At 60.6% G+C, this 55,433-nt stretch carries 55 protein-coding genes and 1 pseudogene (1 of these 56 running past the window's edge); 27 read left to right on the top strand and 29 right to left on the bottom strand.

Annotated features, from left to right (window positions below; all coding sequences use genetic code 11):
* The 5 genes from trkA to BLU76_RS00260 all read left to right on the top strand — a co-directional run.
* Positions 1 to 446: the final stretch of a Trk system potassium transporter TrkA gene (gene trkA / locus BLU76_RS00280; RefSeq protein ID WP_063323586.1), read on the top strand. Its footprint begins 928 nt before the window's first position; the window shows 446 of its 1,374 coding nt (coding positions 929-1,374); the start codon falls outside the window, past its left edge; its stop codon occupies positions 444 to 446.
* A 127-nt stretch (positions 447 to 573) separates the two neighbouring features.
* A complete protein-coding gene (locus BLU76_RS00275; RefSeq protein ID WP_092148831.1) occupies positions 574 to 885 on the top strand; it encodes a tetratricopeptide repeat protein in 312 nt (103 codons plus the stop codon).
* Between the two features lie 216 nt (positions 886 to 1,101).
* Entirely contained in the window at positions 1,102 to 1,404 is a 303-nt protein-coding gene (locus BLU76_RS00270) for an ArsR/SmtB family transcription factor (protein ID WP_003177098.1), read from the top strand.
* 64 nt (positions 1,405 to 1,468) lie between these two features.
* Positions 1,469 to 2,443: a zinc-dependent alcohol dehydrogenase family protein gene (locus BLU76_RS00265; RefSeq protein ID WP_092221008.1), complete on the top strand. Its 975-nt coding sequence runs from the start codon at positions 1,469 to 1,471 to the stop codon at positions 2,441 to 2,443.
* A 31-nt stretch (positions 2,444 to 2,474) separates the two neighbouring features.
* Positions 2,475 to 2,768: an antibiotic biosynthesis monooxygenase family protein gene (locus tag BLU76_RS00260; RefSeq protein ID WP_092148825.1), complete on the top strand. Its 294-nt coding sequence runs from the start codon at positions 2,475 to 2,477 to the stop codon at positions 2,766 to 2,768.
* A gap of 43 nt (positions 2,769 to 2,811) precedes the next feature.
* On the opposite strand, the gene BLU76_RS00255 is transcribed toward BLU76_RS00260, so the two are convergent.
* Positions 2,812 to 3,507, bottom strand: coding sequence for a DUF1963 domain-containing protein (locus BLU76_RS00255; RefSeq protein ID WP_092221005.1), 696 nt, complete (start codon positions 3,505 to 3,507; stop codon positions 2,812 to 2,814).
* 424 nt (positions 3,508 to 3,931) lie between these two features.
* Here BLU76_RS00255 and BLU76_RS00250 point away from each other — a divergent pair, with 424 nt between their 5' ends.
* Both BLU76_RS00250 and BLU76_RS00245 read left to right on the top strand, forming a co-directional pair.
* Complete coding sequence (locus tag BLU76_RS00250) at positions 3,932 to 4,579, top strand: ferric reductase-like transmembrane domain-containing protein (protein WP_092221002.1); 648 nt, start codon at positions 3,932 to 3,934, stop codon at positions 4,577 to 4,579.
* A gap of 148 nt (positions 4,580 to 4,727) precedes the next feature.
* Positions 4,728 to 5,528, top strand: coding sequence for an alpha/beta fold hydrolase (locus tag BLU76_RS00245; RefSeq protein ID WP_092221574.1), 801 nt, complete (start codon positions 4,728 to 4,730; stop codon positions 5,526 to 5,528).
* Positions 5,529 to 5,742: 214 nt separating this feature from the next.
* On the opposite strand, the gene BLU76_RS00240 is transcribed toward BLU76_RS00245, so the two are convergent.
* The 3 genes from BLU76_RS00240 to BLU76_RS00230 all read right to left on the bottom strand — a co-directional run bounded on the left by BLU76_RS00240 (position 5,743) and on the right by BLU76_RS00230 (position 8,127).
* Entirely contained in the window at positions 5,743 to 6,222 is a 480-nt protein-coding gene (locus BLU76_RS00240; protein ID WP_092220999.1) for a DUF4411 family protein, read from the bottom strand.
* Entirely contained in the window at positions 6,209 to 7,357 is a 1,149-nt protein-coding gene (locus BLU76_RS00235) for a helix-turn-helix domain-containing protein (RefSeq protein ID WP_092148807.1), read from the bottom strand. Before BLU76_RS00235 ends, BLU76_RS00240 begins: the two co-directional genes overlap by 14 nt.
* Before the next feature lie 359 nt (positions 7,358 to 7,716).
* Entirely contained in the window at positions 7,717 to 8,127 is a 411-nt protein-coding gene (locus tag BLU76_RS00230; RefSeq protein ID WP_256572158.1) for a winged helix-turn-helix transcriptional regulator, read from the bottom strand.
* Positions 8,128 to 8,213: 86 nt separating this feature from the next.
* Here BLU76_RS00230 and BLU76_RS00225 point away from each other — a divergent pair, with 86 nt between their 5' ends.
* The gene (locus BLU76_RS00225) at positions 8,214 to 9,053 is read left to right on the top strand and encodes an SDR family oxidoreductase (RefSeq protein WP_092220996.1); all 840 of its coding nucleotides are present in this window, start codon (positions 8,214 to 8,216) and stop codon (positions 9,051 to 9,053) included.
* A gap of 355 nt (positions 9,054 to 9,408) precedes the next feature.
* On the opposite strand, the pseudogene BLU76_RS00220 reads toward BLU76_RS00225, so the two are convergent.
* Positions 9,409 to 9,699, bottom strand: a pseudogene (locus tag BLU76_RS00220) (DUF1963 domain-containing protein); the annotation flags it as partial.
* Complete coding sequence (locus tag BLU76_RS00215) at positions 9,686 to 10,585, bottom strand: LysR family transcriptional regulator (protein ID WP_092220993.1); 900 nt, start codon at positions 10,583 to 10,585, stop codon at positions 9,686 to 9,688. The pseudogene BLU76_RS00220 and the gene BLU76_RS00215, both read right to left, overlap by 14 nt.
* Positions 10,586 to 10,810: 225 nt before the next feature.
* On the opposite strand from BLU76_RS00215, the gene BLU76_RS00210 reads away from it, so the two are divergent.
* Entirely contained in the window at positions 10,811 to 11,437 is a 627-nt protein-coding gene (locus BLU76_RS00210) for a hydrolase (protein ID WP_092220990.1), read from the top strand.
* 314 nt (positions 11,438 to 11,751) lie between these two features.
* Here BLU76_RS00210 and BLU76_RS00205 read toward each other — a convergent pair whose 3' ends face one another.
* The 7 genes from BLU76_RS00205 to BLU76_RS00175 form a co-directional block, all read right to left on the bottom strand.
* Positions 11,752 to 12,267: a GNAT family N-acetyltransferase gene (locus BLU76_RS00205; RefSeq protein WP_256572622.1), complete on the bottom strand. Its 516-nt coding sequence runs from the start codon at positions 12,265 to 12,267 to the stop codon at positions 11,752 to 11,754.
* 214 nt (positions 12,268 to 12,481) lie between these two features.
* Positions 12,482 to 12,844 carry a DUF6124 family protein gene (locus BLU76_RS00200; protein WP_092220986.1) on the bottom strand — a complete coding sequence of 121 codons (363 nt, stop codon included), beginning with the start codon at positions 12,842 to 12,844 and terminating at the stop codon, positions 12,482 to 12,484.
* Between the two features lie 624 nt (positions 12,845 to 13,468).
* The gene (locus BLU76_RS00195; RefSeq protein WP_092220983.1) at positions 13,469 to 14,104 is read right to left on the bottom strand and encodes an SCO family protein; all 636 of its coding nucleotides are present in this window, start codon (positions 14,102 to 14,104) and stop codon (positions 13,469 to 13,471) included.
* The gene (gene cyoE / locus BLU76_RS00190; protein WP_092220980.1) at positions 14,101 to 15,000 is read right to left on the bottom strand and encodes a heme o synthase; all 900 of its coding nucleotides are present in this window, start codon (positions 14,998 to 15,000) and stop codon (positions 14,101 to 14,103) included. The genes BLU76_RS00195 and cyoE overlap by 4 nt, the downstream gene beginning before the upstream one ends.
* Positions 14,988 to 16,067, bottom strand: a complete 1,080-nt coding sequence (locus BLU76_RS00185; protein ID WP_092220977.1) for a COX15/CtaA family protein — start codon at positions 16,065 to 16,067, stop codon at positions 14,988 to 14,990. Before BLU76_RS00185 ends, cyoE begins: the two co-directional genes overlap by 13 nt.
* 10 nt (positions 16,068 to 16,077) lie before the next feature.
* A complete protein-coding gene (locus tag BLU76_RS00180) occupies positions 16,078 to 16,671 on the bottom strand; it encodes a hypothetical protein (protein WP_063325192.1) in 594 nt (197 codons plus the stop codon).
* Complete coding sequence (locus tag BLU76_RS00175) at positions 16,637 to 17,374, bottom strand: SURF1 family protein (RefSeq protein ID WP_092220974.1); 738 nt, start codon at positions 17,372 to 17,374, stop codon at positions 16,637 to 16,639. The genes BLU76_RS00180 and BLU76_RS00175 overlap by 35 nt, the downstream gene beginning before the upstream one ends.
* Before the next feature lie 70 nt (positions 17,375 to 17,444).
* Here BLU76_RS00175 and BLU76_RS00170 point away from each other — a divergent pair, with 70 nt between their 5' ends.
* Complete coding sequence (locus tag BLU76_RS00170) at positions 17,445 to 17,648, top strand: twin transmembrane helix small protein (protein WP_092220971.1); 204 nt, start codon at positions 17,445 to 17,447, stop codon at positions 17,646 to 17,648.
* 4 nt (positions 17,649 to 17,652) lie between these two features.
* On the opposite strand, the gene BLU76_RS00165 is transcribed toward BLU76_RS00170, so the two are convergent.
* The 4 genes from BLU76_RS00165 to coxB form a co-directional block, all read right to left on the bottom strand.
* Positions 17,653 to 18,540 (bottom strand): cytochrome c oxidase subunit 3, encoded by an 888-nt coding sequence (locus BLU76_RS00165; RefSeq protein WP_092220968.1) that lies wholly within the window; start codon positions 18,538 to 18,540, stop codon positions 17,653 to 17,655.
* A 24-nt stretch (positions 18,541 to 18,564) separates the two neighbouring features.
* Positions 18,565 to 19,116 (bottom strand): cytochrome c oxidase assembly protein, encoded by a 552-nt coding sequence (locus BLU76_RS00160; RefSeq protein WP_092220964.1) that lies wholly within the window; start codon positions 19,114 to 19,116, stop codon positions 18,565 to 18,567.
* Between the two features lie 122 nt (positions 19,117 to 19,238).
* The gene (ctaD, locus tag BLU76_RS00155; protein ID WP_092220961.1) at positions 19,239 to 20,831 is read right to left on the bottom strand and encodes a cytochrome c oxidase subunit I; all 1,593 of its coding nucleotides are present in this window, start codon (positions 20,829 to 20,831) and stop codon (positions 19,239 to 19,241) included.
* An 82-nt stretch (positions 20,832 to 20,913) separates the two neighbouring features.
* Positions 20,914 to 22,041: a cytochrome c oxidase subunit II gene (coxB, locus tag BLU76_RS00150; RefSeq protein WP_053126998.1), complete on the bottom strand. Its 1,128-nt coding sequence runs from the start codon at positions 22,039 to 22,041 to the stop codon at positions 20,914 to 20,916.
* A gap of 372 nt (positions 22,042 to 22,413) precedes the next feature.
* Between coxB and BLU76_RS00145 the strand changes: the two genes are divergently transcribed.
* Positions 22,414 to 23,064, top strand: coding sequence for a hypothetical protein (locus BLU76_RS00145; RefSeq protein ID WP_063323566.1), 651 nt, complete (start codon positions 22,414 to 22,416; stop codon positions 23,062 to 23,064).
* A gap of 162 nt (positions 23,065 to 23,226) precedes the next feature.
* Here BLU76_RS00145 and BLU76_RS00140 read toward each other — a convergent pair whose 3' ends face one another.
* The 3 genes from BLU76_RS00140 to BLU76_RS00130 form a co-directional block, all read right to left on the bottom strand.
* A complete protein-coding gene (locus tag BLU76_RS00140; protein WP_063323565.1) occupies positions 23,227 to 24,753 on the bottom strand; it encodes a SulP family inorganic anion transporter in 1,527 nt (508 codons plus the stop codon).
* Positions 24,754 to 24,841: 88 nt separating this feature from the next.
* Positions 24,842 to 25,573 (bottom strand): carbonic anhydrase, encoded by a 732-nt coding sequence (locus BLU76_RS00135; protein WP_063323564.1) that lies wholly within the window; start codon positions 25,571 to 25,573, stop codon positions 24,842 to 24,844.
* A gap of 193 nt (positions 25,574 to 25,766) precedes the next feature.
* Positions 25,767 to 26,825, bottom strand: coding sequence for a PA0069 family radical SAM protein (locus tag BLU76_RS00130; RefSeq protein WP_063323563.1), 1,059 nt, complete (start codon positions 26,823 to 26,825; stop codon positions 25,767 to 25,769).
* Between the two features lie 186 nt (positions 26,826 to 27,011).
* Here BLU76_RS00130 and BLU76_RS00125 point away from each other — a divergent pair, with 186 nt between their 5' ends.
* Positions 27,012 to 27,692 (top strand): phosphatase domain-containing protein, encoded by a 681-nt coding sequence (locus BLU76_RS00125; protein WP_092220960.1) that lies wholly within the window; start codon positions 27,012 to 27,014, stop codon positions 27,690 to 27,692.
* Here the strand turns inward: BLU76_RS00125 and BLU76_RS00120 are convergent.
* The 3 genes from BLU76_RS00120 to prlC all read right to left on the bottom strand — a co-directional run bounded on the left by BLU76_RS00120 (position 27,634) and on the right by prlC (position 32,154).
* Positions 27,634 to 29,685 (bottom strand): M3 family metallopeptidase, encoded by a 2,052-nt coding sequence (locus tag BLU76_RS00120; RefSeq protein ID WP_092220957.1) that lies wholly within the window; start codon positions 29,683 to 29,685, stop codon positions 27,634 to 27,636. The two genes, BLU76_RS00125 and BLU76_RS00120, sit on opposite strands and share 59 nt — an antisense overlap.
* A gap of 115 nt (positions 29,686 to 29,800) precedes the next feature.
* Positions 29,801 to 30,079 carry a YheV family putative zinc ribbon protein gene (locus BLU76_RS00115; protein WP_018600854.1) on the bottom strand — a complete coding sequence of 93 codons (279 nt, stop codon included), beginning with the start codon at positions 30,077 to 30,079 and terminating at the stop codon, positions 29,801 to 29,803.
* Entirely contained in the window at positions 30,076 to 32,154 is a 2,079-nt protein-coding gene (gene prlC, locus BLU76_RS00110) for an oligopeptidase A (RefSeq protein WP_170862086.1), read from the bottom strand. Before prlC ends, BLU76_RS00115 begins: the two co-directional genes overlap by 4 nt.
* A gap of 72 nt (positions 32,155 to 32,226) precedes the next feature.
* Here prlC and BLU76_RS00105 point away from each other — a divergent pair, with 72 nt between their 5' ends.
* Both BLU76_RS00105 and BLU76_RS00100 read left to right on the top strand, forming a co-directional pair.
* Positions 32,227 to 32,772 carry a gamma carbonic anhydrase family protein gene (locus tag BLU76_RS00105; protein ID WP_092148759.1) on the top strand — a complete coding sequence of 182 codons (546 nt, stop codon included), beginning with the start codon at positions 32,227 to 32,229 and terminating at the stop codon, positions 32,770 to 32,772.
* 88 nt (positions 32,773 to 32,860) lie between these two features.
* On the top strand, positions 32,861 to 33,511 hold the full coding sequence (locus BLU76_RS00100) for an HAD family hydrolase (RefSeq protein WP_092220955.1): 651 nt from the start codon (positions 32,861 to 32,863) through the stop codon (positions 33,509 to 33,511).
* A gap of 202 nt (positions 33,512 to 33,713) precedes the next feature.
* On the opposite strand, the gene BLU76_RS00095 is transcribed toward BLU76_RS00100, so the two are convergent.
* The 4 genes from BLU76_RS00095 to aspA form a co-directional block, all read right to left on the bottom strand.
* Entirely contained in the window at positions 33,714 to 34,706 is a 993-nt protein-coding gene (locus tag BLU76_RS00095) for an AraC family transcriptional regulator (RefSeq protein WP_092220952.1), read from the bottom strand.
* Positions 34,707 to 34,893: 187 nt separating this feature from the next.
* Positions 34,894 to 35,898: an asparaginase gene (locus tag BLU76_RS00090; RefSeq protein ID WP_092220949.1), complete on the bottom strand. Its 1,005-nt coding sequence runs from the start codon at positions 35,896 to 35,898 to the stop codon at positions 34,894 to 34,896.
* 135 nt (positions 35,899 to 36,033) lie between these two features.
* Positions 36,034 to 37,485, bottom strand: coding sequence for an alanine/glycine:cation symporter family protein (locus tag BLU76_RS00085; RefSeq protein WP_063323556.1), 1,452 nt, complete (start codon positions 37,483 to 37,485; stop codon positions 36,034 to 36,036).
* A 488-nt stretch (positions 37,486 to 37,973) separates the two neighbouring features.
* Positions 37,974 to 39,398 carry an aspartate ammonia-lyase gene (gene aspA, locus BLU76_RS00080; RefSeq protein ID WP_003196363.1) on the bottom strand — a complete coding sequence of 475 codons (1,425 nt, stop codon included), beginning with the start codon at positions 39,396 to 39,398 and terminating at the stop codon, positions 37,974 to 37,976.
* A 179-nt stretch (positions 39,399 to 39,577) separates the two neighbouring features.
* Here aspA and BLU76_RS00075 point away from each other — a divergent pair, with 179 nt between their 5' ends.
* The 5 genes from BLU76_RS00075 to BLU76_RS00055 all read left to right on the top strand — a co-directional run bounded on the left by BLU76_RS00075 (position 39,578) and on the right by BLU76_RS00055 (position 43,585).
* The gene (locus BLU76_RS00075) at positions 39,578 to 40,495 is read left to right on the top strand and encodes a LysR substrate-binding domain-containing protein (RefSeq protein ID WP_072347566.1); all 918 of its coding nucleotides are present in this window, start codon (positions 39,578 to 39,580) and stop codon (positions 40,493 to 40,495) included.
* Positions 40,496 to 41,021: 526 nt separating this feature from the next.
* A complete protein-coding gene (gene purE / locus BLU76_RS00070; protein WP_003196369.1) occupies positions 41,022 to 41,513 on the top strand; it encodes a 5-(carboxyamino)imidazole ribonucleotide mutase in 492 nt (163 codons plus the stop codon).
* 12 nt (positions 41,514 to 41,525) lie between these two features.
* Positions 41,526 to 42,611 (top strand): 5-(carboxyamino)imidazole ribonucleotide synthase, encoded by a 1,086-nt coding sequence (locus BLU76_RS00065; RefSeq protein ID WP_063323554.1) that lies wholly within the window; start codon positions 41,526 to 41,528, stop codon positions 42,609 to 42,611.
* Positions 42,612 to 42,713: 102 nt separating this feature from the next.
* Positions 42,714 to 42,959, top strand: a complete 246-nt coding sequence (locus BLU76_RS00060) for a GlsB/YeaQ/YmgE family stress response membrane protein (protein WP_003196372.1) — start codon at positions 42,714 to 42,716, stop codon at positions 42,957 to 42,959.
* An 89-nt stretch (positions 42,960 to 43,048) separates the two neighbouring features.
* Positions 43,049 to 43,585 (top strand): DUF3299 domain-containing protein, encoded by a 537-nt coding sequence (locus BLU76_RS00055; RefSeq protein ID WP_092220946.1) that lies wholly within the window; start codon positions 43,049 to 43,051, stop codon positions 43,583 to 43,585.
* Between the two features lie 71 nt (positions 43,586 to 43,656).
* Here BLU76_RS00055 and BLU76_RS00050 read toward each other — a convergent pair whose 3' ends face one another.
* Entirely contained in the window at positions 43,657 to 44,556 is a 900-nt protein-coding gene (locus BLU76_RS00050; RefSeq protein ID WP_092150649.1) for a D-hexose-6-phosphate mutarotase, read from the bottom strand.
* A gap of 58 nt (positions 44,557 to 44,614) precedes the next feature.
* Positions 44,615 to 45,019, bottom strand: a complete 405-nt coding sequence (locus BLU76_RS00045; protein WP_003177184.1) for an acyl-CoA thioesterase — start codon at positions 45,017 to 45,019, stop codon at positions 44,615 to 44,617.
* Between the two features lie 378 nt (positions 45,020 to 45,397).
* Between BLU76_RS00045 and BLU76_RS00040 the strand changes: the two genes are divergently transcribed.
* The 8 genes from BLU76_RS00040 to BLU76_RS00005 all read left to right on the top strand — a co-directional run.
* Positions 45,398 to 46,696, top strand: coding sequence for an MFS transporter (locus BLU76_RS00040; RefSeq protein ID WP_092150652.1), 1,299 nt, complete (start codon positions 45,398 to 45,400; stop codon positions 46,694 to 46,696).
* Between the two features lie 269 nt (positions 46,697 to 46,965).
* A complete protein-coding gene (locus BLU76_RS00035) occupies positions 46,966 to 47,964 on the top strand; it encodes a phosphate ABC transporter substrate-binding protein PstS family protein (protein ID WP_063323550.1) in 999 nt (332 codons plus the stop codon).
* A 405-nt stretch (positions 47,965 to 48,369) separates the two neighbouring features.
* Positions 48,370 to 50,403 carry an ABC transporter permease subunit gene (locus BLU76_RS00030; protein ID WP_170862108.1) on the top strand — a complete coding sequence of 678 codons (2,034 nt, stop codon included), beginning with the start codon at positions 48,370 to 48,372 and terminating at the stop codon, positions 50,401 to 50,403.
* A 15-nt stretch (positions 50,404 to 50,418) separates the two neighbouring features.
* On the top strand, positions 50,419 to 52,089 hold the full coding sequence (pstA, locus tag BLU76_RS00025) for a phosphate ABC transporter permease PstA (RefSeq protein WP_063323548.1): 1,671 nt from the start codon (positions 50,419 to 50,421) through the stop codon (positions 52,087 to 52,089).
* 93 nt (positions 52,090 to 52,182) lie between these two features.
* Positions 52,183 to 53,016, top strand: a complete 834-nt coding sequence (pstB, locus tag BLU76_RS00020; protein WP_063323547.1) for a phosphate ABC transporter ATP-binding protein PstB — start codon at positions 52,183 to 52,185, stop codon at positions 53,014 to 53,016.
* Between the two features lie 112 nt (positions 53,017 to 53,128).
* Positions 53,129 to 53,890 (top strand): phosphate signaling complex protein PhoU, encoded by a 762-nt coding sequence (gene phoU / locus BLU76_RS00015; RefSeq protein ID WP_063323546.1) that lies wholly within the window; start codon positions 53,129 to 53,131, stop codon positions 53,888 to 53,890.
* A gap of 167 nt (positions 53,891 to 54,057) precedes the next feature.
* The gene (locus BLU76_RS00010; RefSeq protein ID WP_092220941.1) at positions 54,058 to 54,993 is read left to right on the top strand and encodes a response regulator; all 936 of its coding nucleotides are present in this window, start codon (positions 54,058 to 54,060) and stop codon (positions 54,991 to 54,993) included.
* Positions 54,994 to 55,200: 207 nt separating this feature from the next.
* Positions 55,201 to 55,433, top strand: a 233-nt coding sequence (locus BLU76_RS00005) for a DUF4372 domain-containing protein (RefSeq protein ID WP_139211573.1), incomplete at its 3' end; no start/stop codon positions are given.

The raw sequence follows: 55,433 nt of genomic DNA, 5'->3' as shown, positions 1-55,433 counted from the left end.
ACATCATGTCGTCGCTATTGGCCAAGCGCCTGGGGGCCAGGAAAGTGATGACCATCATCAACAACCCGGCCTACGTCGACCTGATCCAGGGCGGCGACATCGACATCGCCATCAGCCCGCAACTGGCAACCATTGGCACCTTGCTGGCCCACGTGCGCCGCGGCGACATCGTCAGCGTCCACTCCCTGCGCCGCGGCGCGGCCGAAGCCATCGAGGCGATTGCCCACGGCGATGCCAAATCCAGCAAAGTCATCGGCAAAGCCATTCGCGACATCGGCCTGCCGCCCGGCACCACCATCGGCGCGATCATCCGCGACGAAGAAGTCCTGATCGCCCACGACGACACCACGATCCAGACCGGCGACCATGTCATCCTCTTCCTGGTGGACAAGAAGCACATTCGCGACGTCGAGAAGCTGTTCCATGTGGGGTTGAGCTTCTTCTGAATACACGGCCCTGTGGCGAGGGAGCTTGCTCCCGCTCGGGTGCGAAGCAGCCGCCAAAGATGGGCCTGCTCTGCAGGCCAGCGGGAGCAAGCTCCCTCGCCACAGGAACAGAACGCAGGAGTTTCAAATGCTCGATTCCCTGGAAAAAATGCTCGCCAAGGGTGTGGATAACTCTCTGCTGCGCTTCGGCCTAGGCAAAGGCTACCTCGACCTCGGCGAATTCACCCGTGCCGCCGAACACTTCCAACGCTGCGTCGAACTCGACCCCAAATACTCCGCCGCCTGGAAACTACTGGGCAAGGCCCACCAAGGCCAAGGCGACCTACCGGCCGCCCGCCAAGCCTGGGAACAAGGCCTCGAAGCCGCCCGCGCCCACGGCGACAAACAGGCCGAGAAAGAGATGGCTGTGTTCCTCAAGAAACTGGATCGCCATCCCTGAATCCACACAAAAACAGCTTTTTGTGGCGAGGGAGCTTGCTCCCGCTTGAGTGCGAAGCACTCATATTCAATACCAGCCCCCCAAGCAAGCGACAGACAACTCCCTGTGGTGAGGGGATTCATCCCCGCCAGGCTGCGAAGCAGCCTCAAAACCCCAGCTCATGAGCTATCCCAATTCACGTATTGACATATCGAAAAATCTCGATATCCTCGCCACATGGACCTACTCGAAATATTCAAAGCCCTCTCAAACCCGACACGTCTCCAAATCCTGAAAGGTTTGAAGGATCCGGCAAAGAACTTCCCCCCGCAGGATGAGGGTGACGTTCACACGGTCGGCGTCTGCGTCAGCAGTATCCAGGAAGGGATCGGCCTGTCGCAGTCAACGGTGTCCGGTTATCTGGCCACGTTGCAACGGGTGGGCCTGGTCGAAGTCAGGCGCATCGGCCAGTGGACCTATTACAAACGCAATGAAGCCACCATCAGTGCTCTCGCCGAGATCATTGGCAAAGACCTGTAGCGTTTTTTTACCACAGGATATCGAGATATTCCGATATCCCTTTTTATCGATACGAGGATTTACTATGAAAGCGATGATGCTTAAATCATTCGGCGGTCCTGAATCGTTCGAACTCCGCGACGTGCCCAAACCCGTTCCGCAAGCGGGACAAGTCCTGGTCCGCGTACACGCCACTTCCATCAACCCGCTGGATTACCAGGTTCGACGCGGCGACTATCCCGACCTGGTGCCACTGCCGGCCATCACCGGCCACGACGTATCCGGCGTGGTCGAAGCCGTTGGGCCCGGTGTGACCACCTTCGCGCCTGGAGACGAAGTCTGGTACACCCCGCAAATATTTGAAGGGTCAGGCAGCTATGCCGAGTACCACGTCGCGGCCGAGAGCATTGTCGGGAAGAAACCGCCCGAGCTGAGCCATCTTGAGGCCGCAAGCCTGACCCTGGTGGGCGGGACGGTGTGGGAAGCGCTGGTGGTGCGCGCGGCGCTCAGGGTCGGGGAGAGCATTCTTGTCCATGGCGGCGCTGGAGGTGTCGGACATGTCGCGATCCAAGTGGCGAAAGCCATGGGCGCCCGGGTGTTCACCACTGTGCGCGAAGCAAACGCTGAGTTCGCCCGCAACTTGGGTGCCGACGTGATCATCGACTACGAGAAAGAAGATTATGTCGACGCTGTCCTCCGGGAAAGCGCTGGCCACGGCGTGGATGTCGTATTCGACACCATCGGCGGCAACACACTGTCCCGCAGCCCCGACGTCCTCGCGCAACTGGGCCGCGTCGTCTCGATCGTGGACATCGCCCAGCCACAAAACCTCGTCCAGGCCTGGGGCAAGAACGCGAGCTATCACTTTGTGTTCACCCGGCAAAACCGCGGCAAGCTCGATGAGCTGAGCGCATTGATAGCCCGCGGTCAGCTGCGCCCCCACGTCGGCGCCGTCTATTCGCTGGCCGACATTCCCCTGGCCCATGCCCGGTTGGAAAGCCCCAACAACGGTCTTCGAGGAAAAATCGCGATTGCCGTCGAGCCATCGCTCATTCCGTAAGTGCGGACTTTAACCAATTCAGAGGTGCGTCATGGTTTACGAAATCGCTGTGCTTCCTGTTTACAAAGAACGCATCGAAACGTTTCGACGTGCATTTGCCGAGGTCGCTCCATTGCTCACACGGGCCAAGGGTTACGGCGGCCACATGCTGGCGCAAGGGATCGAAACCCCCGAGCAGTTCAACCTGATCGTGCGGTGGCAATCGCTGGAAGACCACTCTCCGGGCTTCGAAGCGAGTGAAGACCATCGACTGTTCATGATGGGGTTGGAGGAATATTTTTCGGAGGAGCCGAGGGTTTACCATGTTGAAGGGGGCAGCTTTTAGGGCTGACGAAGGGGGGCAGAAAATAAATCCGTCCCCCTATTTTTTAGTAAAAATCGTAATAAAGCGCCCACTCCCCAGTTTCGTTGTGCTTCCAGAACATCAGGCTCCCACTGTCGACCACATTCAGATTGATCTTCGCGTCCGATGAGATCTGGAACACAAACTCGAAGCCTTCACCCGGATCAACACCCGACTGGCAAAACGAAGGGTAACCGCCGAACTTGTGTTCGTAGGTGTGGGTAACCAAGTCGTAATAGCTCTGTATCTTGCCCGCGCGTTCCAGCGTGAGGATTGCTTGCTCAAGGTCCTCCGGGACACCACCGCCATCCCACAGTGGAAAGTCCTCCGGCACCGCTTGCGCTGTCAGCGGGAAGGGTTTGAGGAATGTCCCTGCCACCGGCAAAGACTTGCGCACCAACACGTCATCCGGCCCATATTCGCGGATGACCCAATTATTCCCCATCGGCTCAAAGTGCTCGGGGAGCGGGTTTGAAATGAACACCGTCAATACACGAACTCCCGCCAGCAGCGGGCTATGGACGGGTAGGGCAGGCAGGTAAAACTGCGCATAGGGGAGCAACGGTTGCCCCGCCTGGTTGGTGGGTACATCTTCATCAGGCCGGAACAGGAAGACGTTGCCCAGCCAGCTCTCTTCATCGGTCCCGGCAGGACGAAAACCGCCGGCAACAAGTTTCACGGCGGGGCGGGCCAGACGTTGCTTGATTTCCTGAATGTCCATGGCGATGTAGATCTTCCTTTTGCTACAGATGTAAGGGCCGCAGACTTTCAGTATCCGAGTGTCATCGATACCGGCTCGGCCGTTGATAAGCAGACGATATAATTCGAAGGCAAGGCGGACAAGCCGGCGGATTCGGGTTTAGTTGTAGGCCAAGGCGCAAGGATGGAAAAAGGGGAGGAATTTACTGACTGAAAATAAAGCTGTCCCCATTTTTCGCGCTGGTTGCACGCCAAGTGCAGCCGCTACCGTTCGGATTCATGGCCTGCATGTGTAAGCCACTGTATCCAGCGCCTTCGCAGACTCAAAACGACGCATAAACGCCGGTTCTCGAACATAGCCGGTATACATCCCCTTGCAAGAATTCTCCCCATCGACTCTCCATCGGATCCCCGAATGGCGAGCCCTTATTACAGGAGATCTTGCGATGAATACCCAACCCTACCGCCCTCAGGGCTGGCAGCTGTTCAGCCTGATCGCCGTCCTGGTGGTGGCGATGAGCATCGCGGCTGTCGCGGTACAACCCGACCTTGTCGAGGGCCTGCGCAGCGCCATCCGCGCCACCGCCCGCTCCTCCTTCGCCCTGTTTCTGATCGCGTTCACCGCGTCGGCCTTTGCCGTGCTGGTGCCTTCACCGTTCGCCAAGGCATTGGTCCGCGAGAGACGCTTCATCGGCCTCGCCTTTGCCTTCTCCCACCTGGTGCATGCCGTGCTGATCTACGCCTATGGGCAGCTCAACATCGAGTTCTGGCCGGCCCGCACCGTTGCCAACAACATCCCGGGCGGGACCGCCTACGCCTTCATCCTGCTGATGGCCCTCACGTCATTCAAAGGGCCCGCCCGACTGCTGGGCCCCAAGGCTTGGAAGGCATTGCATGTCACCGGCATGTGGGTCATCGCCGCTGTATTTGCCCTCTCCAACTTCAAACGTATCCCGATGAGCGACTGGTACGTGCTGCCTTTCGGCCTCATCTGCGCCGCCGTGGCGATCCGACTGGTCGGCAAGCTGGCCATGGCCAACAAACGCAGCCAAGCCAGGCAAGCGTCGATGCGCCGGGCAGCGGTCGCCACTTGATCGTCTATCCAGGCGCGCCGCACGGCATACCGACACCCACAAGGACCGCCTCAACCACTTCCTGAGCAAGTAAGCCCATCGCACCCGCTCATGTGTCGGCCAGGACGGCACATGGGCACGGCATACCCATCAAAGAAAAGGAATGATCATGCGCACTATCAAATCGCTCTTGGCCGTCACCCTCACCGCTGCACTGGCCCTGACATCACTCCATAGCGCCGCAGCGCAACCCGACGCCGCCAAGCCCACCGTCGTGCTAGTGCATGGCGCCTTCGCCGAATCGTCCAGTTGGAATGGCGTGGCCACCCGGTTGCTGAACCAGGGTTACCCGGTGGTGGCAGCGGCTAACCCGCTGCGCGGCGTGAAGCAGGACGCCGACTATGTCGCCGACATCGTCGAGCACACCGCCGGCCCGGTGATCCTGGTGGGGCACTCCTACGGCGGAGCCGTGATCACCAACGCGGTGCACGACAACCCCCGGGTCAAGGCGCTGGTCTACGTCGCGGCGTTCGCGCCGGACAAAGGCGAAACCGCCATCGAACTGTCCGGGCGCTACCCTGGCGGCACCCTTGGGCCGACCCTGGCCGCGCCGGTGCAGTTGGACGACGGCAATAAGGACCTCTACATCCAGCAGGACAAGTTCGGCCAACAGTTTGCCGCCGACGTGCCGGCGACCGAGTCCGCATTGATGGCTGCCACTCAACGGCCCATCAGCGAGGCGGCCTTGAAGGAAGCGTCTGGCGAACCGGCCTGGAAAAAAACGCCGTCCTGGTTCATCTACGGCTCGGCGGACAAGAACATTCCCGAGGCTGCCCTGAAGTTCATGGCCGACCGTGCAGGTTCGAAGAAGACCGTCACTGTCCAGGGCGCGTCCCACGTGGTGATGACGTCCAACCCGGATAAAGTGGCAGAGCTGATCGTTGAAGCGGCGCAGGTCAGTTCCAAATGATGATCACACTAACACGGGTCTACTGATCCAGAGCCCGGCGCAGGACGCCGGGTTTTTTATGCGAAGCCCCCCAAAAAGCGCCACTCTATTAACGCCCATGCACCATCTCCTGTGGGAGCGAGCTTGCTCGCGATGGGGCCGTATCAGTCGACATCTCTGGCAACAGACAGAACGCTAAATCTGCCCGATTTTTTACTCAAATGACTTGAAGTCATCACCCAAAAACCGCTTGGGATCGCTTGATGTAGTCGAGGAAGTTGATCCAGGGGGTCTGCACACTTTCCATATTGCAAACAGCAGGAATCCTCCAATTGCGTTTGTGCTTGTTCGCAGAAGGCTGAAACGCCTCATCCGTGACCAACTCGCAGCCATGTAGCTTCGCGGTGGCAATGATATATAGATCGTTTTCATCAACCCCAGCACCGTATTTGTCTTCTTCGATCTCAAGCAATCCTTTGATACGAAAGGCTTCCAATAGGATCGCCTCGGTCACGGGCATCGTTTGCAGACCTGCCTCTTTCAGCCAGGTCACGCACTCCGGTGCTTTGTGTCCAACTTCTTCGGCGGCAACCTCGGACATCCGAATCACACCTTGCGCCACTCGATCCGTCATCCATGCCCAAAGACCCGGAAACTGCGCGATAGGGTAGTTATCCCATGCGTAGAGCATGGATGAGGCATCAAACACCTGCATAGAAGCGTTCCAGCTTGTGCAGGTCCGAGATCTTAAGGTTGTCGAGATAGCTGCTTGCCTTGGCGAGAGTGATACGACGAGCGTTCATGGCTTCCAGCACTGTACGCACGTAACCATCGCCAAAAATGTGCCGGGGTTCGCGATTGCGGTGCTCTCGGCTGCCACCCTCTTTTTCAGGCATCACTCGTTGCTTGTTCCACCGTCGGTATGCGGCATAGGCTTCGCTTGGCAAACGTCCGGCATCCATCAGACGCCGTAGGATCATCTCGCCGCTCACACCCCACGCCCTGCGTTGTGGTTCCAGCCAGCCATCAAATTCGGCCGCCTCAACAGGGCGCTCATTGTCATGAATGCTTAATAGAAACTGATCGGGGACCAACAGATGGCCGGCAAAGGCATTCGCCTCTTGCTCTTCATCGTCCGCCGAATACAAATCCTCTTCATCGTCAATTGAGCTTGCCCGATGAATAAGTAGGTGCCCTAACTCATGCATCAACGTGAAGCTTTGGCGGGTATCTGCATCCTGCTTCTTGATGACGATTACCGGGCATTCAGGGTCGTAGAGTGAAAAACCGAGGATCGGGCTTTCCTTCGCAATCTGCCATTTACCGTTGTAGCCATTGCTGCGGAAGACCAACAGGCCGCGCGCTTCGATGGCCTTACGATAACTGTCGAAATTGTTACGGTTCGCCAGCCCCAGCCATTCACGCACACGGCTGGCCGCATCGGGGATGCTCAGGCCTGCGAGGTCGGGCGGCGAGAAGCGCACGACCTCCGTCGGTTCAAGCTCCTCACGCAGTGCAAGGAACACTGCGCGCTGACGCTCCACTCGCTCAACCAGCAGCTTCAGGCGGTGCGAAAGTTCCGGTTTCTGATTGCTCAAGGTGCGGAACTGCGGCGAGTGCACCTTTGCCTCGTTGACCGGCCCTGGCTCCATGAAAAACAAGGTACCTCGCCCGAAAACGGCCGCCAGCTTACGCAGCTGGTTGAAGGTCAGCCCTGTCTCGCCGGCCATCACTTTTTCAAAGCTGGCAGGTGCTATACCGATCTCACGGGCGAGCTCGTCCCGCGTCATACCGTGATCGGTACAACACCAGTCTATCCGCGCGAGATTGATTGATTGGATACGTTCCATGATTTGAGTATATAGGCGGTGTGTACCGGTGAACATGAGCCACCAAAGCTAGCTGCCGAAAGTTTGATGCGGCCGGGCCTATGACTTTCCCGAGGGGAGCTAGCATGCCTGAGTGTCATCGATGCCGGCTCGGCCAGTGTTAAGGAAACGATAGAGCCCGAGGGCAAGGCTGAAAAGCCGGCGGATTCTGGTGCGGTTGTAGGCAAAGGCGCAAGGATATGTGGCTTGGAGATGCGGTGGTCAGGCCCTGGCTTGACTTTCAGAAGGTGGAGAAGCAGGAGCAAGCATCCACGCGAATGTTATTTGAAGGGGGAGCCCCCTTGAATATAGACCTGTCTCTTGTCGCCGAGCAGCCCCAATTACTCCTGCGCCTCACCCCCCAACCGACCCCGCCGCACCGCCATAATCTGCGGGATCTTCTCCTCAATCCAATTCACCATCACCTCAAGATGCTCAGCCGCCTCCCGACCCAACGGCGTCAAGCGGTACTCCACATGCGGCGGCACCACCGGCAGCGATTTGCGGTTGACCAACCCATCCGCCTCAAGCTCCTGCAACGTCTGCGAAAGCATCTTCTCGCTGACCCCGCCGATCTTGCGGCGCAGCTCGCTGAAGCGGTGCATCCCGCCCAGCAAAATGACCAGCACCAGCACGCCCCAGCGACTGGTCATGTGCTTGAGGATCTCCCGAGAAGGGCAATCGGCGCTCAGTACATCGCCGCGTCGAACAGCGGCGCTAAACGGCTCGGAGATTTCGGTGGTGATGTCCACGATACTTACCTTTATGTACGTACTTACAAAAAGTTACTTAGGGCCCTAGGATGACTTCACCTCCTTTTCCCATCAAGGTATTTGTCATGATCGCCATCACCGGAGCCTCCGGCCAACTGGGCCGTCTCGTTATCCAGTCCCTGCTTGAACGCGTGCCAGCCGAGCAAATCGTCGCCCTGGTCAGAGACCCCGGTAAAGTCCAGGACCTGGCCGCACAGGGTGTGGTGGTACGCAGCGCCGACTACAACCAACCGGCCACATTGACTGCCGCGCTCAAAGGCGTCGATAAACTGCTGTTGATCTCCTCCAATGAACTAGGCAACCGCGCGGCCCAACACCGCGCCGTGATCGATGCCGCCAAGGCTGCGGGTGTCACGCTCCTGGCCTACACCAGCGTCCTGCACGCCGACACCTCCATCCTGGGCTTGGCCGCTGAACATCGCGATACCGAAGTAGCCTTGAAAGCCTCGGGCGTGCCCCACGTATTACTGCGCAACGGCTGGTACAGCGAAAACTACCTGGCGAACGTACCGAGCGCCGTGGAACATGGCGTCCTGCTCGGCAGCGCCGGGGAGGGCCGAATCAGCTCCGCCCCCCGTGCCGACTACGCCCAAGCCGCGGCGGTGGTGCTAACTACTGAAGGGCAGGCGGGCGAAGTCTATGAACTGGCGGGGGATAGCAGCTACACCTTGACTGAGCTGGCTGCGTTGATCAGTGAGAAAACCGGTAAGCCGGTGGTTTATCAGAACCTGCCGCAGGCTGAGTTTGAGGCGGTATTGATCAGTGTGGGGTTGCCAGCGGGGTTGGCGGCGTTGCTGGCGGATTCTGATGCGGCGGCGGCGAAAGGGGCGTTGTTTGATGAGAGTGGGGTGTTGGGGCGGTTGATTGGGCGGGGGACTGTGTCGGTTGGGGAGTCTTTGGGTTAAGTAGCCGAACCAAGGCCAGGACAATGGACACGTATGCCGGTCGACATCGACCGGCACGCAGTGCTGACGGCGCTATCCCCTTATTCCTGCAGATCTGTGCAAGACATCGCCTCAGCCCTTAGGTTGAATAGAACGTAAGTACGTTCTGTACGAGCTGAGGAAGCTGGCGAATGAGGTCGCCCAGGTTAACGTCGTATCCATCGTTCCAGTCAAGAGTGCTATAGCCGGCGTGCGTCCCGGTATGCAGTTCGGTTGCCATACATCTTCCTATGAGGATCAGCGATGACAAAAAGGGGATTTATTTTCTGAAAATAAATCTGTTCCCCTATTCCTAGTAAAAGTCGTAATAAAGCGCTCACTCCGCAGTTTCGTTGTGCTTCCAGAACATCAGGCTCCCACTGTCGACCACATTCAGATTGATCTTCGCATCCGATGAGATCTGGAACACAAACTCGAACCCTTCACCCGGATCAACACCCGACTGGCAAAACGACGGGTAACCGCTGATCTTGTGTTCGTAGGTGTGGGTGACCAAGTCGTAATAGCTCTGTATCTCGCCCGCGCGTTCCAGTGTGAGGATTGCTTGCTCAAGGTCCTCCGGGACACCACCGCCATCCCACAGTGGAAAGTCCTCAGGCACCGCTTGCCGGCTTTGCAAAGTGCGGAGACTGCCCGAACGACTCAATCAACAGTTCTGTGAGTGCGTGGATCTTGCGAGCCGGATGGAGCCCCGGTGGGCGGACAACATAAGCACCTGCCGGAGGCGGTGGGTACCGGGTCATGATGGGCACCAGCGCCTCCGACCTCACGCTTTCATAGGTCAGGCAATCCGGCAGATAGGCAACCCCCAACCCTGCGACAGCGGCAGCGACCAGAGCGATGCCGTTATCAGCCTTGAAGCGCCCCTGCGGACGAACCGTAACCACCTTGTCGCCATCCATGAACTGCCAGGATTCGGTGCCCTGCATGAGCGCCTCGTGTGCGGACAGCTCCTCGGGCGATTCAGGTGCGCCATGGGCTCTGATATAACCGGGGCTGGCGACGAGCTTCGTATAAATCGGGCCGATACCCCTTGCAATAAGGTTTGAGTCCGGCAGGTAGCCAACGCGTATCGCACAGTCAAAACCTTCGGCGATCAGATCGACGAAGCGATCGCTGTAGCTGGTCTGAATATGAAGCAAGGGATGACGGCGGGCCATTTCCGCCAGCATCGGCGCAAAGTGAGTCGGCCCAAAAGAAAGCGGGGCGGCAATGCGCAACCGACCGCGAAGGGGACCGGAGGGCAGCATCGTTTCCTTTGCTATGTCGATCTCGGCGCAGACCCTGGCCGCATGTTCGCGAAAAGTGGTTCCAGCCTCAGTGAGGGCGGCCCCGCGAGTCGTCCGCGCCAGCAACTGGATACCCAGTTCCGCCTCCAGCCGCACCAGCCTGCGACTGACGATCGATTTGGATACGCCTAGCCGGAGGGCCGCAGGCGAAATACCCCCGGCATCAGCGACTTCTACAAAGGTTTGCAGCGCTTCGATATCCAAAATCAGCGTTCCTCATTCTGCAACACAGAAAGCCTCGAGATGCTACTACTGGGTCAAGTGACGCAACAGCACAATCCTGCTTCCTGGTGACGCTGTCTCTTGATGGCAGGTCGTCCGGAAAGTGAATCATCTTCAACGCAGTGGAGACCTCAACCGCTCGCCCATCCATCAAGCGAGCACTTGAACCGTCCCTTCGCAAATGACAACTAGAAGCAGGAGCAGCAAATGACAAGCGAGGCAATCCGCAACCCTCTGACCGACCACCTCTTGTCGCCTGAAAACTCGGCGCTGATCATCATCGACTACCAGCCCATCCAAGTGTCCTCGATCCGTTCGATGCCGCGTGACGAATTGGTGTTCAACATCACGAGCGTGGCCAAGGCGGCCATCAACTACAACCTTCCGATTATCCATTCGACGGTCAACGTCGCTACCGGTCGCAACAAGCCGCCCATTCAGCAGCTGCAGAACGTACTGGGGCATTTGCCTACTTACGATCGGACATCAATCAACAGTTGGGAAGACGTCGAGTTCAAACTGGCGGTCAAAGCCACTGGCCGCCGCAAACTCATCATGACCGCGCTCTGGACTGAAGCGTGCCTGACCTTTCCGGTACTCGATGCCATACAGGAAGGTTATGAAGTCTACGTGCCGGTTGATGCAGTCGGCGGTACATCCGTTGCCGCGCACGAGGCCGCGTTACGGCGAATCGAGCAAGCGGGGGCGAAACTGATCAGTCGCGTGCAGATGTATTGCGAACTCCAGCGCGATTGGGCGCGTGAATCGACCGTCGCAGGCTTTATGGGCGTGTTTGAAAACGCTGATGGTTTCAACGCCGAAAAGGCCTTGTAGGTGTTAACCAAGAACATCTGTGGCCGATGAGGTGACGACGGTGAGACCTGTGGACACAGGTCTCATTTTTAATTCTTGATCTACAGGGAGAACGTTGGCGAGTGCCCCAAGCTTTGAATGCTAGGCTTGGTCTCCGAGATACCTTGTGGCGTATTGCTGCTTTGAGTGTCTAAGCGCCATAGTTGCTTCTGGCCGCGATACAGCGCCAACCCCGCTGGGTTTTCCCACGTTTCGTTAGCGAGCCTCCATGTGAAAAGGGTGAAAAGGGGACGATTTGCTGACTAAAAGCGGCCACTTGCCCCTCTACCGAATATTCATATGCCGCATTTCAGGCTTTTCTGCATCAACGCATTCTGAAGCGTTACGCCCCGACGGATCGGAAATCCTCGCTCTACGACATAAAAACCGTGCAATACAAAGAATGGTTCAGCCGTTTTGCTGACATGAGAAGTAAGTTCGCTGATTCCAAGCAATCTGGCTTCTTCATGAATACGATTCATTAATAAAGAACCTATTCCCCGCCGGGGATGATTACCCGACACAAAAAAATGGTCGATGTAACCGTTCGGTTGAATGTCGGCGTAGCCTACTATTTCGCCGTCGATCTCAGCTACGAACGGACGGAGATCTCGAAGATGATTCGCCCAGAGCTTCGGATCAAGATCAGCAGGAGCCCAGGCTTCGATTTGATCGTGGGTGTAATCTCTTGACGCAATATCGTGAATGGCAGAGTAAAAGACGTGGAACAACGCAATCTCATCTCCGATTCTGAACCGTCGAATCGCCACATTGTCTCTCGAAAGGTGTCCAAAAAAATCGAAGTCTGTCATACCCACTGCTAAATCAGAAATAAACTACCCCAAGTTCCATAGCCACGTGCGAATGACTCCTTCTGGCGTTTTCAAGCCTTTCGCTAAAAGGGCTGTGTGGGAAGTGAGGAGCTGTTGGAGGAGTTCTTTTTTACAGATAACTCGTCCACGTCTATGGATGAACGCACCAAAACCCGACGCACAACGCCGGGTTTGTCCGTTGGGAACCGTCTACCTACCGCCCCGGCTCCACATTATCCAACACCTGATTCGCCAACAACGAGCTCAGCTCAATCAACTGCTGAATCCCCAGCGCCAAATGACGCCGCGAGCCTTTCAGGTCGAACGCCAGATCACTCACCATCGCATCAGCTGAAGCCAGCGTCTCACTGAGATTAGCGAGCAAGCATTCGTTATCGAGGCCTTTCACGACGGTGAATAGCTGACCCGGTTTGGGGTCGTCTTGAGATTTTTCCGATTTCGGTAGCAAGTAGTGATCAAGCACGCGTTTGGTGGTTTCGTCTTGCTGCTTGGCTTTGGATTTTGCGGATTGCGGGGTGGGGTCTGCATCTGGGGGATTTGGAGTTGCTTTGAACATTTTCACGTTTCCTTTGTTAGTAGGCCGCTACCGTCTCGCTACTAAACGAAAGGGAGGCAGCTGTGCGCAAGTTAGTAGACCGGTAGGACAACGGAAAACCCGGCGCGCCCGAAGGCGCCATGCGCACAGCCACCATCGAGTGCGGGCAATGCCCGACTGATGAGACTCATGCGACCGTATCCTTAACCGGGCTACTAAACCCGACCACTGATGGGCAGTGGCAAGGAAACGATAGAGCCCCGGAACAAGGCGCACAAGCGGGCGGATTCTGGCGTAGTTGTAGGCAAAGGCGCAAGGATGCGTGGGTTGGTGGCGGGGTGTAGGTGGGGGTTGTAGGAGGGAGGTTTTTTAGCGATTCGGGTGGGGTTTTCTGTTCTGGAACCGCGTCGTTTTCATCGCGAGCAAGCTCGCTCCCACAGGGGGCGGCGTTGGCTGGATATTTGGTTCGACACAAACCCCTGTGGCGAGGGAGCTTGCTCCCGCTGGCCTGCGCAGCAGGCCCCCTGCATTTCTTCAGGCAAACCGCGTCGCCCGATTTTGCGACTGCTGCGCAGCCGAGCGGGAGCAAGCTCCCTCGCCACAAGGAATCGGCACGGCTTAACTGAACGGTGTGCCCCTCGGAGGTTATTTGCGCTTCAGCATCTCCGGCAACTGCGCCACCAGTTTCTGATTATTCAACGGCGCACGAATAAACCCGCGCTGGGTGCCGTCCGGCCCGATCACCGCCAGGTTGCCACTGTGATCAACCGTATAGTTAGGCTTACTGGTATCCGCCGGAATAAACGGAATACTCACCGCATTCGCCAGTTTCTGCAGGTCTTCAACCGACGAAGCCGTCAACCCTATGAACTGCGGATCGAAGTACCCCAGGTACTGCTTCAGCTGCTTGGGCGTGTCGCGGTTCGGGTCGACGCTCACCAGTACGATCTGCAACTTATCCACAGCCTCTTTCGGCAACTCGCTTTTGATCTGGCGCAGTTGGGCGAGGGTGGTGGGGCAGATGTCCGGGCAGAAGGTGTAACCGAAGAACAGCAGGCTCCATTTGCCCTTAAGCTCGTCCATCGCCACGGGCTGGCCGTCCTGGTCGGTCATTTTCACGTCCGGCAGGTTGCGGCTCTGGGGCAGCAGGATGATGCCGGCGTCGATCAGCGCGGTCGGGTCGCCCTGGCCTTTGCCCGACAGCACCTTGTTGATGGTCAGGCCGAGGATCAGTGCGATCACGGCCACGAGGATGAAGACGGTTTTCTGGGTTCGAGTCATAGGCTCAACAGTAAGTAATGATCTACAAGCAGGGCGATGAACAGCAGGAACAAGTAATAAATAGAGTACTTGAACGTATTGATCGCCGCGTGCGGCCGACTGCCACGGTACAACACCACGGCCCATTGCAGGAACCGGGCGCCGAGCACCAGCGCGCAAATCAGGTAGAGCATGCCGCTCATGTGGATCACGAACGGCATCAGGCTCACCGCCAGCAGCACCAGGGTGTACAGCAGGATATGGACCTTGGTGTAGTGCTCGCCGTGGGTCACCGGCAACATCGGGATGTCGGCCTTGGCGTATTCCTCTTTGCGGTGGATCGCCAGGGCCCAGAAGTGCGGTGGGGTCCAGGCGAAGATGATCAGCACCAGCAGCAGCGGTTCGGCACTGACATGCCCGGTGGCCGCCACCCAGCCCAGCAGCGGTGGCGCTGCGCCGGCGAGGCCGCCAATGACGATGTTCTGTGGCGTGGCGCGCTTGAGGAAGCCGGTGTAGACCACCGCATAACCGAGCAGTGAGGCGAGGGTCAGCCAGGCGGTCAGCGGGTTGGTGAAGGCCAGCAGCAAGGCCTGGCCGATCACGGCCAGGGCCAGGGCGAAGGTCAGGGCGGCGGCTGGGGAAATCCGCCCTTCGGCCAAGGGGCGTTTATGGGTGCGGGCCATCACCGCGTCGATGCGCCGGTCCACTACATGGTTGACCGCCGCCGCGCCGCCGGCACACAGGGCGATGCCCAGGTTGCCGAATACCAGCACCGTCCACGGTACGCCGGCGCGGGTGGCGAGGAACATGCCCACCAGTGAGGTGATCAGCATCAGCACCACCACTTTGGGCTTGGTCAGCTCCAGGTAATCGCGCCAGATCGCTTGGCTGTGGCGTTCACCGGTCAAGGTTGCCATGGCATCTCTCCTTTTATAGTTATGGGGCTGGCGCTGTGTTTATGCGGGTTGAACCGCCAGCGCAGCGGGATTTGATGCTTGACCCGGAGCAGGCTGGTGCGGGCGTGATAATTGACCAGCACCAGGGTCAGCAGCAGCGCGGCGCCCCCGGCGTTGTGGGCCACGGCCACCGGCAGCGGCAGGTGGAACAGCACGTTGCTGATGCCCAGGGTGATTTGCGCCGCCAGTGCCGTCAGCACCAGCCCGGCCAGGCGGGTCATGCCGACGGTTTTCAATTGCCAGGCCAGCCCCAGCAGCACCACGGTCACCAGCAAGGCGCCGATGCGGTGGGTCAGGTGGATGGCGGTGCGGGCGTCGCTGTCCAGTTGCCCGCCCAGGTAGTTCGGGCCGATGTGCTGGGTCAGGTGAAAGCCGTTGGCAAAATCGGCCGGTGGCAGCCATTGGCCGTGGCAGGTGGGGAAATCGATGCAGGCCACGGCGGCGTAGTTGGAGCTGACCCAGCCGCCGAGGGCGATCTGGCCGATCACCAGCAGCAGCCCGGCGGTGGCCCAGTGTTGCAGGCGTTTGGGCACGGTCAGCGCCGGCAGCACGCCGGACAATCTCAAGGTCAGCAGAAACAGCAGGCTCAACGTCGCGAAGCCGCCCAGCAAATGCCCGGTGACCACTTGTGGCCAGAGTTTCAGGGTCACGGTCCACATGCCGAACGCCGCTTGCGCAAAGACCACGGCCAGCAGGAACAGTGGCAACTTCAATGGCTGGCCCGGACGGTGGCGGTTCATCCAGGACCGTGCCGCCAACGCTACGATCATCAAGCCCAGGCCCCCGGCGAAGTAGCGATGGACCATCTCGTTCCAACCCTTGTGGGCTTCCACCGGGGTGTCGGGAAAGTGCAACTCGGCATGGGCCAGTTGGGCTTCGCTCTTGGGCACGCTGATGAACCCGTAGCAACCGGGCCAGTCGGGGCAACCGAGGCCGGCGTGGGTCAGCCGGGTGTAGGCGCCCAGCAGGACGACGATCAATGCCAGCAGCGTGGCAAACAGCGCGAGGCGAAATCCAGGTTTGGCCATGTCGATGCCCTCATCCGATGTTCGACAGTTTCAGCAAATGGCGCAGGTCGTTGAGCAGGTCCTTGCCCTTGACCCGGGCGTCGTAGCGCAGCACCAGGTTGCTGTGGGGGTCGATGATCCACAGTTGGGCGCCACCGGAGCCCTGGGCGCCTTTCTGATAGGCCGGCAGGTCCAGTGGGTAGCGTTGCAATTGCGGGTACTCGCGCTGCAGTTGGGCGTCGTACTCGGCGTCCAACGGTTGCGCCACCGCCAGGGCATGGCTGGCGCGAGAGGCTTCGCGGCCCAGGCCGATCTGGACTTGTCGGGCCAGGTACACCAGCTGCCGGCAATCCACCGAGCATTCCTGTGGCGCCGTGACCAAAATCTGCCAGCGTTGCTCATCGGCCTGTACCCCGATCTCGGCGCGGGTCTGGCCGGTGCCGATCAGTTCGCCGTGGTAGCTGCGGCTGTCGGGCACCCAGAACTGGAACTTGTACATGCCGGTGGCCAGGATCATCGGGCCGATCACCCCGAGCACGATCAGCAGCAATTGCACGCGGCCCTTGCGACGGTTGTGTGCCGCGGGCGCCTCAGACGTGTTGGTTGGATTCATGGTGCTTCCCATGGTGTCTCCCTGCGTTGTGCCATCCGAGATAAAGAAAAAGGCCGAACAGCGCCGCCGCCATGGCGAACCACTGCACGGCATAACCGAGGTGTTTTTCCGGGCCCATGGCCACCACCGGCCAATCGGTCCGGTAGGCGCCGGGGCCGTTTTGTTGGCGTAATTCATAGGTGAAACCGCTGCGACCCAGTTCGGCCCAGAGTTTGTCGGGCTCGATGGCGGTGACCGTTCGCGGCCACGCTGCCCCGGCCGGATCGGCGTGCAGTTGGAACGTGGCGCCAGGGGCGACGTAGACCCAGGCTTGCAGGCTCACCGGTGCATCAGGCGTGTTGAAGACCGGCGGGGTGCGGCGGTCCGGCCAGGGCAGCCAGCCTCGGTTGACCAGCAACCATTGCCCGGTGGCGTGATCGAGGAAGGGTTGCAGCAGTTCGACACCGACCTTGCCGTCGTGCTGGCGGTTATCCAGCAGGAGACTGTGTTCGGCGTCGAACTGGCCGTGCAGGCTGACCGGCCGGAAGGCTGGATCGGTTGTGTGTTGCAGCTCAGCGCTGTCCAGCGGCGGGGCCACGCGGCGCTCGGCGTAACTCTCCATGAGCACGCGTTTCTGTTCGCCCCGGCTCAATTGCCAGAACCCCAGGCACACCATCACCGGCACCAGAATGGCGACCACCAGCGACGGCACGATGCCCGGCCGAAAGTGTTTCATGGCGCCGTCCGAAAGCCGTCGAACGGGATAGCTATACTCACGTGCATTGCATCCCCCCGGAGTGTCCCTAATGCTAAAAGCAGCCATCGTCCTGATGCTGATTGCCACGATTGCCAGCCTGTTCAGCGGTCTGTTTTTTCTGGTCAAGGACGACAGCAGTTCCAATCGCCTGGTCATCGCCTTGGCGATTCGGGTCGGTCTGGCCGCTATCACCGTCGGCTTGATTGCCTGGGGCTTTTTCAGCGGCCAGTTGGTGTCCCACGTGCCTTGGTAAATCCTCAGAGCACGTAGACGAAGACGAACAAGCCGATCCACACCACATCGACGAAGTGCCAATACCAACTCGCCGCCTCGAAGCCGAACTGATGCTCGTTGTCGAAGTGCCCGCGCATGATCCTCATCAGCATGACGAACAGGATGATCGTGCCGATGGTGACGTGGGCGCCGTGAAAGCCCGTGAGCATGAAGAAGGTCGCGCCGTAGACGCCGGAGCCCAGGGTCAGGCCCAGTTCCTTGTAGGCGTGGATGTATTCCTCGGCCTGGAAACCCAGGAAGGCACAACCCAGCAGGACGGTGATGGCCAACCAGATTTTCAGCGCGCCGCGATGGCCTTTTTTCAGGGCGTGGTGGGCGATGGTGACGGTGACGCTGGAGCTGACCAGCAGGATGGTATTGAGCAGCGGCAAGCCCCAGGGGCTGATGACGTCCTTGGGCGCCGGAAAGAGTTTCGGGTCGGGGTTGTTCAGCAACGGCCAGGCGAACTCGAAACTGGGCCAGAGCATGTGCGACAGGCCTTTGGTACCTTCACCCGCCAAGCCTGGCGCCGAGATCATGCGCACATAAAACAGTGCACCGAAGAAGGCGATGAAGAACATCACCTCGGAAAAGATGAACCAGCTCATGCCCCAGCGGAACGAGCGGTCGAGCTGCGCGCTGTAGAGCCCGGCGCGGCTTTCCTTGATCACCGCGCCGAACCAGCCGAACAGCATGTAGGCCAGCAGCAGGCCACCGACGAAAAAGATCAGCGGCCCGTGGGAGTCCGGCCGGGCGGCCTTCAGGTCGTTGAACCAGGTGGCCAGGCCATACACCGTGACGAACATCCCGACCGTGGCGATGATCGGCCATTTGCTCTGGGCCGGAACGTAATAGTGTTCGTGAGTTGCCATTTATTGTTCTCCTTATCGGGCACGCTATCGGTCAGTGTTTACAGCCACCGGTGGATGACGAGCGGTGATATCGAACAGCGTGTAGGACAGCGTCAGGTGCTTCACTTCCTTGGGCATGTCCCGGTCGACGATGAAGCGCATGGGCATTTCGATGCGTTCGCCGGGTTGCAGCACTTGCTGGGTAAAACAAAAACATTCGGTCTTGTGGAAATATGCCGCCGCGTTGCTCGGCGCGATGCTCGGCACCGCCTGGGCGCTCATCGGCCGGTCGGTGGGGTTGTGGGCGACGAACACCATTTCGTTCACCGCCCCCGGCTGGACCACCAACTGATCGCCCTTGGGGTAGAAGTTCCAGGGCATGTCCACCGAATTGGTCGACAGGAACTGCACGCGAACCTGGCGTGACTCATCGACGGTCTGCTCGCCTTCGTATTGCCCGGCGGTCTTGCCGTTGATGCCGAACGCCTTGCACATCACGTCGTAGATCGGCACCAGGGCAAACCCGAAGACGAACATGGCCACCACCACTAGCAACAGACGAGTGACCAGTTTCTTCATCGAAATCGAATCAGCCATGATTTCCAGTCCCTACCAGGAACCTTGTGGGAGCGAGCTTGCTCGCGATAGCGGTGTGTCTGTCACACCGAGTCGCTGCCATCGCGAGCAAGCTCGCTCCCACAGGGCTTCCATGAGTCATCTCATTTCACTTCCGGCGGCGTGGTAAAGGTGTGATACGGCGCCGGCGACGGCACGCTCCACTCCAGCCCTTCGGCCCCATCCCACGGCTTGGCCGGTGCCGGCTCGCCGCCACGGATGGTCTTGATCACGATGAACAGGAAGAAGATCTGCGTGGTGCCGAACATGAAGGCGCCGATGGACGAGACCATGTTGAAGTCGGCGAACTGCAGGTTGTAGTCGGGAATCCGCCGGGGCATGCCCGCCAGGCCGACGAAGTGCATCGGGAAGAACGCCAGGTTCATGCCGACGAACGACAGCCAGAAGTGCAGCTTGCCGAGGGTTTCGTCGTACATATGGCCGGTCCATTTCGGCAGCCAATAGTAGGCCGAGGCGAAAATCCCGAAGATGGCGCCGGGCACCAGCACGTAGTGGAAGTGCGCGACCACGAAGTAGGTGTCCTGGTACTGGAAGTCCGCCGGGGCGATGGCCAGCATCAGCCCGGAGAAACCACCGATGGAGAACAGGATCACGAACGCGACGGCAAACAGCATCGGCGTCTCGAAGGTCAGAGAGCCTTGCCACATGGTGCTGGCCCAATTGAACACCTTCACCCCGGTGGGCACGGCGATCAGCAGGGTCGCGTACATGAAGAACAGCTCGCCCACCAGCGGAATGCCGACCACGAACATGTGGTGCGCCCAGACGATGAACGACAGGAACGCGATGGCGGCCGTGGCATAGACCATCGAGGTGTAGCCGAACAACGGTTTGCGCGAGAAGGCCGGAATGATCGAGCTGACGGCGCCGAAGGCCGGCAGGATCATGATGTATACCTCGGGGTGGCCGAAGAACCAGAACACATGCTGGAACAGCACCGGGTCACCGCCACCGGCGGCACTGAAGAAGCTGGTGCCGAAGTGGATGTCCATCAGCATCATCGTCACGCAGCCGGCCAGCACCGGCATCACCGCGATCAGCAGGAACGCGGTGATCAGCCAGGTCCAGACGAACAGCGGCATCTTCATCAGGGTCATGCCGGGGGCACGCAGGTTGAGGATGGTGGCGATCACGTTGATCGCGCCCATGATCGAGCTGATGCCCATCAGGTGGATGGCAAAGATGAAGAACGTTACGCTTTCCGGCGCATAGGTAGTGGACAGCGGCGCATAGAAGGTCCAGCCGAAGTTCGGCCCGCCCCCCGGGGTGAACAGCGTCGACACCAGCATCAGGAACGCCGCCGGCAACAGCCAGAAGCTGAAGTTGTTCATCCGTGGCAGGGCCATGTCCGGCGCGCCGATCATCAGCGGGATCATCCAGTTGGCAAGGCCGACGAACGCCGGCATCACCGCACCGAAGACCATCACCAGGCCGTGCATGGTGGTCATCTGGTTGAAGAATTCCGGCTGCACGATCTGCAGGCCGGGCTGGAACAACTCGGCGCGGATCACCATGGCGAACGAGCCGCCCAGCAGGAACATCGAGAAGGCGAACCACAGGTACAGCGTGCCGATATCCTTGTGGTTGGTGGTCAGCACCCAGCGCATCAGGCCCTTGGCGGGGCCGTGGGCGTGGTCGGCGCCGGCATGACCGTGGTCATCGATCACAGCACTCATGTCCTGTCTCCTTCGAACGAGTGGGCTGGACGGCGCGGGGCAATGAGCCCCGACCGGTTGCGGGAACACACGTCAGGCCGGCTCATTGACTTTCCGCCTGTTTGAGTTCCAGCACTTCTTTGGGCGTCACCATGTCGCCCTTGTTGTTGCCCCAGGCGTTGCGTTCATAGGTCACGACCGCGGCGATATCGACTTCCGACAACTGTTTGCCGAACGCGGCCATGGAGGTGCCGGGTTTGCCGTGGAAGACAATGTTCAGGTGATCCTTGATCGGCCCGGTGGCGATTTTCGAGCCCTTGAGTGCTGGGAACATTGGCGGCAGGCCCTGGCCTTCGGCCTGGTGACAAGCCACGCAGGTGGTGTGGTAGACCTTGTCGCCACGCTCAACGAGTTCTTCGCGCGTCCATTCCTTACTGGTCAATTCTTTAAGCTGCGCGGCTTCGGCCTTGCGCTCACCCAGCCATTTCTCATAGTCGGGCTTGCTCTTGACCTCCACCACGATCGGCATGAAGCCGTGGTCCTTGCCGCACAGCTCGGCGCATTGGCCACGGTACAGGCCGGGCTTGTCGACGCGGGTCCAGGCTTCGTTGACGAACCCGGGGATCGCATCGCGCTTGACCGCGAAGGCCGGCACCCACCAGGAGTGGATCACGTCGGCGGAGGTCACCAAAAAGCGCACCTTGGCATCGACCGGCAGCACCAGCGGCTTGTCGACCTCCAACAGGTAGTGCTCGCCCTTGGCGCTCTGGTTATGGATCTGTTCGGCGGGGGTGGCCAGGTTGCTGAAGAACTCGACGTCCTGGCCCAGGTACTTGTAGTGCCATTTCCATTGATAGCCGGTGACCTGGATATCGATGTCCGACTCGCTGGAGTCGTACATCTTGATCAGGGTGGCGGTGGCAGGAATCGCCATCAGCACCAGGATCACGAAGGGTACGATTGTCCAGAGGATTTCGACGCGGGTGTTTTCGTGGAAATGCGCGGCATTTTGGCCGGTTGAGCGGCGGTGCATCATCATCGACCAGAACATGGCGCCGAAGACGATGATGCCGATGACCACACAGATCCAGAAAATGGTCATGTGCAGGTCGAACACTGCGTTGCTGATCTGTGTCGCTCCAGGCGCCATATTCACAGTCCAGGCCGCTTGCGCCTGGCTGAAAATCGACCACAACAGGAGGCCCATCCATACGTGTGGATGTCGCGTCATTGCGGGTTCCCCTTATCGTTCTTGTTATCCCGTAGGCGTAAAGCCTGCGGCAAGGGATCGGCTATTCAGACTGCTTAATTGACTCGCCGCGCCTTGCTGCACATGCAATCGGGTGTCATCAGCTAACTCCATTCCAAACCGAGTATAGACAGCACCTGCAACCTCGCAACGCGATGGCGTAAATCGTTTGAAACAGCCGGGGCTTGCGCTAGAGCCCACGAATGGAGAAGGATGCGACCTGAGTGATGGCAAATCGATATAACTGCGACGTAGCAAGGAAGCGACAGTTATGAAAAATAGGTCTTAGGAGTGTTTTTGCGCCAGCTAAGTTATGTCTTCCCTATTTCATTGCCTTTGTTTCCTGGAGTTGTCATGAACACCGCCGCATTGCGCGAGCAGATCCAAAAAGCCCAACAACACGAGGCCGAAACCGGCCAGTTGACTCGTCAGTTGACGGCCCAACTGCCGAACCTGCACCGAGCCATTCAATTGCCGGACGCGGACGCCAACGACGTCCTGGCGCGTTTTGTCGCCGCTTACATTGAGGAAGTACCCGACCTGCTGGATGCAGCCAATGACGTCGCCAGGGAGGCGGGTATCGAGTCGCAGATCAAACCGGTATTGAAGATTGCCGAACAGTACTTCCTCCAGCCGCCGACCATCATGGCCGGGCATGTCGGGCTCGACAGCCTTCTGGACGAAGCCTACCTGGCACATCGGTTCGTCGAAGAGGTCAACGACCTGTACATCAAGCATTTCGGCCAGCCATTGATCCCCTTGGACATGACGGTCGCCAATCTGATCGCTCACCAATTGATCGGTGAGGCATTTGCCAACCAACTCGATGAAGTGGTCCATCACACGTTCGATGAGATGCTCAACGACGAGACGTTTGCATTGGAGTCGGTAGAAACCTACCGCGAGAAGCTCAGCAGCCCGCAAACCGGCGCGGCCTGGAAGCGCTGGCCGTGCATGTCCCGTCGTCTGGGTGTTGGGCTGGAGCTGGATCAGCCGGCGGCTTGATGGGCCACTCAAGAAAATAGCGGCCCCCGTGGCGAGGGAGCTTGCTCCCGCTTGAGTGCGAAGCACGCACAAAAATGGGCCTGCTGCGCAGTCCAGCGGGAGCAAGCTCCCTCGCCACAATGAATCAAGCAAACCTTGAGTGAGCGGTTGCCTGTGGGAGCGTCAGGCAGAAGCCGCGCCAACCCCCACGGTCGTGCGCAACCGCCCCTCCAACCTGCGCTTGAGCCCGCGGGATTCGATCAGCAGCTTCGAACCCTTGCTGGCATTCGCCCGGCCCCATTCTTCCAGTAGCTCCAGGCACGAGTGATCGATGTAGCTCAGGTTATTGAGCGGCACATGCACGGTCGCGCCTGTCGGTATGCTGCCCAGCACTTGGGTCAGCGCCGGCACCTTGAGGAAGGTCGCCGCTCCGACCAGTCGCAGTTCCATTTCGCCTTCCTGGGGCAGGTCGATCAGGCTGATTTTCAGCCGTGAGGCTTTCCAGGCCAGTTTCGCCAGGGTCAGGCCGAAGCCGATCAGCACACCGGTCAGCAGGTCGGTGAAGATGATCGCCAACGCCGTCGCGGCGTAAACGAACATCGGCATCCGGCCATAACGGCCCAGGCCGCGAAACGCCTTGAGGTCCACCAGTTTGAAACCGGTGTACACCAGCACGCCCGCCAGGCTCGCCACCGGAATGCTTTGCAGCACGCTGGATAGCAACAACACGAACAGCAGCAACCACAGGCCGTGGAAAATCGTCGACATCCTCGTGGTGGCCCCAGCTTGGACGTTGGCCGAGCTGCGCACGATAACCCCGGTCATCGGCAGGGCGCCGAGCAGGCCGCAGAGCATGTTGCCGATACCTTGGGCCGACAGTTCGCGGTCGAAGTCCGCACGGTCACCGCTGTGCATACGGTCCACGGCGGCTGCCGACAGCAGGGTTTCGGCGCTGGCAATGAAGGCGACAGCGAAGGCGGCGATCAGCAGCGTCGGGTCGGCCAGGTTAAGCAGGTCCGCCGGGCGCAGCCAATCAATGGCTTCGGCGAGGTTCTCCGGGACTTCCACCCGTTTGACCTGCAAGGCTAGCAGCAGGCTGGCGATGGTCGCCAGGCCCACCCCAAGCAAGGCGCCGGGAATGAAGCGCAGGCTGTGAGGGCGAAACTTCTCCCACAACCACATCACCGCAATCGTCGACAAACCAAGCAAGCCGGCCTGCCAGCCGAAGGACGGCAAGGCCTGGGCCACCGCCGCCGGGAACGCCGCGAGGTTATCCAGCCCTGACGGCTTGGGCGCGGCGTCGAGCATCACATGGACCTGGGACAATACGATCAGCACGCCGATACCCGCCAGCATCCCGTACACCACCGCAGGCGCGGTGACCCGGAACCAGCAGCCGAGGCGAAAGCGCCCGGCCAACAATTGCAACAGACCGGCCAGCAACAGGATCGGCCCGAGCATTGCCACGCCATGCTGGCGCACCAATTCGAAGACCAACACCGCCAACCCGGCGGCCGGGCCACTGACTTGCAGCTTGGAACCTGCCAGGAAACCCACCACCAGGCCACCGATGATGCCGGTGATCAGGCCTTTGGCCGGTGGCAGGCCGGACGCGATGGCAATGCCCATGCACAAGGGCAGCGCCACCAGAAACACCACCACCGAAGCCAATAGCTCCCGTGGCAGAACAGCTTTTAATTGAGCACGCATGGCGACTCTCCCGAAGTTTTCTTCAGGCATGGCAAGGCCCTACCGCGCAAATGGCGGCAAGGCTTGAACCACACAAGTTTAGGAGTGGTTAGAAGCGCGCTTTGGGCGTCGCCACCGGTATCGGATGGCTGCCATCGAGCGGCAGGAAACGTCCCTGGTCCGCGTCATAGGCTTTGATCTCGCTGGTCTCGATGTTGTACACCCAGCCATGGATGAACAGCTGACCATTGGCCATGCGCGATGCGACCGAGGGATGCGTTCGCAAATGCTGCAACTGTGCGATCACGTTCTCTTCGGTGAGGATCGGCATGGTCTGTTTTTCGTCGCCACACGGACAGTTGTCGTGGACCATGGTCTTGGCCACTTCGGCGTGGCGCAGCCAGGCCTTGACCGTGGGCATTTTTTCCAGGGTGTCCGGGTTGAGCACGGCACGCATGGCGCCGCAATCGGAATGGCCGCAGACAATGATGTGCTGCACGCCGAGGGCCAGTACGGCGTATTCGATGGCGGTGGAGACGCCGCCGTTCATTTGCCCATAAGGTGGAACGACGTTGCCGACGTTACGGGTCACGAACAGGTCGCCGGGGGAGCTATGGGTGATCAACTCGGGCACGATGCGCGAGTCGGCGCAGGTGATGAACATCGCCCGGGGTTTCTGGGCGGTGGCGAGTTTCTTGAAGAGCTCTTCCTGTTGCGGAAAGATCTCGTGATGGAAATGCAAAAAGCCGTCAACAATATGCTGCAGCGCTGCATCGGCGGTTTCCGCCTCGGGTTGGGCTGAAGCCGACGCAGCCAACGGCTGTTTATCCTTGTCACTCATGATTCATCCTCTTTGACGGAACCAGTGGCTAAAACATCCAGGTCGACATGTTCGACCCGTCAGTCACTCGAAGAACAAGGTAGCGGCCGAAACTTAACTCAAACTGAAATCGAAGGCTCTAGGACAACGATTACAGGGGTGGCGAAACACTGGCGCAGTTCATGTCCAGTAGCCGTTCCAAGGTCAACTTTAATCAAATCAAAGACATCTGTCGGCCCGGCGGACAGAAGGCATCGCAATCCAGATTGTATCCGTCACGGCGCTCCAGCCCCAAGCGCTTGAGTGCCTTGACGAAACGCTGGGCCAGCAGGTCGGCGAACGGGCCTTCACCGCGCATCCGCGCACCGAAGCGGCTGTCATACAACTCGCCGCCGCGGCTCTGGCGGACCAGGCTCAACACATGGGCGGCGCGCTGCGGGTAGTGCGCCTGCAACCAATCCTCGAACAGCGGCGCGACTTCCAGCGGCAGGCGCAGCATGACGTAGGCGGCATTCTGCGCGCCGGCGGCGTGGGCTTCGGTCAGCAGGCTCTCGATCTCGCTGTCATTGATCATCGGGATCATCGGTGCACACAGCACCCCCACGGCTATGCCCGCCTCGCGCATGACCTTGATCGCACGCAACCGCGCCTTGGGCGCTGCCGCGCGGGGTTCGAGAATACGCTTGAGCTCATCGTCCAGGGTGGTGAGGCTGATCATCACGTGCACCAGGCGTTGTTGCGCCAGCTCGGTCAGCAGGTCCAGGTCGCGCAGGATCAGCGAACCCTTGGTGACGATGGTCACCGGATGCCGATAGCGCAGCAGCACCTCGAGAATCCGGCGGGTGATCCGTTGTTCACGCTCGATAGGCTGATAGGGATCGGTGTTGGATCCCAGCGCGATCGGTGCGCATTGATAGCCGCGCCGGGACAATTGCTCTTCAAGCACATCGGCGGCATTGCTCTTGGCGATCAGCTTCGTTTCGAAATCCAGCCCCGGCGACATGTCCCAATAGGCATGGCTGGGGCGCGCATAGCAGTAGATGCAGCCGTGTTCGCAGCCTCGGTACGGGTTGATCGAGCGGTCGAAGGGGATATCGGACGAGGTGTTGCGGGTAATGATGGTCTTGGCCATTTCGATGCGCACTTCGGTGCCCTGGGTCGGCGGGACTTCCTGATACCAGCCGTCGTCCTCGGTCACCGAGCGGCTCGGGGCAAAGCGATTGTGCGGGTTGGCAGCGGTGCCGCGACCGCGCGGCGGCAGAGAGGCTGACATGGCGATACTCCAATAGCTGTATGTGCATACAGTATTCGCTGCCTTCCATTTAGGCCAGTGCCATTCAGCAGTCCGATGGGCACCCGGTGCGCAATTCACAACACTTTGACATCCTCCTTACGGGGTTTTAACCGGAGCGAGCCGAAACTGGCCGTCTCGTACTTTTTCGCTCCTGGTCGCTCCTGCATGTTCAAGTTATGTACCCGTTCACTGCTCTGCCTGGCCTTGCTCGTCGGACTCTCCGAATCCCCGGTCCAGGCGGATGATGCCGCCGGGACGAGGCCTGCTGAATGGGCCCGACCAGTGGAAAAGGACTACAACCTTTACCAGATGTCCCCTACGCTCTACCGCAGTTCCTTGCCGGACGGCGGGGCTTTGCCCCTGCTGGGCAAACTCAGGATCGGCACGGTCATTACCTTCCTGCCGGAGTCGGATAAGCGCTGGCTGTCCACCCCCGGCATCGAGCAAGTGCAGTTGCCCTATCGCACCAACCATGTCGACGACAGTGACATTCTCCGGGCCCTGCGCGCCGTGCAGGCTGCCGAGGCCAAGGGGCCGGTGCTGATGCACTGCAAGCACGGCTCGGATCGCACCGGGCTGGTGGCCGCCATGTACCGGGTGGTGGTCCAGGGCTGGAGCAAAGAAGATGCCCTGAACGAAATGACGGAGGGCGGCTTCGGTGACAGCCATCACTTCAAGGATGGCGTTCGCTACATGATGCAGGCCGATGTGGAAAAACTTCGCACGGCATTGGCGAACGGCGACTGCAGCACCAGCGTGTTTGCCCTGTGCTCCCTGGAAAGCTGGGTCAATTCAACGACGACGGCGCGACACCTCGATCCTCAGGTTTTGCAGCCGGAGCATTGATCGGCGATGGGCCGATAAAGGCGGCGATGGATTCGGACAGTGGCCGCGAGTCGCCCGGACCAAACACGGTTTCGCGTAGCGCCCGGCCTGTCGCCGGGTTGAACAGGCCGTCGCGCTTGAACCGCTCGAACACGCTGAGGGCCCATTTCTTCGACCAGGGATAGGCGTAAATCCTCGCCGCATAACCGGTCACCATGTAGTCCAGGCCATTGGGCCAGCGTTCGTTCGCGAAAGAGGGCAAATGCCCCGTGTGCGCGTTGACCTGGTCGAACACCTGCTGGACGCTACGCCCGTCGCCGTGGGTCCGATGCAGCTCCATATCGAATAACGCATTGCGCAACAGCAAGGCGGTTTCCCAACTGGCCTGAGTATTGGCGAAGGTCAGCAGTTGATCAGCGACCTTCTCCGGCATCGCCGCACCGGTTTGGTAGTGCTTCGACACGCGGACCAGGCATGGCTTGGAGAAGCACCATTGTTCCAACAGCATGCCGGCAAACTCGGACGTATCGCGGGATAGATCGCTGATGCCCGAAATCTCGCGGTACTCGGCCCGGGTCAGCAGATGATGCAGGCAATGGCCGAACTCATGAAACAAAATGCGCAACTGCAGGTGGTCGAGCACGGCTGGCTGGGCACCCGAGCCGCGCGGCAGCCAGCCATGCAGGATCGCGATAGGGTAACGGGGCCGACCTTCGGCGGTGATGGAGCGGTTTCGCAGGGTGGTGGTATTGGGGTAGCCATTGCGGTTCGCGTCGTCGAACGGATCGAAATACAGGTAGCCGATGAGCTGATCCCACTCGCGAACTTCGAAAAGCCGCACCTCCGGATGCCAGGTGGCAACGTCCTGACGTTCGATGAAATCCACCCCGAACAGCTCCGTTGCGATCAGCAGCAATTGTGCAAATGTCGACGCCAAGGGAAACCAGGCACTGAGCGCATGTCGGGAGGTTCCCGCCGTCTGCTGGCGAAGCTTTTCCGTCAGGTACGGATAATCCCAAGGTTGCAGCTCGCTGAAACCCTGCAGGCGGGCAGAGGCCTTGAGCTGTTCGGTGTCTTTGGCAAAAGCGCTTTGGTGCAGGGCGAGTTGCCCGCGCAAGAATGTCGTGACCTGCTCGGCCGATTCGGCTTGTTCTGGCTCGAGCGCCATTTGGGCGAAATTCGCGTAGCCGAGTGCTGTCGCGTACTGGTGTCGATCATCGAGCAATTGCTGGAGAACCTTGCCGTTATCGAACTGGCCGGCGTGGGGCCCCTGGTCCGATGCGCGGGTGCTGTAGGCCACGTACAGTGCTTGGCGCAAAAGGCGATTGTCGGCGTAGCTCGTGACGATGCCAAATGACTCATCGCTGAGGGCCAGCCGCCATCCGGTGTGCCCGGCCTCGCGCGCCTGGCGGGCCATCTGCTGCTTGAAGGCCGAGGGCAGGCCGCTCAACTCGCTTTCATCGTCGAAGGTTTTGCTCCAGGCGTTATTGGCCTTGTGCAGGTTCTCCAGAAACAGTTGTTGAGCCCCTTTGATGCGGCGCTTCAAGGCGTCCAGGTCGGGTCGCGACGTGTGCGCCAGACCGTTCTGGCGAAATTGTCGGAGGATTTTTTCCAGGACGCGTGTGCGCGCCGGTTCGAAATGCTGGGCGATCTGGCTGTCTGCCAGGCGCTGATAAAGTTGGAACAGTTCCGGATGCTGCCTCAGCCAGCGCTGGAAATCATGCAGCCGCGCCGTGCAGTCCAATGAAGCCTGCGTCCATGCGTCCCCGCTTCGGGCCGAGGCCAGAAGGTCCAGTAGGGCGTCGAAACCTTCCAATCGCGTGTGGATTTCATCCATGGCCAGCACCAGGTCATCCCAGGTGGGAAACGCTGCCTGGGTCTTGATGATATGGGCGACCTGGGCACGGCTCTCGGCCAGGATCCGGTCAAGGGCCGGTGAGAAATGCCTGGCTTTGATTCGGTCGAAAGGGGGCAGGTCGTAGGCCTGCAACAGCGGGTTGTCAGCGTGGGGCATGGAAGCCTTCCTGTCAGTGGACTTGATGAACAAGTCTGGGCAGGAAGGCCGTTAGCCCTGCGGTATATATGTACCGCTTCCGGGCCGGGCGGCCCGGAAGGTGATGCCGCAGATGTCAGTCGGTTTTTTTCTTCAACTTGGGGTTGGGGAAAAACTGCACCGCCTGGACCTTGGCGTCCGGCGCTTTAAGCGCCGACGTGTTCACGCGGGTGCCCAACTCCTTGGGCACCGACAGGCCTTGCTCGTTGAGTGTGTCGGAATAACCGCAGGCCACACATTCACGGTGCGGTACGCCGTCTTCGTTCCACATCATCAATTTGTCCGGCTCGCTGCAGGCCGGGCAGACCGCCCCGGCGATGAAGCGTCGTTTGGTAATCACAGGTCCCTCACTCATGCTGCCGCGTCCTCGGTCAGGCCGCTGTGGCGCAAGAGTGCGTCAATCGACGGCTCACGGCCACGGAAGTCGACGAACAGCACCATCGGCTCCTGGGAACCGCCACGGGCCAGGATCGCCTCGCGGAAGGCGCGACCGGTGTCGGCATTGAGCACGCCGTCCTCTTCGAACTTGGAGAATGCATCGGCTGATAGCACTTCCGCCCACTTGTAGCTGTAATAGCCCGCTGCGTAACCGCCAGCGAAGATGTGGGCGAAGCTGTTGGGGAAACGGTTGTAGGCCGGAGGACGCATGACCGACACCTCGTCGCGCACGCCTTCGAGCACTTGCGCCACGCTGCGGCCGTCACCGTGAGTGGCGTGCAGCTCGAAGTCGAACAGCGAGAACTCCAGTTGGCGAACCATCATCAGGCCGGACTGGAAGTTTTTCGCCGCGAGCATTTTCTCCAGCAGGTCCTGGGGCAACGGTTCGCCGGTTTCGTAGTGGCCGGAAATCAGCGCCAGGCCTTCGGGTTCCCAGCACCAGTTTTCCATGAACTGGCTCGGCAGCTCCACGGCATCCCAGGCCACGCCGTTGATGCCGGACACGCCGGCATGTTCGACGCGGGTCAGCAGGTGGTGCAGGCCATGGCCGAACTCGTGGAACAGCGTGGTGACTTCGTCGTGGGTCAGCAGCGCCGGCTTGCCGCTGTCGGCCGGGGTGAAGTTGCACACCAGGTTGGCGACCGGGCTTTGCAGGACGCCATCGATCGTACGGCGACGGTCGCGGGCGCCATCCATCCAGGCACCGCCACGCTTGTTGGCGCGGGCGTAGAGGTCGAAGAAGAAGCGGCCGACGTGCTGGCCGTTCTCCTTGATTTCGAACAGGCGCACGTCCGGGTGCCAGCTGTCGAAGCCTTTCAGTTCGGCGATCTCGATGCCGTACAGACGCTGGACGATGGCGAACAGGCCGCTCAGGACCTTGTCGATCGGGAAGTAGGCGCGCAGGGCTTCCTGGGCCACGCTGTAACGCTGCTGGCGCAGTTTTTCACCGTAGAAGCCGCTGTCCCAGCTTTGCAGGTCGGGGCAGCCCTGTTCGGCGGCGAAGGCCTTGAGCTGTTCCAGGTCCAGGGCCGCGAACGGCTTGCTGCGCTTGGCCAGGTCACGCAGGAAACTGAGGACCTGGTCGCTGGACTCGGCCATCTTGGTCGCCAGGCTCAACTCGGCGAAGTTGGCGAAACCGAGCAATTGGGCCAGTTCCTGACGCAGGTCGAGGATCTGTTCCATCACCGGGCCGTTGTCGTTCTGGCCGGCGTTCGGGCCCTGGTCGGAGGCGCGGGTGCAGTAGGCGGCGTAGACTTCTTCGCGCAGGGCGCGGTCTTCGGCGTAGGTCATCACTGCGTAGTAGCTGGGGAATTCCAGGTTGATCAGCCAGCCGTCCAGCTCCTTGGCCTGGGCAGCGGCGGCCATTTGCGCCTTGGCCGAATCGGTCAGGCCAGCGAGGGCGGCTTCGTCAGTGACGTGCTTGGTCCAGGCCTGGGTCGCGTCCAGCAGTTGATTGGAGAAGCGGCTGCCCAGCTCGGACAGTTTGCTCTGCACCTCGGCGTAACGCTTCTGCTGCTCCGGTGGCAGGTCGATACCCGACAGGCGGAAGTCACGCAGGGAATGTTCCAGGATGGTTTTCTGCGCCACGTCGAAACCTGCGGCTTCAGGGCTGCTCGCCAGGGCTTCGAAGGCCTGGAACAGCTCGCGGTTCTGGCCCAGCTCGGTGGAGTAGGCACTCAGTGCCGGCAGGCAGGCCTCGTAGGCTTCGCGCAGTTCCGGGCTGTTGCGCACGGCGTTCAAATGACTGACCGGGCTCCAGGCGGCGCCCAGGCGATCATTGAGTTCGTCCATCGCCAATACCAGGCCGGCCCAGGTAGGCTGGCTGCCCTGGGTCTTGAGAATTTCAGCGATGGCGGCACGGTTGTCAGCCAGGATCTGCTCGATGGCCGGTTGCACGTGCTCGGCACGGATCGCCGAGAATGGCGGCAGGTCATAGGATTGCAAAAGAGGGTTGTTCACGCTCACGGTTGACACCTTGGCTGGAAGAAACATGGGCCCATCTTAATTACAATCGACGTTCACCGCAGCTAGCAGCACCTATCAGTAACAAAGAGAGAGCCTATCGTGACCCTTCGCACGTACCAGAATCACAGCCCGCAGTTAGCCCGTGGCGCTTTTGTCGACAGCACCGCGGTGGTGATCGGCGACGTCGAAATCGGCGAAGACAGTTCCGTCTGGCCGCTGACGGTCATTCGCGGCGACATGCATCGCATCCGTATCGGTGCGCGTACCAGCGTCCAGGATGGTTGCGTGCTGCACATCACCCATGCCGGGCCGTTCAATCCCGAGGGCTTCCCATTGCTGATCGGCGACGACGTGACCATCGCCCACAAAGTCATGCTCCATGGCTGCTCCGTGGGCAGCCGGATCCTGATCGGCATGGGCAGCATCGTCATGGACGGCGCGGTGGTCGAAGATGATGTGATCATCGGTGCTGGCAGCCTGGTGCCGCCGGGCAAACGTCTGGAAAGCGGCTTTTTATATGTGGGCAGCCCAGTGAAGCAGGCCAGGCCGCTGACGGACAAGGAGCGCGCGTTCTTCACCTACAGTGCGGCGAACTACGTGAAGCTCAAGGACCTGCATCTGGCTGAAGGCTACGACCAGGCCTGACGGGTTCGCCTGTCACCTCTATTCATCGTGGCGAGGGAGCTTGCTCCCGCTGGGCTGCGCAGCAGCCCCATTACTCCCAGGAACTGCAATGCATTACCAGACTGTACTCTTCGACCTTGACGGCACCCTCACCGACCCCCGCGAAGGCATCACCCGTTCGATCCAGTTCGCCTTGAGCAAGCTGGGCATCGACGAGCCCGACCTGAGCCGCCTCGAGCATTTCATCGGCCCACCGCTGTTGCAGGCCTTCATGCAGTTTTACGACTTCGACGAAGCGAAGGCCTGGGAGGCGGTGAATTTCTATCGCGAGCGCTTCAAGGTCACTGGCCTATACGAAAATCGCGTTTTCGACGGCGTGATGCCACTGCTGGAAACCCTGGGCGACCAAGGGCGCCAGTTGTACATCGCCACCTCCAAACCCTGGGTCTTCGCCCGGGAAATCGCCCGCCACTTCGACTTCGCCCGGCACTTCAAGGTGATCTACGGCAGTGAACTGGACGGCACCCGCACCGACAAAATCGAGCTGATCGCCCACCTGCTGGCCGAAGAAGGCCTCGACCCGGCCAGCACCCTGATGATCGGCGACCGCAAACACGACCTGATCGGCGCCCGCAGCAATGGCCTGGATGCAGCGGCGGTGGGGTATGGGTTTGGCAGCCATGCAGAACTTAGCGCCGAGGGCCCGGCGTATCACTTCGATACGGTGGATGCGTTGCATCAGGCGTTTTTGCGGCGCTGACGGGGCCTCAAGGCGCACACCATCTGTGGCGAGGGAGCTTGCTCCCGCTCGGCGGCGCAGCCGTCGTAATTCGGCTGATGCGGTTTGTCCGTGGGACTGCGCTGACCATCTTTGGGACGGCTTCGCCGTCCAGCGGGAGCAAGCTCCCTCGCCACAGGTACTAGCCATATCCCGGTCCCCCCAAGTATTGGAAAGCAACGGTTCAAGGCCTGAACTGGCTGGGCGCCACGCCGCTCCAGCGCACGAAGGCGTGGCGGAAGCTGGCGGTTTCGCTGAAGCCCAGTCGTTCGGCGATTCGATAGATCGGCAATTGATCCTCGCAGAGCATCTGCTTGGCCCGTTCGAAGCGCAGTTCGTCCAGCAGTTCCTGGTAGCTGCTGCCCAGGTCCTTGAGGTGGCGTCGCAAGGTGCGTGCCGAGCAGTTCATTTGTTCGGCCAGGCCTTCCAGCCCGGGGGCGGCGTTCAGTTGGGCGTCGAGCAACTGGCGGATCCGTCCCAGCCAGGCCTGGCGTCCGGTGAATTCGGTGTTCTGCCGGCGGCAACGTTCGGCCATGGCGTGATGGGTGACGGAGTCGGCCAGGGGCAAGGGTTGGTCGAGCCAGTGACGCTCGAAGGCGAACGCGTTATCGACGCTGTCGAAGCGCACCGGGCACATGAAGAGCTCGGCGTAGCGCGCCTGGTAATCGGGCGCCGGATGTTCGAAGCGTGCCGCACGCAAGGGCAGTGCATGACCAAGGAGGTCGTTACAGATGACCCTCAGCGAAACCATGCAGAACTCGGCATTGAACACCGCCAGGGCCGGATTCTCCCGATAATCGCTGGCGCTGAACCAGACGTACTGGCCGTCATCGTCCAGGTTCAGTTCGAAGAGTGTTCCCAATAGCGCCGGATAGCGCAGTGCCAGGCGCAAGGCGTCACCTAAGGTGGCACTGGTCAGCAGCGCATAGCCGAGCATGCCGTACGACGAAACGTGCATGCGCAGGCCCAGCTCCAGGCCGATGTCGCGCTTGAGGGCCACGGCGTTGGCGCAGACCTGCATCTCCTGGTTGGTGGTGATGCGCGTATCGGCCCGGCTCAGGTCCGCCGCGCTGATGCCGCTGCCGGCCAGCAAGGCATCACTGGGCAAGCCTTCGCTTTTAAAGGTGCTCAGTACCAGTGAGACGGCGTTGAGGGTGGTGAGGTGGGAATGAAGCATGTCCGTTTCCAGCCTGGGGAAGCTGGAAACGGAGCAAGTTATGTGCCGGACGCTTTGTGCTATGACACTGCAGTTGTGGCGAGGGAGCTTGCTCCCGCTCGGGCGCGCAGCGACCGCTGATCATTGGGAGCGCTTCGCGCTCCAGCGGGAGCAAGCTCCCTCGCCACAGGTTAATGCGCAGCCTGGGTCAGGCGAGTTCGCCACACAGGTCCAGCTCAACCAACCGTCGCACCTCTTCCACGGGCAGACCGGCGCCAATCAATGCCTGCAACTTGCCGAACGCGGCTTCACGGGTCATGCCGCCGCCGGACAGTACGCCAACGCCACGCAAGCGACTGCCAGCCTCGTAAACGTCCAGCTCGACGCCCCCTTCATGGCATTGGGTCACCGCCATGATGACCACACCGCTGTCCCGCGCCCGCTCGAGGCTGGCGAGGAAGGCCGGGTTGTCGCTCGGCCCGGTGCCGCTGCCGTAGCATTCCAGCACCAGGCCCTGGATGCCGCTGCCCAGCAGGCCGTCCAGGATCTCGGCGCTGATGCCGGGAAACAGCGGTAGCGCCGCGATGTTCGCCAGTTGCTTGGGCTGGTTGTAATTCAGCTGCGCCGGCAGCGAGGAGGCTTTGAGGCCGCCGCCCTGGCGTTCGAGGTGCTTGAACGGGTGACGACCAAAGCTGCGCACTTTCGCGCAACGGGTTGGCGCCAGCAGTTCACCATGGAAGTACAGATGCACACCCGGCGCCAGGCCTTGGCCGAGAGCGACCAGCGCACCGCTGAGGTTTTCCCAGGCGTCACTGTCGGTCACGCCGGCAGGCAGCATGGAGCCGGTGAAGCAGACCCGCGCATGCAGGCCCAGCAGTTGGAAACTCATCGCCGCGGCGCTGTAGGCCAGGGTGTCGGTGCCATGCAGGATCAGTACGCTGTCGCAGCCCTGCACATCCACGGCATCGACCACCGCTTCGCGCAGTTGCTGCCAGTAGGCCGGTGTCATGTTGGCGCTATCGATCAGCGGCGACATTTCCCGGAAGCGCCATTGCGGGACGACGAGTTCAGGTTGGCTGTGCAGGTAATCGCGCATCCGCGCTTCGAAACCGGATGCCGGGGCCAGGCCGTGGGCGCTGGCTTGCATGCCGATGGTGCCGCCGGTGTAGAGCACCATGACGTGCTGGGCGGCAGGGTAGGTCGAGCCATTCATGGGGTTGTTCTCCGAGGACGAAAACGGCAGCGTGGGTTAGCTGCCACAACATAAGGTCGAGCATGACGCCGACCTTAGGCTGTGTCACGCCGGACGCAGGGGATGCGTCCGGTTTTTACAAACAGCTTTTACCGATCAGCGTTGCGCTGCGGTCGCGCCAGCAACAGCGGCGTCAGGTTTGGCAACCGGCGCCGAGGGGCTGGCAGGCCAAGCCTTGCGGTCCAGATCCAGGTCCGGGAACTTGCTGGAATCGAACACAGGAGTCTTGATGCCGGCCGAACGCTGGTCATCGTAGTCACGCAGGATGCGCATGCCGACCTTGAACAGCAGGAACAGCGCGATCAGGTTCACGAACGCCAGCAGGGTCATGGTGATGTCGGCGAAGGCGAACACGGTGCTGAGGTTTTCGATGGCGCCCCAGAAAATCAGGACCAGGACCAGTGCGCGGTAGGCGATCAGGGCCTTGCGGTTTTCACCCAGCATGAAGCGCAGGTTGTTCTCGCCCAGATAGTAGTTGTAGAGGATCGAGGTGAAGACGAACAGCGCCAGGGCTACAGAGATGAACATCCGGCCCCAGTCACCCACGACGGCCGCCAGGGAGTTCTGGGTCAGGGCAATGCCATCGCCTTCGAAACCTGGGGTGTAGAAGCCCGACAGCAGGATCAGCAGCGCGGTGCAGGTGCAGATCACGAAGGTGTCCAGGAACACGCTGAACGCTTGTACCACACCCTGGGCAACCGGGTGTTCGACCGACGCGACAGCAGCGACGTTAGGCGCACTGCCCAGGCCGGCTTCGTTGGCGAACACGCCACGCTTGACGCCCATGACGATGGCACTGCCGATCAGGCCGCCAAAGGCCTGGTCCAGGCCGAAGGCGCTCTTGACGATGGTCGCCAGCATGGCCGGTACGTGGTCGAATTGCAGCACGATCACGTAGATGGTCACGGCGATGTACGCCAGGGTCTTGACCGGTACCAGCAGGTCGGCGACCTTGGCGATACGCTTGATCCCGCCAATGAACACCAGGCCCAGCAGCACCGCCAGGCCCAGGCCGGTGTAGGTGGTGTCGAAGCCGAAGGCGTTGTTCAGCGAGTGGGTGACGGCATGGGCTTGCAGGCCGTTGAAGGCGAAGCCGAAGGTAACCAGCAGCAGGAACGCCATGATCATGCCCAACCAGCGCTTCTGCAGGCCGTGCTGGATGTAATAGGACGGGCCGCCGCGGAACTGGCCTTCGGAGTCGCAGCGCTTGTAGAGCTGGCCGAGGGAGCATTCGAAGAAGCTGCTGGACATGCCGACCAGCGCGGTCACCCACATCCAGAACACCGCACCAGGACCGCCGAGGGTCACGGCGATACCGACACCGGCGATGTTGCCCGCGCCGACACGACCGGCCAGGCTGAGCATCAGGGCCTGGAAGGAACTGAGCTGGTCAGTGCTGCTTTTCAGGCTGTCACGGAACACCGTGAACATGTGAAAGAAATGACGGAACTGGACGAAACGCGAGCGGATCGTGAAGTAGCTTCCGAGCCCGACAATGAGCACGATCAGCACTTTCCCTGAGAGGAAGTCGTTGATGACTTCAAGCATGAGTATTCCTCGCTGTTTTTTGTTTAAGCAAATGCTGGCCATTTGGAAATATCGCGTTACATCGGTCGGCGCGCGGCACAACAGGTGAGGCGATGTTTCGTCCCGGTCCATTTTCGCGGGTTTGTTATTAGTTCGGTTTTCGCATGTTTAAGGATCTCGCTGCAGACGACCGCTCATGCGAAGAGGGGCGGCACTATACCTATCAGTGCGGTGCCCGTCTGCACAGTTGTGGTGCGTCCGACGAAACGAACCCTTTGAAACACCTGGCCTTTCGGTCAGGTTCTTGTGGGAACGAGCCTGCTCGCGTTGGCTGGCGACGCGGTTTACAACGGGCAGCGCGTCGTCGTTTATCGCGAGTAGGTTCCTTCCCACAGGTTCAGTCATCCTTTGCTGCTATCAATTAAAAAAAGGGCTTGGGGAAGATCCCCAAGCCCTCAAAAGGTGAGAGGTGTCTAGTCCCTCGACCTGGTGAGCGGTGGTCGTGTCGATCACGCTTTGAGCGGGACCAGACGCGGAGCAATCATGTTTTCCGGGCGCAGGATGTCGTCGAGCATGGCGTCGTCGAGCAAGCCTTCTTCGCGCACCAGTTCCAGCACGCCGCGGCCACTTTCCAGGGCAACACGGGCGATGCGGGTGGCGTTTTCATAGCCGATGTACGGGTTCAGGGCGGTGACCAGGCCGATCGAATGCTCGACCAGTTCACGGCAGCGCGCTTCGTTGGCGGTGATGCCGACGATGCAGTGCTCGCGCAGCATGTCCATGGCCCGTTGCAGCAGGCGGATCGAGTCGAAGATCTTGAAGGCGATCAGCGGCTCCATCACGTTCAGTTGCAGTTGGCCGCCTTCGGCCGCGATGGTCAGGGCCAGGTCGTTGCCGATGATCTGGAATGCCACCTGGTTGACCGCTTCCGGGATCACCGGGTTGACCTTGCCGGGCATGATCGAGCTGCCTGGCTGGCGGGCCGGCAGGTTGATTTCGTTGATGCCGGTGCGCGGGCCGCTGGACAGCAGGCGCAGGTCGTTGCAGATCTTCGACAGCTTCACCGCGGTGCGCTTGAGCATGCCGGAGAACAGCACGAAGGCGCCCATGTCGGAAGTTGCTTCGATCAGGTCGGCAGCCGGAACCAGCGGCTGGCCGCTGATGGTTGCCAGGCGCTGCACGGCCAGGGCCTGGTAGCGCGGGTCGGCGTTGATGCCGGTGCCGATGGCGGTGCCGCCCAGGTTCACTTCGGTGAGCAGTTCAGGCGCCAGGGTTTTCAGGCGTGCCAGGTCTTCGCTCAGGGTGGTGGCGAAGGCGCGGAATTCCTGGCCGAGGGTCATCGGCACGGCGTCTTGCAGCTGGGTGCGGCCCATTTTCAGGACGTGGCTGAATTCTTCACCTTTGGCCGCGAACGCCTGGATCAGGCTGTCGAGGCTGGCCAGCAACGCGTCGTGGCCCAGCAGCAGACCCAGGCGGATCGCGGTCGGGTAGGCGTCGTTGGTGGACTGCGCCATGTTCACGTCGTTGTTGGGGTGCAGGTACTGGTACTCGCCTTTCTGGTGGCCCATGGCCTCCAGTGCGATGTTGGCGATGACTTCGTTGGCATTCATATTGGTCGACGTGCCGGCGCCGCCCTGGATCATGTCCACCACGAATTCTTCGTGGAAATCGCCGCGGATCAATCGTGCACAGGCTTCACTGATGGCTGCGTGCTTGGCTTCGCTGAGCTGGCCCAGTTCACGGTTGGCGTCAGCGGCGGCCTGTTTGACCATGGCCAGGCCGACCACCAGCTTAGGGTAATGCGAGATCGGGACGCCAGAGAGACGGAAGTTGTTTACCGCTCGCAGGGTCTGGATGCCGTAATACGCTTGCGCTGGTACTTCGAGTACGCCAAGCAGGTCTTTTTCTGTGCGGAATGATGCAGCGGAGGACATGATGGAAATCATCTCGATAAGGACCCGGTCTGAGCCGGAACGCTGCGAATCCTAGGCTCTCGAAAAAAATAGGGCCAATGCTGTTAAGCACTGGCCTATGCATATTCGGCATAATGTCGGTGTGACGTCGGCGGTGCGACGAACGTGTGACCTGTTTTGGTGCGTTTAAGGGAGGCGTGATGAATCTTGAAAGCAAATGGCTTGAGGACTTCAGTGCCCTGGCCGCTACTCGCAGTTTCTCCCAAGCGGCCGAGCGGCGTTTCGTCACGCAACCGGCCTTCAGCCGGCGAATCCGCAGCCTCGAGGCGGCGCTGGGGCTGACCCTGGTCAACCGTTCGCGCACGCCCGTCGAGCTGACGGCGGCGGGGCAGTTGTTCCTGGTGACGGCGCGTACGGTGGTCGAGCAACTGGGTGAAGTGTTGCGCCATTTGCATCACCTGGAGGGCGGGCAGGGCGAAGTCATACAAGTGGCCGCCGCCCACTCCCTGGCGCTGGGCTTCTTCCCGCGTTGGATCGCCCAACTGCGCAACGAAGGGATGAACATCGCCACGCGGCTGGTGGCGACCAACGTCGGCGATGCCGTCCATGCCTTGCGTGAAGGGGGCTGCGACCTGATGCTGGCCTTCTACGATCCGGATTCGGCCATGCAAATGGACCCGGAAATCTTCCCGTCGCTGCACCTGGGCCAAACCGAGATGCTGCCGGTGTGCGCCGCCGGTGCCGATGGCAAGCCGCTGTTCGACCTTGAAGGCGAGGCCAGCGTGCCGCTGCTGGCCTACAGCGCCGGGGCCTTCCTCGGGCGCTCGGTCAACCAGTTGTTGCGCCAGCGGGCGTTGCGGTTCACCACCATCTACGAGACGGCCATGGCCGACAGCCTCAAAAGCATGGCCCTGGAAGGCCTGGGCATCGCCTGGGTGCCGCACCTGAGCGTACGCGCCGAACTGGCCCGGGGCGAACTGGTGATCTGCGGTGGGACACAATGGCACGTGCCGCTGGAGATCCGCCTGTACCGCTGCGCCCTGGTGCGCAAGGCCAATGTGCGGTTGTTGTGGCGCAAGCTCGAAGGTGGCGTGGCGCAGGGTGTGGCCGGATCCTGAAGACAACGCGGATCCCCTGTGGTGCGGGCTTGAGGCTACCTCAACTCAACAGCACTTGGGTCCACCCTTGCCACCGTAACCAACAGCGCAATCAAGCCAGACAACTACCCTGTGGCGAGGGAGCTTGCTCCCGCTCGGCTGCGCAGCAGTCGCAGAACCGGCTGATACGGTCGGCCTGAAGGACCGCCGGGGCCTGCTTCGCACGCCAGCGGGAGCAAGCTCCTTCGCCACAAGGGATCTGTGGCGTATGCAACTCTTGAGAACACCCAAAACAAACTGTGGGCTTGCTCGCTCCCACAGGGGATTTGTGTTGTTGCTCTGCTGACCTGAGAGTCAATAAAACCGCCCCTTCACCGCAAATGACAGATGGTCGGCGAAAGTGCGTTTAACGCACCATTTTCGGTATACTGCCCGGCCTTCGGTCGGTTCGCCCGGCCATAATTCGTACAACAAGCCACGCCGGTTTCCTGCGTGGCTTGTTGTTTTTTGACGCGCCTGCGGGCGCCCAGAGAGAAGAGGCACGACGATGAGTGCACTGGTTGGCGTGATCATGGGCTCCAAGTCCGATTGGTCCACCCTTAGCCACACCGCCGATATGCTGGAAAAGCTCGGCATCCCTTACGAGGTGAAAGTGGTCTCCGCCCACCGTACCCCGGACCTGCTGTTCCAGTACGCCGAAGAGGCCGAGGCGCGTGGCATCGAGGTGATCATCGCCGGTGCCGGTGGCGCCGCCCATTTGCCAGGCATGTGTGCGGCCAAGACCCACCTGCCGGTGCTGGGCGTGCCGGTCCAGTCTTCGATGCTTTCGGGCGTCGATTCGTTGCTGTCGATCGTGCAGATGCCAGCCGGCATCCCGGTCGCGACCCTGGCCATCGGCAAGGCTGGTGCGATCAACGCGGCCCTGCTGTCGGCGAGCATTTTGGGCGCCAAGCATCCACAGTTTCATACCGTGCTGAAAAAATTCCGCGCTGAGCAGACAGACAGCGTCCTGGACAATCCAGACCCACGCATTGCCTGAGGTTGTTGACGAATGAAGATCGGTGTAATCGGTGGCGGCCAGTTGGGTCGCATGTTGGCCCTGGCAGGTACGCCGCTGGGAATGAACTTCGCTTTCCTGGACCCGGCGCCGGACGCCTGTGCTAGCGCGTTGGGTGAGCACCTGCGGGCCGACTACGGCGACCAGGATCACCTGCGCCAACTGGCCGATGAAGTCGACCTGGTGACCTTCGAGTTCGAAAGCGTCCCGGCCGAGACCGTGGCCTTCCTGTCCCAGTTCGTCCCGGTCTACCCGAGCGCCGAGGCCTTGCGGATCGCCCGTGACCGCTGGTTCGAAAAGAACATGTTCAAGGACCTGGGCATCCCCACGCCGGCTTTTGCCGACATTCAGTCCCAGGCCGACCTGGACGCCGCCGTCGCTGCCATCGGCCTGCCCGCCGTGCTCAAGACCCGTACCCTGGGTTACGACGGCAAGGGTCAGAAAGTCCTGCGCAAGCCTGAAGACGTGGTCGGTACGTTCGCCGAACTCGGCAGCGTGGCCTGTCTGCTGGAAGGCTTCGTGCCGTTCACCGGGGAAGTCTCGCTGATCGCCGTGCGTGCCCGTGACGGTGAGATCCGTTTCTATCCGCTGGTGCACAACACTCACAAGGACGGCATCCTCAAGCTGTCCGTCGCCAGCACCGACCATCCGTTGCAGGCCCTGGCCGAGGACTATTCCAGTCGGGTGCTCAAGCAGCTCGATTATGTCGGCGTGATGGCATTCGAGTTCTTTGAAGTGGATGGCGGCCTCAAGGCCAACGAAATCGCCCCTCGGGTACACAACTCCGGGCACTGGACCACCGAAGGCGCCGAGTGCAGTCAGTTCGAAAACCACCTGCGGGCGGTGGCCGGGCTGCCACTGGGGTCGACCGCCAAGGTCGGTGAGAGCGCGATGCTCAACTTCATCGGCAAAGTGCCGGACAGCGAGAAAGTCCTGTCGATCGCTGACTGCCATTTGCATCACTATGGCAAGGCATTCAAGGCCGGGCGCAAGGTCGGTCACGCCAACCTGCGTTGCGCGGACCGGGCGACGCTGGCCCAGCAGATCATCAAGGTCGAGACGCTGATCGCCGAGCAATAATCCGCGCCATCGGTGGAACCATTCGTCGGCTAACCTCTCTCATGGCTAAGTGCCAAAGCCTGATCGGGCTTTGGCATAGCTATCCAATCAGAGGGCAATGCCATGGGAATCATCGGAACCATCTTTATCGGCTTGATCGTTGGCCTGCTGGCGCGGTTCCTGAAACCGGGCGATGACAGCATGGGCTGGATCATGACCATTCTGCTCGGTATTGGCGGTTCGTTGGCAGCCACTTACGGCGGCCAGGCCTTGGGCATCTACCAGGCTGGCCAAGGCGCTGGCTTCATCGGTGCCCTGGTGGGCGCGGTGGTGCTGCTGGTGATCTACGGCCTGATCAAAAGAAACTGATTCAAATGCGATAAAGCCCTCTCTGCCTGGCGCGCAGAGGGGGCTAGAATGCTCGGCGTTTCACTTTCCACTCATTGCCGAGCCCTTTCATGCGCCGTCTAGTGTTGTCCCTTCTTCTACTGGGCAGTGGCCTGGCCCATGCTGCCGAGCTGCCGGAAACCGACTGGCTCGAACTGATGCCCAAGTCGGACCAGAAAGCCCTCGAGGCCATGCCCGAGATCGACCACGACTCCCCCGAAGCCAGCGGCACCTTCACCGAAAAAGGTGGCCTGAAGCAAAGTAAAGGCTTGCCGGCGGTGATGTATTCGACCAAGACCGTGGCGTCGATGAACGACAAGCACATTCGTATCGGCGGTTACCCCGTGCCATTGGAAACCGACGCCAAGGGCCGTAGCACGCTGTTTTTCCTGGTGCCTTACCCCGGCGCTTGCATTCACGTCCCGCCACCACCGCCGAATCAACTGGTGCTGGTGCGCTACCCCAAGGGCCTGAAGCTGGATGACATCTATACGCCGTTGTGGGTGACCGGCACGCTGAAGATCGAAAAGGTCGACAACGACCTGGCCAGCGCGGCGTATGCGCTGGATGCGGAGAAGGTGAGGGTGGTGCAGGAGGCGGATTTGTAACCGGCTGGTTGGCGCGACCAAGATCCAATGTGGGAGCGAGCAAGCTCCCACATTGGTTTTTGTGGTGTGGTTTAGAGCGGCTTGCCGCAGATGCTCACGCCAAGGGTATGGCTGGCGTCGGGCAACAGCGTCACCACATCGTCCATCACGTTCGCCGTCTCGATGCATAGCATGTGCTGCCAGCCGTCGTCGGCCATGTCGCTGAAGGCCTTGGCGCGTTCGGTCCAGGGGTTCCAGATCACCGCCGAGCGCGAACCGCTGCTGGCCAGCTCGATCCGGCGTTCCCACTGCGGGTCGATGATGCTCAGCTTTGGTGGGGTATCGAGATAGATGCGGTCGGTCTCGCCAGCAAAGTGCAGGTTGCCGGCCTGGGTGACGGTTTTCCAGTCGTCCAGGGTCTCGATGTAGCTCAGGCCATCGACCCCTTCGACCTGCACGTTGCGCACGTCGCTCACGGCGAAGTAGCTGTGCAGCGCCTGACTGAGGCTGACTGTTTCGCTGCCACGGTTATGACTGGTGAGGCGGATGTGCAGTTGCTCGTCCATCACGATGGTCAGCGTCAGGTCCACCTGGTGAGGCCAGCCCGAGAGGCCGTTTTCGGGGTAGGGCAGCACGAATTCCACCTTGAGGCTTTCGCCTTCGGCTTCGATGCCCTTCAATTCCCAATCCATCGCCCGTACCAGGCCGTGGGCCGTGGCCGGGTCGTTGGTCACGCGCATGGCCTGTACGCTGTCGGGGTTGCGCGTCAGGTTGCCGAACCACGGCCAGCACACCGGCACGCCCGCGCGAATGCTCTTGCCGGCCTTGAACGTGGCCTCGTCGTTGAGCCAGATCAGCGGCGGCTGGCCGTCCACTTGATAGCTGAGGATATGCGCGCCTTGTTGGGCCACCAGCAACTCGGCCTGACCGTGGCGGATGCGCCAGGCGTTCAGTTCATCCAGTTTGACGGCTTCGACGTTGGGCGTAGGCATGTTGCAAATCTCGCTCGGGGAACAGGAACTGCAATGGACCGCAAAACGGCCGCCGTGTTTAACGGGCGCGCGGCGGAACCGAACGGGTCCGACCACTGCCGTCGATGGCGACGAAGACAAACACCGCCTCGGTCACCTTGCGCCATTCACTGGACAACGGGTCGTCGCTCCAGACCTCGACCATCATCTGGATCGAGCTGCGGCCGATTTCCAGCGCCTGGGTATAAAAGGAAAGCTGCGCCCCCACTGCCACCGGTACGAGGAACGCCATGCGATCGATCGCCACGGTGGCCACGCGTCCGCCGGCTACCTTGCTGGCCATGGCGGTGCCGGCCAGGTCCATCTGGGACACCAGCCAGCCGCCGAAAATATCGCCGAAGCCGTTGGTCTCGCGAGGGAGCGCGGTGATTTGCAGGGCCAGGTCGCCTTGCGGGATTGGATCTTCTTGTTCGAGCTCTATCATGCAGGGGGTGCCTCTGACCCGTAACGCTGTCTTGTACTTCAGGTGAATAGCCGTCTTTGTAAAAAACGATTCAGCCCGAACATACTGCGTTCGTCACGTTTTTCGTAAAGGCGTGCCAAAGGGAAACTCTGCGAAACCGGCTGGTTCTGGTACTACGCCACCAACGACGTTTTCGCACAGCAACCCCTTACAGAGTACTGCAAGGTTGCGAGTATATCGGGCGATAGACGTCGAGACGACCACTCGGTTCTGATTTTGACTATCAAATACGCACCTCTATGTGCTTTTTCGAACAATTTGCTATCGTGCCGGACCTGCCCAGGCCCCCCAACCCGTATTGCCAGGGTTGCAGAACCGACTATAAGAGAAGCCCTTGCCATGACCACTGCGCCTTCGAGCACGGCGACGCCCGCACAACCCGCGCGTCCATTGACCCGCAACGATTACAAGACCCTGTCGCTTTCTGCCTTGGGTGGTGCGCTGGAGTTCTACGATTTCATCATTTTCGTGTTCTTTGCCACCGTGGTCGGCAAATTGTTCTTCCCTGCCGAAATGCCTGAGTGGCTGCGCTTGATGCAGACGTTCGGCATTTTTGCCGCCGGTTACCTGGCCCGGCCGCTAGGCGGGATCGTCATGGCCCACTTTGGCGATCTGCTGGGGCGCAAGAAGATGTTCACCCTGAGCATTTTCATGATGGCCGTGCCGACCCTGATCATGGGCCTGCTGCCCACTTATGCACAGATCGGCATGTGGGCGCCCATCCTGCTGTTGCTGATGCGGGTGATCCAGGGCGCGGCCATCGGCGGGGAAGTGCCAGGCGCCTGGGTCTTCGTTTCCGAACACGTTCCGGTGCGCCACATCGGCTATGCCTGCGGCACGCTGACCTGCGGCCTGACGGCGGGGATTTTGTTGGGTTCGCTGGTCGCCACGGCGATCAACAGCCTTTATACACCGGTGGAAGTGGCCGATTACGCCTGGCGGATCCCGTTCTTGCTGGGTGGCGTATTCGGGCTGTTTTCGGTGTATCTGCGCCGCTGGTTGCACGAAACCCCGGTGTTCGCCGAGCTGCAACTGCGCAAGGCCCTGGCCGAGGAAGTGCCGCTGCGGGCCGTGCTGCGTGATCACCGCGGCGCCATCGCCATTTCCATGCTGTTGACCTGGCTATTGTCGGCCGGCGTCATTGTGGTGATCCTGATGACACCGACCGTGCTGCAGACGGTGTACCACTTCAGTCCGACCACCGCGTTGCAGGCCAATAGCCTGGCGATCGTGTGCCTGAGTTTCGGTTGCATCGGTGCGGGTGTGCTGGCCGATCGTTTTGGTGCCGGTCGGGTATTTGTCTTCGGTAGCGGTTTGCTGTTGATCACATTCTGGACCTTCTACCACTGCCTGTTCGATCACCCCGAATGGCTGTTCCCGCTGTATGCCTTGAGTGGCTTGCTGGTGGGTACCATCGGCGCGGTGCCTTATGTCATGGTCAATGCTTTCCCGGCCGTGGTGCGTTTCAGCGGCTTGTCGTTCTCCTACAACCTGGCCTATGCAATCTTCGGCGGATTGACGCCGATGATCGTGACCCTGCTGTTGAAAGAGAGCCCGATGGGGCCGGCGTATTACGTGGCGGCCATCTGTGGGATCGGGATCGTGGTAGGCGGCTACCTTTGGAAGAAAGGGCGCTAGATGGCACTGAACAGGCTTCTGTGGCGAGGGGATTTATCCCCGTTGGGCTGCGTAGCAGCCCCTCATGGCTGGATGCAATCAGCCTGAAGCACCGAGGCGCTGGCTTGAGGGCCGCTTCGCACCCCAACGGGGATAAATCCCCTCGCCACAACATCTTGTAAAACTCGATACTGGCCTTTCATCCAATTGTCATATTTCAGCCATAGAGTGTTCACACGGCTTACCGATACTTGGCCGACTTAACACACCCTATCTGCTAGGAGTAAGGCATGAAACTGAAGCGTTTGATGGCGGCAATGACTTTTGTCGCTGCTGGCGTTGCGACTGCCAACGCGGTTGCCGCTGTTGATCCTGCGATCCCGAGCTACACCAAGACCACTGGTGTATCGGGCAACCTGTCCAGCGTCGGCTCCGATACCCTGGCCAACCTGATGACCTTGTGGGCCGAGAACTACAAGAAGGAATACCCGAACGTAAACATCCAGATTCAGGCCGCCGGTTCTTCCACCGCGCCACCCGCGCTCACCGAAGGCACCTCCAACCTGGGCCCGATGAGCCGCAAGATGAAGGACAACGAGCTGCAGGCTTTCGAAACCAAATACGGTTACAAGCCTACCGCCATCCCGGTTGCCGTGGACGCCTTGGCGGTATTCGTACACAAGGACAACCCGATCAAAGGCCTGACCATGGCTCAGGTTGATGCGATTTTCTCCTCTACTCGTCTGTGCGGCGCCAAGGCCGACGTCAAGACCTGGGGCGACCTGGGCGTGACCGGTGACCTGGCCAACAAGCCAGTCCAGTTGTTCGGTCGTAACTCGGTATCCGGCACCTACGGCTACTTCAAAGAAGAAGCCCTGTGCAAAGGTGACTACAAGTCCAACGTCAATGAACAGCCTGGCTCGGCCTCGGTTGTACAGTCGATCAGCAGCTCGCTCAACGGCGTTGGCTACTCGGGTATCGGCTACAAGACCGCCAGCGTGAAAACTGTTGCCCTGGCCAAGAAAGAAGGCGGCGAGTTCATCGAAGACACCGAGGAAAACGCCCTGAACGGCAAGTACCCGCTGTCGCGCTTCCTCTACGTTTACGTCAACAAGGCACCGAACAAGCCTCTGGCCCCGCTGGAAGCCGAGTTCGTGAAGCTGATCCTGTCCAAGCAAGGCCAGGAAGTCGTGGTCAAGGACGGCTACATCCCGTTGCCAGCCAAAGTGGCCGCCAAGGCACTGGCTGACCTGGGTCTGTCGGAAGGCGGCAGCGTCGCCAAGAAGTAATACCTGAGCCCGGGCCAACGCCCGGACTCCTGTGGGAGTGAAGGTTGCTCCCACAACCCAAATTCCTGTCCGCTGCCGCTTTCTGCCGGCGGCGGATTTGTTGCGTCACTGCATTGTCATCTTTCTGTCATACAGGATCGCTAGGGTGTGCGCATGAATGATCTGGCCAACTCCACAATGACTACGACTTCCCCTCCCAAGCGCATTGACTTCAATACGCCTGAGCTGCAACGCAAGCGCCGTATTCGCGCGCTCAAGGATCGCCTGACCCGCTGGTACGTGCTGGTCGGTGGCCTCGCTGTCCTGGCTGCCATTACGTTGATCTTCTTCTTCCTGGCCTACGTGGTGCTGCCCTTGTTCCAGGGCGCGGACCTGACCGCCAAGGACACGATCACCCCGGCCTGGATGCAAGACGCCGGCAAACCCTTGATGATCTCCATCGAAGAACAGAACCAAGTCGCCATGCGGGTTTCCGACAAGGGCCAGGCGCTGTTCTTCGACATCAGCAGTGGCGCCGAACTGCGCCGCATCGACCTGCCGATTCCGGCCGGCGCCAGCGTGACTGCCATTGGCGAAGACCAGCCCGGCAGCCCGCTGGTGGCAATCGGTCTGTCCAACGGCCAAGCCCTGGTATTTCGTCACACCTATAAGGTCAGCTACCCGGACGGCAAGAAAACCATCTCGCCTGCCGTCGAATACCCTTACGGCGAGACGCCGATTGCATTGAACGAACAGGGCGCGGCCCTGGAACATGTCAGCCTCAACGCCACCGACTCGACCCTGCTGCTGGCCGGTTCCAGCGGTGCCCAACTGCAAGTGCTGTCGCTCACCAGCGAAGAAAACATGATGACCGGTGAGGTCACCAGCGAGCAGACCCGCATCGACCTGCCGCAGATGACCGAGCCGGTGAAGAACATCTTCGTCGACCCGCGTCAGCAATGGCTGTATGTGGTTAACGGACGTGCCCAGGCCGACGTGTTCAGCCTGCGGGACAAGAGCCTCAATGGCCGCTACAAGCTGCTCGAGAACGCCGACGCCCAAGTCACCGCCGCCACCCAGCTGGTGGGCGGGATCTCGCTGATCATCGGCGACTCCAAGGGCGGCCTGGCCCAGTGGTTCATGGCCCGCGATCCGGACGGCGAGTTGCGCTTCAAACAGATTCGTACCTTCCAGATGGGCAGCACGCCCATCGTCGAGATCAGCGCCGAAGAACGTCGCAAAGGCTTTGTTGCGCTCGACGCCGCCGGCAAGCTTGGCGTGTTCCACAGCACCGCCCACCGTACTCTGCTGGTGGACCAGGTGGTCGACGGCCAGGGCCTGTTCGGCATGTCGCCACGGGCCAACCGCCTGATCGTTGAACAGGGCGGCAAGCTGCAACCGTTGACGCTGGACAATCCGCACCCGGAAGTGTCGTGGAGCGCGTTGTGGAGCAAGGTCTGGTACGAAAACTACGACGAACCCAAGTACGTCTGGCAATCGACCGCCGCCAACACCGACTTCGAACCCAAGATGAGCCTTTCGCCGCTGACCTTCGGCACCCTGAAAGCGGCGTTCTACGCGATGTTGCTGGCTGCGCCGCTGGCCATTGCCGCCGCGATCTACACCGCCTACTTCATGGCCCCGGGCATGCGCCGCAAGGTCAAGCCGGTGATCGAGCTGATGGAAGCGATGCCGACGGTGATCCTCGGGTTCTTCGCCGGCCTGTTCCTGGCGCCGTACGTCGAAGGGCACCTGCCGGGTATTTTCAGCCTGCTGATGTTGCTGCCAATTGGCATCCTGGTCGCCGGTTTCGTCTTCAGCCGGCTGCCGGAATCCATTCGCCTGAGAGTGCCGGACGGCTGGGAAAGCGCCCTGCTGATCCCGGTGATCCTGTTCGTGGGCTGGCTCTCGCTGTACATGAGCCCGTACATGGAAGCGTGGTTCTTCGGCGGCGACATGCGCATGTGGATCTCCCATGACCTGGGCATCACCTACGACCAGCGCAACGCCCTGGTGGTCGGCCTGGCGATGGGCTTCGCGGTGATCCCGAACATCTATTCCATCGCCGAAGACGCCGTGTTCAGCGTGCCGCGTGGCCTGACTCTGGGCTCCCTGGCCCTCGGTGCCACGCCGTGGCAGACCATGACCCGCGTGGTGATCCTCACCGCCAGCCCCGGCATCTTCTCGGCGCTGATGATCGGCATGGGCCGTGCGGTGGGCGAGACCATGATCGTGCTGATGGCCACCGGTAACACGCCGGTCATGGAAATGAACCTGTTCGAAGGCCTGCGCACCCTGGCGGCCAACGTGGCGGTGGAGATGCCTGAGTCGGAAGTCGGCGGCAGCCATTATCGCGTGCTGTTCCTGTCGGCCCTGGTGCTGCTGTTGTTCACCTTCGTCATGAACACCCTCGCCGAGCTGATCCGTCAGCGTCTGCGCAAGAAATATTCGTCGCTTTAAGAAAGGTAGAAGTCTGTGAAACAGAACTCCCTGAAAGGATGGTTCAAGAGCGGCGCCCCCGGCGTCTGGATCAGCGGTGGCGCGGTGTCCATCGCGGTCATCATGACCATTGGCCTGCTGGCGGTGATCGCCGTGCGCGGCCTGGGCCACTTCTGGCCGGCGGACCTGGTCCACGCCAGCTACAACGTGCCGGGCATGCCTGCGCACCTGGTGGTCGGCGAAGTCGTGCAGAAGGAAGAAGTGCCTCGTGAGCGCCTGAAAAGCGCTGGCCTGCCGGTGCCGGACGAAGGCCCCGAGTTCATGACCCGCGAACTGATCAAGGTGGGCAACCGGGATCTGAACGGCACCGACTTCACCTGGATCGTCGGCGACTGGCTGACCAACCAGACTACGCCGCCGGAGCTGATGGCCATCGAGCGTCGTGAGTGGGGCAACTTCTACGGCTACCTGGTCAACGTCAAGGAAAACGGCAAGGTCATCGCCGAAGGCGAGGCCGCCTGGCCGCAACTGCAGGCTCGCGTAGAGCGCGTCAACCAGTTGGCCTCCGAGCTCAAGACCCTGGAAAAAGTCGACATCGGTGCAATCAACGCCGGCCTGGAACGCATCCGTCTGCACGGTCGCAAACTGGAGCTGGACGGCAAGCTCGACGCTTCTGCCCAGGCGGACCTGGAAAGCGAGCGCGCCGAGCTCAATGCCCGCTACAAGGACATCGAAGCGCGCCTGGCCGACCTGCATGCACAGTTCAATCGCGACAGCCTGACCGCCCGCGATGCCAACGGCAAGGAAGTGGAAATCGAAATCGGCAAAGTGGTGCACGCCTACCAGCCAAACGGCATGGGCACGTTCACCAAGATGGGTTTCTACGTCAGCAAGGTCTGGGAATTCCTCAGCGACGACCCGCGTGAAGCCAACACCGAAGGTGGCATCTTCCCGGCGATTTTCGGCACTGTGATGATGACCCTGATCATGGCGATGATCGTGACGCCGTTCGGCGTGCTGGCGGCGGTCTACCTGCGTGAATACGCCCGCCAAGGCCCGATGACCCGCCTGATCCGCATCGCGGTGAACAACCTGGCCGGCGTTCCGGCCATCGTCTACGGTGTGTTTGGCCTGGGCTTCTTCGTCTACGTGCTGGGTGGTTCGGTCGACCGCTTGTTCTTCCCCGAGGCCTTGCCGGCGCCGACCTTCGGCACCCCGGGCCTGCTCTGGGCGTCCCTGACTCTGGCGCTGCTGGCGGTGCCGGTGGTGATCGTGGCCACCGAGGAAGGCCTGGCGCGGATCCCGCGTACCGTGCGCGAAGGCTCCCTGGCCCTTGGTGCGACCAAGGCCGAGACCCTGTGGAAAATTGTCCTGCCCATGGCGAGCCCGGCGATGATGACCGGGATGATCCTCGCCGTGGCCCGTGCTGCCGGTGAAGTGGCACCGTTGATGCTGGTAGGCGTGGTGAAACTGGCCCCGTCGCTGCCGCTGGACGGCAACTACCCGTATCTGCACCTGGACCAGAAGATCATGCACCTGGGCTTCCATATCTATGACGTGGGCTTCCAGAGCCCGAACGTCGAAGCGGCGCGACCGCTGGTGTACGCCACGGCGCTGCTGCTGGTGCTGGTGATCGCCACGCTCAACCTGTCGGCAGTGTGGATCCGTAACCACCTGCGCGAGAAATACAAAGCGTTGGATAGCTAAAAGTCATTAGCCACAAGCGGCAAGCTACAGGCCGCTTTTGCTCAAACTTGCAGCTTGCAGCTAGAAGCTTGCAGCTACGAACGGAGTGAGACCATGCAACACGAAGCACATACACACGGCATCAACATGTCGGCCCTGGGCCGCGACAAGCAGAGCCTGAACCTGGCCGAAGAAACCGTCGCCATCGAAGTGCCCGGCCTGAACCTGTTCTACGGCCAGAAGCAGGCACTGTACGACGTCAGCCTGAATATCCCGAAGCAGCGCGTCACCGCGTTCATCGGTCCATCGGGCTGCGGCAAGTCAACCTTGCTGCGCACGTTCAATCGCATGAACGACCTGGTGGATGGCTGCCGCGTCGAAGGGGAAATCAACCTCTACGGCAACAACATCTACCGCAAGGGCGAAGATGTGGCCGAGCTGCGTCGTCGCGTGGGCATGGTGTTCCAGAAGCCGAACCCGTTCCCGAAAACCATTTACGAGAACGTGGTCTACGGCTTGCGCATCCAAGGCATCAACAAGAAGCGCATCCTCGACGAAGCCGTGGAATGGGCCCTCAAGGGCGCGGCGTTGTGGGATGAGGTCAAGGACCGCCTGCATGAGTCGGCCCTGGGCCTGTCCGGCGGTCAACAGCAGCGCCTGGTGATCGCCCGCACCATCGCCGTGGAGCCGGAAGTGCTGCTGCTCGACGAACCCTGCTCGGCCCTGGACCCGATCTCGACGCTGAAAGTCGAAGAACTGATCTACGAGCTCAAGTCCAAGTTCACCATCGTCATCGTGACCCACAACATGCAACAGGCGGCGCGGGTTTCCGATTACACCGCGTTCATGTACATGGGCAAACTGGTGGAGTTCGGCGACACCGATACGTTGTTCACCAATCCGGCCAAGAAGCAGACCGAGGACTACATTACGGGCCGCTATGGCTAGCGGCAGCTGCGAGCCGCAAGCTTCAAGCGGCAAGTAAAAGCAGTTTAGCGTAACGACACACATCAGCTTGCAGCTTGTAGCTTGCAGCTCACAGCTTTTGCGGAGCAAAACCATGATTTCGAAGGAAGGCCTCACCCATCACATTTCCGCACAGTTCAACGCCGAGCTGGAGGAGGTGCGCAGCCACCTGCTGGCCATGGGCGGGCTGGTGGAAAAGCAGGTCAACGACGCGGTGACCGCGCTGATCGAGGCCGATTCGGGCCTGGCCCAGCAAGTGCGCGAGATCGACGACCAGATCAACCAGATGGAGCGCAACATCGACGAGGAGTGCCTGCGCATCCTCGCCCGTCGTCAGCCGGCGGCTTCCGACCTGCGCTTGATCATCAGCATTTCCAAGTCGGTGATCGACCTGGAGCGGATCGGCGACGAAGCCACCAAGATTGCCCGTCGAGCCATCCAGTTGTGCGAAGAAGGCGAAGCGCCGCGCGGTTACGTCGAGGTGCGCCATATTGGCGACCAGGTGCGCAACATGGTCCGCGATGCACTGGACGCCTTTGCCCGCTTCGACGCCGACCTGGCGTTGTCGGTGGCCCAGTACGACAAGATCATCGACCGCGAGTACAAGACCGCCCTGCGGGAGCTGGCGACTTACATGATGGAAGACCCGCGCTCCATCTCCCGGGTATTGAGCATCATCTGGGTGCTACGTTCTCTGGAGCGCATCGGCGATCATGCGCGCAACATCTCGGAACTTGTCATCTACCTGGTGCGCGGCACCGATGTCCGGCATCTGGGGCTCAAGCGCATGAAGGAAGAAGTTGAGGGCACCCCGTCCGAAACTGCTAATGTTCCGGACGGAGCTGACGATAAGTAAGATTGCCAGGAAAAGTGCCCGGCCTTCTGGTCGGGCTTTTTTTTGGGTTTTTTTTTATCGAAAGCAGCACCCCGCGAACGAAAGGTCCCGGCGTGACTGAAGGTTTTTGGCGATGTGCCATCAGTAAAAGCGGTATGCTTGCCGGGATTTTTTAGAGGTGTATCTGGATGAGTAAGGTCAGTGTGTTGGTCGTGGACGATGCTTCGTTCATTCGTGACCTGGTGAAGAAGTGCCTGCGCAACTACTTCCCGGGCGTGCGCATCGAAGACGCGGTGAACGGCAAGAAAGCCCAAGCCCTGCTGGCTCGCGAAGCGTTCGACCTGGTGTTGTGCGATTGGGAAATGCCGGAAATGTCCGGGCTGGAACTGCTGACCTGGTGTCGCCAGCAGGACAACCTCAAGGGCATGCCGTTCGTGATGGTCACCAGCCGCGGCGACAAGGAAAACGTGGTCCAAGCCATCCAGGCCGGCGTTTCCGGCTACGTCAGCAAGCCGTTCACCAACGAGCAGCTACTGACCAAGGTCAAGCAGGCCCTGCATAAGGTCGGCAAGCTCGACACGCTGATGAACAGTGCCCCGACCAAGATGAACTCGGCGTTCGGCAATGACTCCTTAAGCGCCCTGACGGGCGGCAAGGCTCCGGTTGCCGCTGTGGCCGCCCCCGCCGCCCCCGCCGCCCCCGCCGCCCCTGCTGCAGCCGCTCCGGCGCGTGGCTTGCTAAACAGCCCGCCGGTCAAGGCGCCGGCCGCCGCCACCGCTTCGTCGGCCAACCGCGGCCAAGGCCAGTTGCGCCTGTCCAGCGGTACCCAGCAATGCGTGATCAAGGCCCTGAGCCTCAAGGAAGCGCTGCTGGTGGTCAAGCGCTCCGACTCCCTGCCGCAAGTCCTCGAAGGTGCGGTGCTGGACATGGAGCAGGGCGACAACGCTGAAACCGCTCGTCTCAACGGCTACCTGCACGCCATTGTCGCCCATGAACAGACGCCCGATAGCGAATGGCTGCAGTTGACGTTCCGCTTCGTCGACAAAGACCCGCAGAAACTCGACTACATCTCCCGCCTGATCGCCCGCGGCACCGCGCAGAAGCACTTCGTACCGGGCGCCTGATACAGCCGCCGATCGTTCCCATGCTCCGCGTGGGATGCCTCTACGGACGCTCTGCGTTCGGCGCTTGAGGGGACGCTGAGCGTCCCGGGCTGCATTCCCACGCAGAGCGTCACTAGTGTCCGGTAAAAACTGAAGGGGGAGCTTGCTCCCCCTTGCTGTGCCTGCGTCTTAAGCAATAATCAGGTTTTTCAGACTCGATTTTCGCCCATGTTCAGCAGCACGCGATTTGCACAAATGCTCCAGGCCCTTCCTCATCAGCTCTTCAAGGCAGCCGTCAAACGCTGTGGTGCTGATCGTTACGCTAAGCAGTTCACTTCCTGGGATCTACTTATCACGCTGATTTACGGTCAGCTTGTCCAAGCTAAAAGCTTGCGCACGTTGGCGACAGCTTCACAGTCGCTGGAACCCCATCGTTATCACCTAAACGCCAAGAACATGGT

Origin of the sequence: Pseudomonas sp. NFACC08-1 (genome assembly GCF_900106735.1) — a bacterium.
In the GTDB taxonomy this organism is placed as follows: Bacteria; Pseudomonadota; Gammaproteobacteria; order Pseudomonadales; family Pseudomonadaceae; genus Aquipseudomonas; species Aquipseudomonas fluorescens_Q.
This window is presented reverse-complemented; position numbering and strand designations above follow the sequence as displayed.

What these genes read in the sequence shown, in the direction of transcription:
- BLU76_RS00130 (WP_063323563.1), bottom strand. Translation starts at nt 26,825, where the DNA reads ATGTCAGCCTCTCTGCCGCCGCGCGGTCGCGGCACCGCTGCCAACCCG.
- aspA (WP_003196363.1), bottom strand. Translation starts at nt 39,398, where the DNA reads ATGTCCTCCGCTGCATCATTCCGCACAGAAAAAGACCTGCTTGGCGTA.
- BLU76_RS00095 (WP_092220952.1), bottom strand. Translation starts at nt 34,706, where the DNA reads ATGCTTCATTCCCACCTCACCACCCTCAACGCCGTCTCACTGGTACTG.
- BLU76_RS00125 (WP_092220960.1), top strand. Translation starts at nt 27,012, where the DNA reads ATGTTCAAGTTATGTACCCGTTCACTGCTCTGCCTGGCCTTGCTCGTC.
- pstB (WP_063323547.1), top strand. Translation starts at nt 52,183, where the DNA reads ATGCAACACGAAGCACATACACACGGCATCAACATGTCGGCCCTGGGC.
- coxB (WP_053126998.1), bottom strand. Translation starts at nt 22,041, where the DNA reads ATGACGCGACATCCACACGTATGGATGGGCCTCCTGTTGTGGTCGATT.
- BLU76_RS00250 (WP_092221002.1), top strand. Translation starts at nt 3,932, where the DNA reads ATGAATACCCAACCCTACCGCCCTCAGGGCTGGCAGCTGTTCAGCCTG.
- BLU76_RS00275 (WP_092148831.1), top strand. Translation starts at nt 574, where the DNA reads ATGCTCGATTCCCTGGAAAAAATGCTCGCCAAGGGTGTGGATAACTCT.
- BLU76_RS00235 (WP_092148807.1), bottom strand. Translation starts at nt 7,357, where the DNA reads ATGGAACGTATCCAATCAATCAATCTCGCGCGGATAGACTGGTGTTGT.
- BLU76_RS00225 (WP_092220996.1), top strand. Translation starts at nt 8,214, where the DNA reads ATGATCGCCATCACCGGAGCCTCCGGCCAACTGGGCCGTCTCGTTATC.
- BLU76_RS00210 (WP_092220990.1), top strand. Translation starts at nt 10,811, where the DNA reads ATGACAAGCGAGGCAATCCGCAACCCTCTGACCGACCACCTCTTGTCG.
- BLU76_RS00035 (WP_063323550.1), top strand. Translation starts at nt 46,966, where the DNA reads ATGAAACTGAAGCGTTTGATGGCGGCAATGACTTTTGTCGCTGCTGGC.
- BLU76_RS00055 (WP_092220946.1), top strand. Translation starts at nt 43,049, where the DNA reads ATGCGCCGTCTAGTGTTGTCCCTTCTTCTACTGGGCAGTGGCCTGGCC.
- BLU76_RS00255 (WP_092221005.1), bottom strand. Translation starts at nt 3,507, where the DNA reads ATGGACATTCAGGAAATCAAGCAACGTCTGGCCCGCCCCGCCGTGAAA.
- phoU (WP_063323546.1), top strand. Translation starts at nt 53,129, where the DNA reads ATGATTTCGAAGGAAGGCCTCACCCATCACATTTCCGCACAGTTCAAC.
- BLU76_RS00100 (WP_092220955.1), top strand. Translation starts at nt 32,861, where the DNA reads ATGCATTACCAGACTGTACTCTTCGACCTTGACGGCACCCTCACCGAC.
- purE (WP_003196369.1), top strand. Translation starts at nt 41,022, where the DNA reads ATGAGTGCACTGGTTGGCGTGATCATGGGCTCCAAGTCCGATTGGTCC.
- BLU76_RS00270 (WP_003177098.1), top strand. Translation starts at nt 1,102, where the DNA reads ATGGACCTACTCGAAATATTCAAAGCCCTCTCAAACCCGACACGTCTC.
- BLU76_RS00040 (WP_092150652.1), top strand. Translation starts at nt 45,398, where the DNA reads ATGACCACTGCGCCTTCGAGCACGGCGACGCCCGCACAACCCGCGCGT.
- BLU76_RS00075 (WP_072347566.1), top strand. Translation starts at nt 39,578, where the DNA reads ATGAATCTTGAAAGCAAATGGCTTGAGGACTTCAGTGCCCTGGCCGCT.
- BLU76_RS00180 (WP_063325192.1), bottom strand. Translation starts at nt 16,671, where the DNA reads ATGGGAAGCACCATGAATCCAACCAACACGTCTGAGGCGCCCGCGGCA.
- BLU76_RS00195 (WP_092220983.1), bottom strand. Translation starts at nt 14,104, where the DNA reads ATGACTCGAACCCAGAAAACCGTCTTCATCCTCGTGGCCGTGATCGCA.
- BLU76_RS00160 (WP_092220964.1), bottom strand. Translation starts at nt 19,116, where the DNA reads ATGGCTGATTCGATTTCGATGAAGAAACTGGTCACTCGTCTGTTGCTA.
- BLU76_RS00240 (WP_092220999.1), bottom strand. Translation starts at nt 6,222, where the DNA reads ATGCAGGTGTTTGATGCCTCATCCATGCTCTACGCATGGGATAACTAC.
- BLU76_RS00120 (WP_092220957.1), bottom strand. Translation starts at nt 29,685, where the DNA reads ATGCCCCACGCTGACAACCCGCTGTTGCAGGCCTACGACCTGCCCCCT.
- BLU76_RS00115 (WP_018600854.1), bottom strand. Translation starts at nt 30,079, where the DNA reads ATGAGTGAGGGACCTGTGATTACCAAACGACGCTTCATCGCCGGGGCG.
- BLU76_RS00200 (WP_092220986.1), bottom strand. Translation starts at nt 12,844, where the DNA reads ATGTTCAAAGCAACTCCAAATCCCCCAGATGCAGACCCCACCCCGCAA.
- BLU76_RS00045 (WP_003177184.1), bottom strand. Translation starts at nt 45,019, where the DNA reads ATGATAGAGCTCGAACAAGAAGATCCAATCCCGCAAGGCGACCTGGCC.
- BLU76_RS00065 (WP_063323554.1), top strand. Translation starts at nt 41,526, where the DNA reads ATGAAGATCGGTGTAATCGGTGGCGGCCAGTTGGGTCGCATGTTGGCC.
- BLU76_RS00085 (WP_063323556.1), bottom strand. Translation starts at nt 37,485, where the DNA reads ATGCTTGAAGTCATCAACGACTTCCTCTCAGGGAAAGTGCTGATCGTG.
- BLU76_RS00145 (WP_063323566.1), top strand. Translation starts at nt 22,414, where the DNA reads ATGAACACCGCCGCATTGCGCGAGCAGATCCAAAAAGCCCAACAACAC.
- BLU76_RS00060 (WP_003196372.1), top strand. Translation starts at nt 42,714, where the DNA reads ATGGGAATCATCGGAACCATCTTTATCGGCTTGATCGTTGGCCTGCTG.
- BLU76_RS00205 (WP_256572622.1), bottom strand. Translation starts at nt 12,267, where the DNA reads ATGACAGACTTCGATTTTTTTGGACACCTTTCGAGAGACAATGTGGCG.
- BLU76_RS00170 (WP_092220971.1), top strand. Translation starts at nt 17,445, where the DNA reads ATGCTAAAAGCAGCCATCGTCCTGATGCTGATTGCCACGATTGCCAGC.
- BLU76_RS00245 (WP_092221574.1), top strand. Translation starts at nt 4,728, where the DNA reads ATGCGCACTATCAAATCGCTCTTGGCCGTCACCCTCACCGCTGCACTG.
- BLU76_RS00050 (WP_092150649.1), bottom strand. Translation starts at nt 44,556, where the DNA reads ATGCCTACGCCCAACGTCGAAGCCGTCAAACTGGATGAACTGAACGCC.
- BLU76_RS00030 (WP_170862108.1), top strand. Translation starts at nt 48,370, where the DNA reads ATGCAAGACGCCGGCAAACCCTTGATGATCTCCATCGAAGAACAGAAC.
- BLU76_RS00010 (WP_092220941.1), top strand. Translation starts at nt 54,058, where the DNA reads ATGAGTAAGGTCAGTGTGTTGGTCGTGGACGATGCTTCGTTCATTCGT.
- BLU76_RS00135 (WP_063323564.1), bottom strand. Translation starts at nt 25,573, where the DNA reads ATGAGTGACAAGGATAAACAGCCGTTGGCTGCGTCGGCTTCAGCCCAA.
- prlC (WP_170862086.1), bottom strand. Translation starts at nt 32,154, where the DNA reads ATGTTTCTTCCAGCCAAGGTGTCAACCGTGAGCGTGAACAACCCTCTT.
- BLU76_RS00140 (WP_063323565.1), bottom strand. Translation starts at nt 24,753, where the DNA reads ATGCGTGCTCAATTAAAAGCTGTTCTGCCACGGGAGCTATTGGCTTCG.
- BLU76_RS00090 (WP_092220949.1), bottom strand. Translation starts at nt 35,898, where the DNA reads ATGAATGGCTCGACCTACCCTGCCGCCCAGCACGTCATGGTGCTCTAC.
- cyoE (WP_092220980.1), bottom strand. Translation starts at nt 15,000, where the DNA reads ATGGCAACCTTGACCGGTGAACGCCACAGCCAAGCGATCTGGCGCGAT.
- BLU76_RS00175 (WP_092220974.1), bottom strand. Translation starts at nt 17,374, where the DNA reads ATGAAACACTTTCGGCCGGGCATCGTGCCGTCGCTGGTGGTCGCCATT.
- BLU76_RS00265 (WP_092221008.1), top strand. Translation starts at nt 1,469, where the DNA reads ATGAAAGCGATGATGCTTAAATCATTCGGCGGTCCTGAATCGTTCGAA.
- ctaD (WP_092220961.1), bottom strand. Translation starts at nt 20,831, where the DNA reads ATGAGTGCTGTGATCGATGACCACGGTCATGCCGGCGCCGACCACGCC.
- BLU76_RS00260 (WP_092148825.1), top strand. Translation starts at nt 2,475, where the DNA reads ATGGTTTACGAAATCGCTGTGCTTCCTGTTTACAAAGAACGCATCGAA.
- BLU76_RS00165 (WP_092220968.1), bottom strand. Translation starts at nt 18,540, where the DNA reads ATGGCAACTCACGAACACTATTACGTTCCGGCCCAGAGCAAATGGCCG.
- BLU76_RS00185 (WP_092220977.1), bottom strand. Translation starts at nt 16,067, where the DNA reads ATGGCCAAACCTGGATTTCGCCTCGCGCTGTTTGCCACGCTGCTGGCA.